46 protein-coding genes (1 of these 46 cut by a window edge) are annotated in these 46,671 nt (G+C 30.6%); 4 read left to right on the forward strand and 42 right to left on the reverse strand.

Annotation, left to right across the window (positions count from 1 at the left end; translation table 11 throughout):
• The 12 genes from ACZYT4_RS06795 to ACZYT4_RS06850 all read right to left on the reverse strand — a co-directional run.
• Positions 1–2,133, reverse strand: the 5' portion of a protein-coding gene (locus ACZYT4_RS06795) for an ATP-binding protein (RefSeq protein ID WP_463783870.1). Its footprint begins 1,281 nt before the window's first position; the window shows 2,133 of its 3,414 coding nt (coding positions 1–2,133); the start codon lies at positions 2,131–2,133; its stop codon lies off the left edge, out of view.
• A 26-nt stretch (positions 2,134–2,159) separates the two neighbouring features.
• The gene (locus ACZYT4_RS06800) at positions 2,160–2,417 is read right to left on the reverse strand and encodes a hypothetical protein (RefSeq protein ID WP_463783873.1); all 258 of its coding nucleotides are present in this window, start codon (positions 2,415–2,417) and stop codon (positions 2,160–2,162) included.
• A 3-nt stretch (positions 2,418–2,420) separates the two neighbouring features.
• On the reverse strand, positions 2,421–5,129 hold the full coding sequence (locus ACZYT4_RS06805) for a hypothetical protein (protein ID WP_463783875.1): 2,709 nt from the start codon (positions 5,127–5,129) through the stop codon (positions 2,421–2,423).
• Between the two features lie 13 nt (positions 5,130–5,142).
• A complete protein-coding gene (locus tag ACZYT4_RS06810) occupies positions 5,143–5,757 on the reverse strand; it encodes a hypothetical protein (protein WP_463783877.1) in 615 nt (204 codons plus the stop codon).
• Positions 5,758–5,768: 11 nt separating this feature from the next.
• On the reverse strand, positions 5,769–6,239 hold the full coding sequence (locus tag ACZYT4_RS06815; RefSeq protein ID WP_463783879.1) for a hypothetical protein: 471 nt from the start codon (positions 6,237–6,239) through the stop codon (positions 5,769–5,771).
• 13 nt (positions 6,240–6,252) lie between these two features.
• On the reverse strand, positions 6,253–9,345 hold the full coding sequence (locus tag ACZYT4_RS06820) for a hypothetical protein (RefSeq protein WP_463783881.1): 3,093 nt from the start codon (positions 9,343–9,345) through the stop codon (positions 6,253–6,255).
• A 15-nt stretch (positions 9,346–9,360) separates the two neighbouring features.
• Positions 9,361–11,517 (reverse strand): Hsp70 family protein, encoded by a 2,157-nt coding sequence (locus tag ACZYT4_RS06825; protein ID WP_463783882.1) that lies wholly within the window; start codon positions 11,515–11,517, stop codon positions 9,361–9,363.
• On the reverse strand, positions 11,510–12,154 hold the full coding sequence (locus tag ACZYT4_RS06830) for a hypothetical protein (RefSeq protein ID WP_463783884.1): 645 nt from the start codon (positions 12,152–12,154) through the stop codon (positions 11,510–11,512). Before ACZYT4_RS06830 ends, ACZYT4_RS06825 begins: the two co-directional genes overlap by 8 nt.
• A 6-nt stretch (positions 12,155–12,160) precedes the next feature.
• Entirely contained in the window at positions 12,161–13,726 is a 1,566-nt protein-coding gene (locus ACZYT4_RS06835; protein WP_463783887.1) for a hypothetical protein, read from the reverse strand.
• Between the two features lie 384 nt (positions 13,727–14,110).
• Entirely contained in the window at positions 14,111–14,332 is a 222-nt protein-coding gene (locus tag ACZYT4_RS06840) for a hypothetical protein (protein WP_463783889.1), read from the reverse strand.
• 234 nt (positions 14,333–14,566) lie between these two features.
• Positions 14,567–15,157 carry an RDD family protein gene (locus ACZYT4_RS06845; protein WP_463783893.1) on the reverse strand — a complete coding sequence of 197 codons (591 nt, stop codon included), beginning with the start codon at positions 15,155–15,157 and terminating at the stop codon, positions 14,567–14,569.
• Between the two features lie 48 nt (positions 15,158–15,205).
• Complete coding sequence (locus ACZYT4_RS06850; protein ID WP_463783895.1) at positions 15,206–15,928, reverse strand: glucosamine-6-phosphate deaminase; 723 nt, start codon at positions 15,926–15,928, stop codon at positions 15,206–15,208.
• Between the two features lie 283 nt (positions 15,929–16,211).
• On the opposite strand from ACZYT4_RS06850, the gene ACZYT4_RS06855 reads away from it, so the two are divergent.
• On the forward strand, positions 16,212–17,576 hold the full coding sequence (locus tag ACZYT4_RS06855) for a PTS sugar transporter subunit IIC (protein WP_463783897.1): 1,365 nt from the start codon (positions 16,212–16,214) through the stop codon (positions 17,574–17,576).
• Positions 17,577–17,667: 91 nt separating this feature from the next.
• Here the strand turns inward: ACZYT4_RS06855 and ACZYT4_RS06860 are convergent, their stop codons facing one another.
• The 8 genes from ACZYT4_RS06860 to ACZYT4_RS06895 all read right to left on the reverse strand — a co-directional run bounded on the left by ACZYT4_RS06860 (position 17,668) and on the right by ACZYT4_RS06895 (position 25,033).
• Positions 17,668–18,459, reverse strand: a complete 792-nt coding sequence (locus ACZYT4_RS06860) for a MurR/RpiR family transcriptional regulator (protein WP_463783899.1) — start codon at positions 18,457–18,459, stop codon at positions 17,668–17,670.
• A 73-nt stretch (positions 18,460–18,532) separates the two neighbouring features.
• Positions 18,533–20,131 carry a hypothetical protein gene (locus tag ACZYT4_RS06865; RefSeq protein WP_463783901.1) on the reverse strand — a complete coding sequence of 533 codons (1,599 nt, stop codon included), beginning with the start codon at positions 20,129–20,131 and terminating at the stop codon, positions 18,533–18,535.
• Positions 20,112–20,840 (reverse strand): ABC transporter ATP-binding protein, encoded by a 729-nt coding sequence (locus ACZYT4_RS06870; RefSeq protein ID WP_463783902.1) that lies wholly within the window; start codon positions 20,838–20,840, stop codon positions 20,112–20,114. The genes ACZYT4_RS06865 and ACZYT4_RS06870 overlap by 20 nt, the downstream gene beginning before the upstream one ends.
• A gap of 74 nt (positions 20,841–20,914) precedes the next feature.
• Positions 20,915–21,541 carry an SdpI family protein gene (locus ACZYT4_RS06875; protein WP_463783906.1) on the reverse strand — a complete coding sequence of 209 codons (627 nt, stop codon included), beginning with the start codon at positions 21,539–21,541 and terminating at the stop codon, positions 20,915–20,917.
• Positions 21,522–21,809, reverse strand: coding sequence for an autorepressor SdpR family transcription factor (locus ACZYT4_RS06880; RefSeq protein WP_463783909.1), 288 nt, complete (start codon positions 21,807–21,809; stop codon positions 21,522–21,524). Before ACZYT4_RS06880 ends, ACZYT4_RS06875 begins: the two co-directional genes overlap by 20 nt.
• Before the next feature lie 153 nt (positions 21,810–21,962).
• Positions 21,963–22,232, reverse strand: coding sequence for a phosphocarrier protein HPr (locus tag ACZYT4_RS06885; RefSeq protein ID WP_087357145.1), 270 nt, complete (start codon positions 22,230–22,232; stop codon positions 21,963–21,965).
• Between the two features lie 239 nt (positions 22,233–22,471).
• Positions 22,472–23,524, reverse strand: a complete 1,053-nt coding sequence (locus tag ACZYT4_RS06890) for a class I SAM-dependent methyltransferase (RefSeq protein ID WP_463783914.1) — start codon at positions 23,522–23,524, stop codon at positions 22,472–22,474.
• A gap of 9 nt (positions 23,525–23,533) precedes the next feature.
• Complete coding sequence (locus ACZYT4_RS06895) at positions 23,534–25,033, reverse strand: hypothetical protein (protein WP_463783916.1); 1,500 nt, start codon at positions 25,031–25,033, stop codon at positions 23,534–23,536.
• Between the two features lie 102 nt (positions 25,034–25,135).
• Here ACZYT4_RS06895 and ACZYT4_RS06900 point away from each other — a divergent pair, with 102 nt between their 5' ends.
• A complete protein-coding gene (locus ACZYT4_RS06900) occupies positions 25,136–25,675 on the forward strand; it encodes a nitroreductase family protein (RefSeq protein WP_463783920.1) in 540 nt (179 codons plus the stop codon).
• A 58-nt stretch (positions 25,676–25,733) separates the two neighbouring features.
• On the opposite strand, the gene ACZYT4_RS06905 is transcribed toward ACZYT4_RS06900, so the two are convergent.
• From ACZYT4_RS06905 to ACZYT4_RS06965, 13 genes are all read right to left on the reverse strand, one after another.
• On the reverse strand, positions 25,734–25,952 hold the full coding sequence (locus ACZYT4_RS06905; protein WP_463783923.1) for a DUF6465 family protein: 219 nt from the start codon (positions 25,950–25,952) through the stop codon (positions 25,734–25,736).
• A gap of 333 nt (positions 25,953–26,285) precedes the next feature.
• The gene (typA, locus tag ACZYT4_RS06910; protein WP_463783925.1) at positions 26,286–28,109 is read right to left on the reverse strand and encodes a translational GTPase TypA; all 1,824 of its coding nucleotides are present in this window, start codon (positions 28,107–28,109) and stop codon (positions 26,286–26,288) included.
• A 116-nt stretch (positions 28,110–28,225) separates the two neighbouring features.
• Positions 28,226–28,975 (reverse strand): alpha/beta hydrolase, encoded by a 750-nt coding sequence (locus tag ACZYT4_RS06915; RefSeq protein WP_463783927.1) that lies wholly within the window; start codon positions 28,973–28,975, stop codon positions 28,226–28,228.
• A 1-nt stretch (position 28,976) separates the two neighbouring features.
• Complete coding sequence (locus tag ACZYT4_RS06920) at positions 28,977–29,636, reverse strand: SGNH/GDSL hydrolase family protein (RefSeq protein WP_463783929.1); 660 nt, start codon at positions 29,634–29,636, stop codon at positions 28,977–28,979.
• 34 nt (positions 29,637–29,670) lie between these two features.
• Positions 29,671–29,985: a branched-chain amino acid transporter permease gene (locus tag ACZYT4_RS06925; RefSeq protein WP_463783930.1), complete on the reverse strand. Its 315-nt coding sequence runs from the start codon at positions 29,983–29,985 to the stop codon at positions 29,671–29,673.
• Positions 29,978–30,664, reverse strand: coding sequence for an AzlC family ABC transporter permease (locus tag ACZYT4_RS06930; protein WP_463783933.1), 687 nt, complete (start codon positions 30,662–30,664; stop codon positions 29,978–29,980). Before ACZYT4_RS06930 ends, ACZYT4_RS06925 begins: the two co-directional genes overlap by 8 nt.
• A gap of 209 nt (positions 30,665–30,873) precedes the next feature.
• Entirely contained in the window at positions 30,874–32,514 is a 1,641-nt protein-coding gene (gene treC, locus ACZYT4_RS06935) for an alpha,alpha-phosphotrehalase (RefSeq protein ID WP_463783937.1), read from the reverse strand.
• Positions 32,511–32,885 (reverse strand): PTS sugar transporter subunit IIA, encoded by a 375-nt coding sequence (locus ACZYT4_RS06940; protein WP_463783940.1) that lies wholly within the window; start codon positions 32,883–32,885, stop codon positions 32,511–32,513. The genes treC and ACZYT4_RS06940 overlap by 4 nt, the downstream gene beginning before the upstream one ends.
• Positions 32,886–32,891: 6 nt before the next feature.
• Positions 32,892–34,361 carry a PTS system trehalose-specific EIIBC component gene (gene treP / locus ACZYT4_RS06945; protein WP_463783943.1) on the reverse strand — a complete coding sequence of 490 codons (1,470 nt, stop codon included), beginning with the start codon at positions 34,359–34,361 and terminating at the stop codon, positions 32,892–32,894.
• Between the two features lie 106 nt (positions 34,362–34,467).
• Positions 34,468–35,181, reverse strand: a complete 714-nt coding sequence (treR, locus tag ACZYT4_RS06950) for a trehalose operon repressor (RefSeq protein WP_463783946.1) — start codon at positions 35,179–35,181, stop codon at positions 34,468–34,470.
• Complete coding sequence (locus tag ACZYT4_RS06955; protein ID WP_463783948.1) at positions 35,171–35,827, reverse strand: HAD family hydrolase; 657 nt, start codon at positions 35,825–35,827, stop codon at positions 35,171–35,173. Before ACZYT4_RS06955 ends, treR begins: the two co-directional genes overlap by 11 nt.
• Positions 35,828–36,010: 183 nt before the next feature.
• On the reverse strand, positions 36,011–36,334 hold the full coding sequence (locus ACZYT4_RS06960; protein WP_463783952.1) for a pyrimidine dimer DNA glycosylase/endonuclease V: 324 nt from the start codon (positions 36,332–36,334) through the stop codon (positions 36,011–36,013).
• Positions 36,335–36,501: 167 nt separating this feature from the next.
• Positions 36,502–37,092: a thymidine kinase gene (locus tag ACZYT4_RS06965; protein ID WP_463783955.1), complete on the reverse strand. Its 591-nt coding sequence runs from the start codon at positions 37,090–37,092 to the stop codon at positions 36,502–36,504.
• Positions 37,093–37,216: 124 nt separating this feature from the next.
• Between ACZYT4_RS06965 and ACZYT4_RS06970 the strand changes: the two genes are divergently transcribed.
• The gene (locus ACZYT4_RS06970; RefSeq protein WP_463783958.1) at positions 37,217–37,603 is read left to right on the forward strand and encodes a hypothetical protein; all 387 of its coding nucleotides are present in this window, start codon (positions 37,217–37,219) and stop codon (positions 37,601–37,603) included.
• A gap of 294 nt (positions 37,604–37,897) precedes the next feature.
• Here ACZYT4_RS06970 and ACZYT4_RS06975 read toward each other — a convergent pair whose 3' ends face one another.
• A complete protein-coding gene (locus ACZYT4_RS06975) occupies positions 37,898–38,785 on the reverse strand; it encodes a LysR family transcriptional regulator (protein ID WP_463783961.1) in 888 nt (295 codons plus the stop codon).
• 125 nt (positions 38,786–38,910) lie between these two features.
• Between ACZYT4_RS06975 and ACZYT4_RS06980 the strand changes: the two genes are divergently transcribed.
• Positions 38,911–39,648 (forward strand): SDR family oxidoreductase, encoded by a 738-nt coding sequence (locus ACZYT4_RS06980; protein ID WP_463783964.1) that lies wholly within the window; start codon positions 38,911–38,913, stop codon positions 39,646–39,648.
• Between the two features lie 17 nt (positions 39,649–39,665).
• Here the strand turns inward: ACZYT4_RS06980 and ACZYT4_RS06985 are convergent, their stop codons facing one another.
• The 8 genes from ACZYT4_RS06985 to ACZYT4_RS07020 form a co-directional block, all read right to left on the reverse strand.
• The gene (locus ACZYT4_RS06985) at positions 39,666–39,956 is read right to left on the reverse strand and encodes a hypothetical protein (protein ID WP_463783967.1); all 291 of its coding nucleotides are present in this window, start codon (positions 39,954–39,956) and stop codon (positions 39,666–39,668) included.
• Complete coding sequence (locus tag ACZYT4_RS06990; RefSeq protein ID WP_463783969.1) at positions 39,956–40,510, reverse strand: GNAT family N-acetyltransferase; 555 nt, start codon at positions 40,508–40,510, stop codon at positions 39,956–39,958. The genes ACZYT4_RS06985 and ACZYT4_RS06990 overlap by 1 nt, the downstream gene beginning before the upstream one ends.
• A gap of 60 nt (positions 40,511–40,570) precedes the next feature.
• Positions 40,571–41,941: a replicative DNA helicase gene (gene dnaB, locus ACZYT4_RS06995; protein ID WP_463783971.1), complete on the reverse strand. Its 1,371-nt coding sequence runs from the start codon at positions 41,939–41,941 to the stop codon at positions 40,571–40,573.
• 13 nt (positions 41,942–41,954) lie between these two features.
• A complete protein-coding gene (gene rplI / locus ACZYT4_RS07000) occupies positions 41,955–42,401 on the reverse strand; it encodes a 50S ribosomal protein L9 (protein WP_463783973.1) in 447 nt (148 codons plus the stop codon).
• Position 42,402: 1 nt separating this feature from the next.
• Complete coding sequence (locus ACZYT4_RS07005; RefSeq protein WP_463783976.1) at positions 42,403–44,361, reverse strand: GGDEF domain-containing protein; 1,959 nt, start codon at positions 44,359–44,361, stop codon at positions 42,403–42,405.
• Positions 44,362–44,373: 12 nt separating this feature from the next.
• On the reverse strand, positions 44,374–45,285 hold the full coding sequence (locus ACZYT4_RS07010; RefSeq protein ID WP_463783978.1) for a DUF2232 domain-containing protein: 912 nt from the start codon (positions 45,283–45,285) through the stop codon (positions 44,374–44,376).
• 103 nt (positions 45,286–45,388) lie between these two features.
• Positions 45,389–46,156, reverse strand: a complete 768-nt coding sequence (locus ACZYT4_RS07015; RefSeq protein ID WP_463783980.1) for an HAD family hydrolase — start codon at positions 46,154–46,156, stop codon at positions 45,389–45,391.
• A gap of 5 nt (positions 46,157–46,161) precedes the next feature.
• Positions 46,162–46,671 (reverse strand): NUDIX domain-containing protein (locus ACZYT4_RS07020; RefSeq protein WP_463783982.1); only part of this gene is annotated, 510 nt, incomplete at its 5' end.

Consider the following 46,671-nt stretch of genomic DNA (forward strand, 5'->3'; position numbering starts at 1 on the left):
ATCGTCTAATGCAGTTTCTAAATCTCTAAATGTTGGGAACTTACTTCCTTTTTCAATAATACGTTTAGAATTCTCTAAGTCCCATCCATGTTCTATATAGACTCTTTCAAATGCTTGTTTTAAAAGACCAGGCATTGTTCCATATAAAGGCCAGCAGGCACTGATTGTAGAAATCAACTTATCGAGATGTTCGCGTATATGAATTCTAGGATGAAATTCAAAGGGATTGATTTGAAGTAATGTATCTTCACTTTGAGCAGCAGTTAAGATATTGATATTTTTTAAAGCACCAAATTCTATTTTGTATTCCCCTTTGACAGGTTCTATGACAAGAAAAGGTATATGTCTTCGAATCATTTCATATAATAAATTATAAGCGGTATTACTCTTTCCAGCTCCAGGTGCACCACATATAAAACAATGAGAGGCAAATGTATCTAAATTTAATACAGTTTTTTGATTATCTTCCTTACCCATATGATAAATATTTCCAAACTCTATTTTTTTAGATGAATCTATTTCTTCTATCCATTGTTGTGATACATTTCTACCAAATTCTGCCATATGATCTACTACAATCCCAGGGACTGAATTTCCAGGTAATGATAACATAATAGGTATTTCTTTACCTGAAACCATTAAAGCAGGGGTTAGAATTTGAGTCGCAACGGGTTTCCCAAATTCATCTAATAGAAATGTTTTTTGATGATTTTCATCTTCTTTATACATTGTTAATTCAATTTCAGGATGATATAAATGACCTAAATTTTCTAATATTCTATTACGATCTTCTAAATGCGTATTATTCCATTCATTAATATAAGCATGTGTTGAACTTTTGTTATCGCCTGCAAGTAAAGAAGTCAATGTCGAAGTTGCAATAGATGCGGTAGATGCCTCTTTTGTCACAACATAACAAGCACTATTCCACATACCAAAAATCTGACTTGTTTCAATTCTTTTGATTAATGCATCAAGCTTTTCTAGCATTTCAATGACAGACTTATGATTTTTTGAAATAGTCATTGTCTTAGTTTGGGTAAATGTTTTTCCTTCTCCCTTACTTTTATTTATATTTTCCACATATCCTTCCACATCACCTGTAACCTCATGTTGATCTTGACTATCTCCTTTATAAAATCCTTCATTATATGCTGATCCACTTCCAAAGCCCAGATTAACAAATGAAAAGTTAGATCCAGAGTTTTTCGTTCTTCCTTTAGATATACTCAACGTATGTGCACTCCCATAAGCACTAGAAATAGAATGAGCAGTGGAATGTCCTATCCCTTGAGACATGACAAAGTTTAACGTATCTGCTTCACTTTGTGCAAAACTAACTTGTTCTTTTGCATATGGAGATAAAGAAGTATACATATTTTCATATCCAGACTTTGCTAGATCCATAGTTTGTGGTGAAACTTTTTGGGCCAAAATAAGTAATGTATATGATTTTCCATTCATCGTTTCAATAAACTTTTCAAAACCTTGTGATGTCAAAACTCTTCCTTTTTCTTGTTCTTGCTGTCGTCTTCCAGGAATAATACTTAAAGATTTAACGATTGCTTTTGAATCATCTTTTAAATCATTTGAAAAAGAATCTAAAAGTTTTTCTTTTTCAAATGAATTTAAAGTCGTTAAAGTACATCCTGGAAATTGTCCATTGATATTGCTTTGAAGTAATTGACCTGCAATCTCTTGATTCTGATCTGTATTTGTACACAAATAAAATTGTATACTTTGTCCATCACTTTGAATGATGAGACCTACAATACCACCAAAACCATACATAGCTAGATAAACACTCACAAGTTTTTCAAAGTTATCCTCATTAACGTTATACATAATTTTATCTAAACGGCAAATAGAAATATTTTGAGATCTATTTTTCTTACTATTCTCTAATTGAATAACTTGACTTTCATATAAATCTTTTTTATTTGCTGGAGATAATATTTCCATATGTTCATTGTTAATAAATATATCTAATAATTGTAATGAATCTTTTAATCCTTCCAATCTCTTTTGTGTCATTAAAAGCTGCTTGGTTTGCTCTTCTTGCGATTTTTGACTACGTTGTGTTTTAGGTTTAATATTTTCTCTTTGTTGAAATTTCCCATCTACAATACTCATCTCATACTCCTTCTTTCTTTATAAAACTACAAACATCTATCATCATCTTCATTATCTCTATCTACATCATCTTCTAAATCTTGACGTTCATCAATAATTTCTCTTTCTTTAGGATCTATTATTTCATCATCTGTATCGTCCTTTTTTTCCATAACTTGTTGATAAGCTTGATCTATATCCTTATCAAACTTTTCTTTCGTTTTTTCATCCATATGTTCGTAATCATATTTTTCTTCCATATCTTGTCTAAATTTTTTATAAATATCACTATCTTTATTTGCCATACTCTATCTCTCCTTTTTGAATTTAGATTTTAAAGTTTTTAATAATTTTTGAGACTTTCTTTGATATTTGAGTTCATAATTTTTTTGAACTGATTCATTTAATTTCATAATTGTTCCTTTTAATGAACCATCAAGTAAATCAATCATTCCTTCCCAAGTCTTTTCATGATAATTTTTTGATAATTCTTCATATAATTCTAAATGAAAAGCTTTTTCCATATCTTCATATGAATAATAACTACTTTTTTTATCATCAACCTGACCTCCTAGAAATTCTAAAACTATCTTAAGAAGATATTTATTTTTATATGATTTTCTAATAAGATATATCAAAACAGTTTGCACATAGCGATAGAACTCTATGGGATTATGAAATTTAAAGATATTTAATAATTTATAAATCATTTCAGGCGTTTCCATAAATATGCAACAGGGTTCTATAATCTCATATACAAATTCTAAATCCTCCTTTGTTTCAACAAGAAATGGAGCTAAACATTGTTCACCTAGTTCTTCATCCAACTGTTTTGCTTGTTTCACTTGGTGAGTGATTTTTATATAAAACTGTGCTTTTGAAACATGTGGCAAGAAATAATCAACTTGTAGATTAACGAGATATTCAATAAACTTTAATTCATTTATATCTTTAACAACAGGATGAATAATTGCATCAACTTTATCTAATAAAAGATGCTTGATTTGACTAGGAAATTGATAATCAATAATAAAATCAATGAAATCTTTAATACTGTTATATGGATGTGTTTGTAATAAAGCAATTTCAATATATTTTCTAAAAAATATATCTCCAAATTCATCATCATGACCTTGTAAATTTTTGTATAACAACATAAATGAATAAAATAAATCTTGATCTAATATCTTTTTATTTTCTAAGTAATTGACTAATAATATTTCTACTATGCTTGTATCAATACCAGATAATAGCATTGTTTGACATTGATTCTTTAAATCTCCTGAAATACATTTTCCATAAAATGTCACCCATTTTTTTGTGATATTATGTTTTGAACCATATTTTTTAGCATATTGGATGGTAAAAAAATTCATAAGATCATTGTCATAATTTTCAATTAATTTATCCATTGCATATAATTCTTGATGATCTTCAAGTTCTAATAATGTTGCATACAAATGACTTAATAATGTATTCCATATAGGATGTTTTTTTAATAAAGATACATCCAAATGGAAACCTTCTAAATAATGATTAAATAATTGAATAAAGAATACTAAATAATCTAAATCTTCTATGCAGTATTGATTCATATATTCACTATCTATTCTTTGTTCATTAAAGAATTCATAATAGATGTATGTAGATAATTCTTTGTTTGTATTTATCATCTGCCAATACATCATAGCTTTTTCTTCAGTAAAATATTTTGTATTCATAATATAAGTTATCATTTGAAAAACGAAATTATGTAAATGTTCTTTATATTGTTTATCTTGAAGATCATCAATGAATTGAATTAATAATTTTATAATTTGAAGATTGTTTTGTTCATCATGAAGCCAAATACGCTTATGGCTGGTATATTCACCATAGATAAAATCAACCAACATCTTTTCTGTTTTACTACCTGAGATTAGAAACTTTGAAAAACATTGCATAGATTTTAATAACTTTGTATACTCCCATTTTGAAATATCTTGCTTATCATCTAATATATACATATAAGCATCAAACAAATCATATAAAGTCTGGTATGAATAATTTTGGCAATCTTTTAAAATTGTTTGAAAATCTTCAAAATCTTGATTATATTGACATGCTAATCGAAGATAGCTTAGATTTTTGGCAATTTCAAATTCTGCTTGTTTTTTTACCCCATCCACAATGACATAAGGCGCATTTGGCATTGGTTGGAAGTCATGAGCATGACTTCCTTCAGGATGTATACCAGCAATCATAAAGTAATAATTTTGAATCAGATTTGTATCTCCCTTTAAGTTATTTTCATAAAAGTTATTCTGGTCATCTGTATAATAGCGATATGATCTTGGAGTTGTTTGAGCTATATTGGTATTTGTAGAAAATGAAATCATTTTGGCAAGTTCTAAAGGCAAGGCATATTCAATGCATACAATCCATTTCAATACATTTTCTGGTGTATCTTTAATAATTAAGAATTGTCTTTCTTGTATTGGAAGCTTATATTGTTCAACAAGAAAACTAATACAAGATTCTATTGCATCTTGTCTACCATCTTGATAAAAATGAGCAGCAGCTTCTTTTGTGAAAAATACAGTTGGTGTAAAATCCACGACAGGCGCAAATTCTAATGTTTCATTTTCTCCTATAAAGTCTTTTTCTTCTTTGTAACAATAACTAAACAAGTCATCATTTAAATAGTGAATAGGATATTCTTGAATATCACCTACATAATAATGTTTAACATACGTTGTACGACGTGCTTTACTAATTTGATGCTCATATCCTATAACATAGGAATAATTCAAAGGAAAATATTCAAAAGAATCAATCAAACCTACTTTTATACCTGTCTTAGATTCATTTCTTGTCTTCATATATTTCTGAATTTTTTCTAATTCATTTATATCGCAATCATTATAAATTTCTGGACTAAATGTTCTAATCGCATAACCTTCCTGATTTCTTATTTTTCCATTATCAAATAGATCTCGGCATGGTACACATCTTGTATACACAATTTGATTAAACATATTTTTTACCTCCTTATAATTTTGGAACAATTCCTTCTTTTGATAATATCCACATAAGTGGATCAAGAACTCTATGCGGTTCTATTGAACCAAGAGATTTCTGACCAATGGGTGAATTCCCAAAACTACTAACACCAAAAAATTGAACGTTTTTAAAGTTTGTATCTACAGCATTTAGAAAACTTTGTTCCCCAATTCTTTTTAAATAATCTCTTATTTCCTGATCTACAAGGGCCCCATCCTCACTTTTATAGCCTTGATTTTTTACATGTGGACTTGGTCTAGTAATTGTTTGCTGTCCAAATTGATCCAGTAATAAATCAATTTTTGTAAAACAGATGGCAACGGGTGTATCTATAGAACGTCCTACTTTAATATGTCTTGCTTTTCTAATATAAGCAGCCATATCTTGAACAAGTTCTTGTGAAGCCTCATTTTTTTGATAATCATTATAAAACTGAGATGCAGAAGACCATTCAAGCGAATCTTTATTAGAAATGCTTCTTCTTACATGTAATAAAGCAGTTGGGTCAACTAGAAAAACAATATATTGAGATGCAGCTATATATAAAAGAATTTTCTCATCTACACATTCATAATCTTCTCCTGCTCCATCAAAAATAGTCATACAATATGAATCTATCTTAGAGTTAGAAACTTTTTTTGTATTCTCCATTGATAGGGAAGTATATCTCCTCTAGGTGTCGCATCACAAGGAATATGTTCATAATATATACGGTCTCTTTCCGTTTTAAATCTTTCAATAGTTTCTTTGTTCATATGAGAAACGGACATGATTCCACTTCTTCTCAACTCTTCCAATAACACCGTGATAAAATTTGTTTTCCCTGCTCCACTAATACCTACCAGAGAAAAAGGGAGATAGCCTTTATATTGAAAAATATCTGGTGGTAAATATGAATCACATTTTCTACATTTTATAACAACATTTCTATCTTTTGTGCATTTTTCATTTTTACACTTTGGCATCATTTTCATCATTGATTCAAGTGCTGAAATTTTAATTTCTTTTCCACAACTTAAACACTCATATTTCACATTCGAAGGTGTAATTTTTGATGCACAGTATGGGCATAATATATGAGACATTTTTTCATTCCTCCTATTTTATTGGTACTATTAAGTTCTTAACCGAAACTGGTTGAGCTTCAAATTCTTCTTGATCTTCTTTATTCATATATAAACGTAATTTTGCTTGATTGGGTAATAGTTTTAAACGATCCATAGATAATAGAATCTGTTGAGAAGATTGCTGAGATGAAGGAAGATGACAAATTGTGAGAATATCATTTCCTCTATATCCCGTTGGAACTGCTCCAGATTTACTTCCTACAAGATATAATTCGGGCAATTCATCCTGACAATCAAAACAATTAATTTTTAAAATTGCTTTTTCTTTTTTATTTTTAAATATTCCTCCCCATGAAATATCATACTGAATGATTTTTTTAGGACTATTATTTATACGATATTTAGATGGTTCAGTATAAAAGATTTGTTTACCATTTCTCATTTGGGCAATCACTGTTATATAAAGCTCTTTTTCTGATATATGTTCTACAATAATTGCCCCGTCTTTTTGATATGTATTGAAAGATATTTTATTCATTTTATGAATATCTTCTCGAGTTAAAAATGGTGGTTTCTCATTGGAAGATTTTTTGGTACATACTGAATAATAAAAATTAGTGACATCATTGTTTAATGGTTCTTTAATATGAATATATAATCTTGAGTTATTAATCTTTGTTTTTAATTTATCAATTTCATACTTTTCGTATGATGATATACTCACAACATTTCCAGCAATAGCTTTTAAACCTGAAATAGTAACAGCTGTGAGGTTATATACTTTATTTTTAGGGACTCTGATTCTAACTTCTGTTTGCCCCTTTACAGTTGTTAAAACAACACCATATTGATGAAGCGTACTACTATCTAAGACTGTATCTTCTTTAACAAAATCTTTTTTTAATGCAAGAATTTGTACATAATTATCTTGCGATGATAATGTCAATGTGATTTCACCATTTAAATATGTTGCATTTTGTATAACTGTTTTTAATGCAATAGCATTTGGCATCATTTGTTTAACAATACCTCGACTATAATGTATAGCGTTATTGATATAATAGATAACCTGTAAACGATATTCATAAATCTTTCCATTTATCACATCATGATCTTCATAATATTGAATCACATTATTGGCAACTTCTTTGGTATATTTATCTGGCTTAAAAGATACATTTCGCTCACTTCTCAATACTCTGACTCCTTTTGCATTTTTAGGAAGTCTCCAGCTAAAAGAACACTGATGAGAATCTTCAAAGCAATGAAACGTATTAATATCTATATCACGACAAACAATAATACTTGTTGTCATTGGGGAAGATATTGTTGAACCTCTTTTAACAAATAATGCATAAAAATACTGAATTCCTGATTCAACACTTGTATCTATGTATTCTAATGTTGATTGACTAGAAAATATTTTTTTACCATCATTGATATTCTTAGGTTCTTCATTTTCTTTTCGAATAATGACGTATTTCACACCTAAATCTGTGACTGGTTGAAAATCAAGGACAACACCCTTTTGAGACTGTATATAATGAGCTTGAAAAGAGCGTGAAGGATGTGGGGGCACTGTTATCAAATATTCTTTTGCTGGAGTGTAATCTTTCACTTCACGTAAAATTTCCACACATGTGTTAGCACCCTCATATTTTTGAAAACTTTTATGAGAAAATTTATATCTTATATTTTCTAATGTCTTTAAAATCAACTCTTCTTCTTTTTTTAGATGGAGTTGAGGATATTTTATCTTTAATTCATAAATATATTTTGATGCTTCTACATATTTCTTTTCTTGTATAAGATGATTTAATTTATCTAATGGAAATTTGAATTTTGTTATTTGGGATTGAATTTTCTTTTCTAGAACTTTTACTCTTTCTTCTTTTGGATTAGCAATTTTCGCCTTTATCATCATCTTTTTTGCTTCACTAAAATTCATATCTTCTAATGCCTGTAAAGATAATTGATAATATAAATCAAAATATGACGCTTCCTGACATGAGAAATGACAGAATTGACATTGCTTGCTGGAAGAAGGAATCAGTTTTCCACAATTTGGACATTTTATAAATAGAGGTTCTCCACATACTTTACAGTTTGATCTTTTCGCTTCTTGTAGTGTAGAGAATGTTTCTAATGAATGACAATTATGACAATACATCTCAATAGAAAAATCATGTTTTTCATAAGGGTCTTTTAAAAGTCCTGATTTATAATTATAGATAGCTCTTGCTATTTCATAATCAGGAAATTCTTTTCTGATTTTTTTTATAACATTCTCAGCAAATATTTCATCTTTCTTCATTTCTACTGAGATATTAGCTAATAATTTAAAAAGTTCAGATAAACTCTCTAATTTTAAAGAATTGTTATATTTTTGTGTATTGATAGAATTATTAAAAATGTTATTTTTAGCTGTAGAAAAGATATTTTGAATCAAGTGCCCTTCTAGAGAGTTATCTGTCGCATATTCCAATGAACCTTTCGAAGCAATTGCTAATAAATCTTCTCTATGACGATTTTGATAGTTTATATTTGGATGATTATCATAACAAGCTAAAAATTCATATAAATTTGTGAATGGAGATAACCAGCCTATTCTTTGAAGAATACTTCTCTGATTTGCTTGAATAATGTTCTGACTGAGTTCGTCTTCATGAACTTTATCTAGAAATAAATCATTATATTTGATTGTCTGTTGAGGGGTAACAATTTCAATTTTATTTTTCTTGAGTTGTTGAATAACTGTTTGTGATGTTAAACGAAAATCATGAACAATTGATCTTAATCTTGCATTTGTGATAAAGAGGGATTCATTCCCTCTATTCATTTTTAATATTTCTATATAGCTTTCTAATTCTTTAAGCTTGATTGCCTTCATTTGTAAAGCTTCATTTTTTCTAAGTTTCGCATCCAACATAACTCTTTTCATATCCATTTCTAATTCCATTTCTTGCTTAATATTATCTTTGATTACAGGGTCCGTTTCTTTGTTATAGTTAAGAGTTATGTTTTCTTTCCATGTAGCAATCGCTTCTTTGACTTTTATATCTGTATCCATCTTATTATCAAAATGAAGCGATGTTAAAATTTCATAATAATTTTTTCTAGACATATTTCATCCTTCTTTCTATTTTTCTCCTATCGCTTCCCAGGTTTTTGTCTCTTCATTGTTATTAAATTTAGAATGAGATGTTTCACTAATCGTTTGTGCAATATTGCCAAATGATTTCACTAATTGAGATTGATGCACTTTTATTGCATTTTTATCACTAGAAGAAATAGATCTTAAAAAATCATAATCAGCATCTCCAAAACCTATTGCAATAATTTCTATACCATCTTGAATACATCTTTTAGCAGCCTTTTTTGCAGCCTCTAAATATGACCAGACACCATCAGCTAATATAATAGCAATTCTTCTCCCTTTTAAAGCATGCATGTTTTTATAAACAGTATCAAAAGGATGTGTACAATTGCCAAATCCACCTAACCCGCAATATAATTTCTTTATGCCTTGTTTTGCTTCTAAAGGATGATTTGTGAGATTTCCAGTAATGATTGTTCTATTAGAAACTGACATAGATCCAATATAAACATGATCTCCTTTGAGTTTATCAATAAATTCAATCATTGCTTTCTTTGCCTCTTCAATAGGTTCTCCAAACATTGATCCTGAAGTATCTAATATTTCAAAAACATATGTTGTTTGATTATCAGGATGTTGAGTTATTGGTTTAGCAAACATGCTCATATCTTTAGGAACTGGTTCTTCTCTAATAGGAAGATCACACTCATCTTGTTCTTGTCTTGCTTGAATATGAACAATACCACTCACATCATAACTATATTGAACTCTGATAAGTGTTGAACCTTCCTCTTTATGTCTAATACCAGAAATGACATATTTATTTAAAATTTCACAATCAAAAATATTTCCTATCCCTTGTAATAAATAAATATCTATCTCATTATTTTTTTGAGCTGATGTATAATATTTAAACTTTCTTGCACATTTCACAGGAATGGATTGATTAGGAGGAATAATATTTTGATTAATATAATGAGTTCCTTCTTCATTGACTGCAATCATTCCTAAAGGGTGTGCTTGAACATCATTTAATCTCATAGCTGAAACACTTGTTACTGGTTTTTCCTTTTGCACTATTGCATTTTTATTTGCGATTGGTTTTGAAGAAGCAGATAAAACATTATATTTTGGAGCCGGTAATATAGATTGAATAGCTGCTCCTAAAACGACTGCTTCATCTGGATGGACTTGTGTTATTGGTTTGTGTCCACTGATTTTCTCTAAATATTTAGATACTTGAGGCATTCTTGTAGAGCCGCCAACAAGTAATATATCTGTGATATCATTCCATGTATAATGCAATTCATCTAACACATCTTGGCACAAAACACCTGTTTTATCTAAAAGATGAGACGTTATGTTTTCAAATTCCTGATTTGTCAATTCTGTTCGATATACTCCATAGTTCGGAATATTAAGCTTGATTTTTACTTTAGATGCATTGGTAAGAGTCATTTTAATATGTTCAATACGCCCCATTAATTCATTGATAAATCCAGAGTATTCTTTGATATCAATTCCTGTATCATAATAGATTTGATTCACTAAATAGTTAAAAATACATTTATCAAAATCTTTCCCACCTAAGATATGATTTCCTTTTGTTATGAGACAATTGATTTGATTTTCTTTACTCATCTCTATAAGAGTCACATCAAATGTCCCACCACCTAAGTCATAAACAAGTATTTTTGCATTTTTTCTAAAATGTTGTATTCCATAGTTTAAAGCTGCAGCTGTAGGCTCATTAATTAACATTTTTACTTTTAAACCAGCATTTTTAGCTGCTTGCAATGTTGCTTGTCTTTCCTTATGACGAAAGTAAGCAGGAACTGTAATAATAACTTCATAAATGGGTTGTTGCAAAACAGTTTCTACATTATCTTTTAGATATTTCAATAAAAGAGTTGTTAGTTCAACAGCTGTATATTCTTTATTACCAATATAAGCACAACATGATGATGAACCCATATATCGTTTAAAAGCAGTTACACAGCCTACATCGCCAGCTTCATATGCTTCTTTTGCTTCATCTCCAATAATAATATTTTCACCATCAAATTGAATGATTGAGGGTGTTATCTTATTTCCATTTTTGTTCTTAATAATACTTGGTTGATGAGCATTTTGATCATATATAGCAGTTAAACAATTTGTAGTTCCTAAATCTATTGCTATTACTGGCAATTTATTCATTTGCATCTTCTCCTTTAAAATTTTCTATAATAATCTCTTTTTGTTGTTTATAACGATATGTATCAATAAATTCATAATATAAAACTTTTCGTCCTTTTGAGATGCTAGGATTATAGCTATAAGCAACAGTATTATGTAAGTTAGGATCAGATGTATCGATTACTTTTCTAATTTTAGATAAATGTGGAGATCGTTTATCTCCTACTTGACTTGTTTGTAATATGCAACCATATTCTTCTAGAATTTCAACTAATGATTCAAATAAATGATGAATATTTATTTTTATAGTTTCATCTTCAACATTTTTAAATAGTTCTTGATATTCTATATAAATAACTGATAGTGATTTGAGAATGGGATCCATTCTTTCTCCAAGAAGTTCCTTTTGAAGTGTTTCTATATCTTTAGCCATGTTTGTACGAACTTGTTGTTGAAAAAGAGAATTTTCTTTTAATGTCTGTGTCAGTTTTTTATCAAGATGTTTTTGTTGTTCTTTAAGTTCTTTTATCATTTCTCTAATGTCATCTTGTATCTTTAATTCTGTATTGTTTTGATTGAATTGTTCTTTTGTATCTTCTCTATGTTCTTCTCCATTTAATTCATCAAAGATTGTGTTGAGTTGTTTTTTTAATACCATGTCTATCTAGACCTCCTTGTTATTAATGGCCTTATAATATTGATAATCTGTTTCTTTAATCATCCATTCTACACATTCTTGAATACCAAATGGATGAAATACTTCTCTATTAGGTTCATGTCCTATAGCACTTACACAAAAATAATGTACATTTGTAAAATAATTTTCTATTAATGAAACAATATTTCCCATACCATATTCATTTAAAAATTCTATAATCATTTCATCTCTTAACTGATCATAAGTCTCTGCATGAGATTTATTTCTATATAGAGCTTTGATTTTGGCTGGACCTATCTTCTGTTTTATGATTTTTATATCTGCTTTGGTAAGAACAATAGATAATGGTTTATGAGATTTTTTATTTAGCTGTAAAGCATTTATGGATATTAAATAGTTAATAAAGTTTGTTGTCGCTTCTTCTCCTTCCATTTGACAATAATTTTTAATATCAATTCCATCATTTATACATTCTTGTCGAAATAAATAACTAGACAAAGGATCTATTAGCAAAATAATTCCATTACAATATTTCAATTGCTCTTGTACTATTTCATGACTGTTATTTGTAAACCCAAATATTTCTCCACCAATATCATACATACCAAATTTTCTTTGCGGCTCTATACCATTTCCCGATACAATACAAGAATATAATTTTGAATTGAAATCTGTTGTTGCATCAGGCAATAAACCTTGAAAATATTGTTCTAATTCTTGGAATTGGGATTTTTCATGTTGATTCATTGTATGTGTAATATTTTTATTTTGTTTTATCTTCTCAAAATACTCATGGAAATAACTTGCAAGAAAAACAGTTTTTCCTGTATTAGGAGCTCCTACAAGCTGAATAAGAACCGATTTTGTTCCTGTCACATGTAATCTTTCTTCACAATATGGGCAATATGCATCCAAATGATTTCTTCCTGTAAAAAATGTTGAAGGTAGCAATTCGCCACATTCACATTTATGATGTAATATTCCATAAATTCCAGGAACAAGTTTTTTATGTAACCTATGGCAATGCGGACAAATATATGCAGGAATTAAAAATTGTTTTTTACATTGTGGACAATCATTATTTATATCTTTGAAGATATAATAAAATTGATCAATGATTCTTATAATCATATAGAGTATAAATATAAGACTTTGAATAATGAAACATGAACCTCCTAAAATACAGATCATTAATAAAGTCAAAGCAAGATCTAGAAATATCATTTCTGGAACAATCGCAAAACCAGCAATATATCTTACTGATCCAAAGAAAGAATCGCAATCTGATTTTTCATCAATTTTTCTTAATCTTTCCTTTCTATCTTCATTCATGAGTAAATGTCCTTCCTCTATAATATCTTTTAATTGTTGATAGCAAGGTCCAAAGAAGTAATTTCTCTTTACTGGTTCACCATCTTTATTCACCCACTCATAATTGATAAAATGAATATTTTCAATAACAGCTTGAATATAAATAGCTAAAGCATTTATTAAACTATTTATAAAATCAAACATCAGTATAATAAAAAATACTAAAAAGATAATTGAAATAATAAATACAATAATACTCATAATTGTTCAAAGACTGATTATTATAAACATTCCAGTCTATTTCATCACACCTCCTTTAATTCATAAGACAACTGTTTTCAATATATCCCATTTTGTATAAATAATTAACATGTGATTTTGTATCATAAAATATTAACTTTCATTTATTTTTTAGATAGGGATTATATTTGAAATACTCACAAAAGTTATAGGGTGTAATACGTTTCTTTGATAATTGGCATCTCGAATCTTTTTGTCCATGTTTATAATTGCAACAACATTTACATATTTTTTCTTCATGGCATGTCATATTCATTTATTCCTACTATGTAAAACTGTTTATATTTCTTCAATCTTTCTATACATTTTTTAATATTTATTCTCATTCTTTCTAACCACCATCCTTTATATCAACATATTTATAATCTGTATAATTCCAAAAATAATTCCTAATAAAAATATAGCTTCATAAAAAGCAAGTGAAAAATCTTGCTTGTCTTCTTTTTCTAAATATTGAGTACAATGAGCTCTAGGATTGACTCTATAATAATTATTATTTGTACAATAATATTTTTTGTCATATCCTTGAATAGAATAATTACAATTTTTACACATTTGTTCTTTCATACTAATCCACTCCTTATCTATAAAGTAAAATGACTCTAAAAATATCTCACTTTATTCAATTATCAAGGTTCTTAGATTTTTTTCACTCCTTTCAATTTATAAGATAATCGTTTAAAAAAAATCCCATAAAAAAAACATGATTTGATATATACAAATATCAATCATGCTTTTTAAGTATTGTTATTTAGTAAATAAAAAATATATTATACTTTAATGATATAATATGACTTGTTATTATTTTTCAATAACAATAGTATGTGCTAGTTTATCATGAAATGATTGTGATAATGGTTGAAAAAATGCATAGATAATAGACGCCAGCGTTAATGCATAAGCAAGATATTTCCATGGATCAACCAATATTGACAATCCAAATAAAGGTAGTAAACGTCGCATATATACAGCTATAATAATGATTCCACCTTCTAAAAATGTTGATCCAATCAATTCTCTTTTGACAATAGCTAATGGTGTGACATTTCCACCAGAAATATCAGCAATTCTTATTTTACAAATTTTTTTACCTAAAGTCTGTCCTCTCCATAAACATATTGGAATCACAATATAATACAATATACCTACTCCTATTCCAAATATTCCTAAAAACAATCCTATCTGAAAATCATAATTTTCCAATTGAAACATCTCTGGCTTTAAACTATTGCCCCTGCGAAAATAAAAAGTCACTGGTATAACAGCAATCATTTGAGCAATATACCAATCAATAATCATCGCAAAAAGGCGTTTCATTCTCACATGAATTACATCATATTGAGAAATTTTATGCTTTTTCGTCCTTTGATTTCTATTCTTTTTCTTTGACATAACTTACTAAACTCCTTAAAAAAGTAAAGATAGTGAAATTTCACTATCTTAAAGTCTCTTATAATCTTCCATATTCAATAAAGATGCAGCATCTTTATCACAAATAACAGTAAAGTTTGGATGCAATTTTAAAACTGTTGCAGGTAATTCATCAGTAATTGGTGAATCTAGTACCTGTTTTAAAATTTCTGCTTTGTGCTTTCCATTAACAATCATAACCAAATGTTTAACACGCATTAAACTTTTTGGCCCCATAGTTAATGTATATGGTAGATCTGGTTTTTCTGGATAACCTGGATTAACAGCATTTTTTGTTTTTCTATCCATCTTGTAAGTATAACTATCCATAGGTGTACACCTAGGACAATTACTACAAAAATGTCCATCAAAACCTAAACCAATAAGCATAACATCAATGCCACCTGCATCACGTATTTCCTGATCATACGTTTCCCAGTTATCCATTGTCGTAATATGGATTTTTTCATCAGGGATATGTGCATCCTTAAAGAATAATTCCTGCATTTCTGTCCAGTTTGGACCAGGTTTATCTTCATTGATGTATGGTGCTTCATCAAAAAGATAATATTCAACATCTTTGAATTTCTCTTGATCTTTCACTTCAGGAATCATCATCTGATACAAAGTTTTTGGAGAACGACCACTTGTTAATGAAATATTAACGCGTTTATCTTGCATCATTGCTCCTAAAAGAATGTGCATTGCACTTTCACTCATTTTTTGTTCATTTTCTTCAATAATTAATTTCATACTCTTTCTCCTTGATTTCATTTTCTTGTTTATCATCAATAGAAAGAGAATATAACTCACACACATTTCATTATAAAGGTATAGTTTGCTCTGTCAAGATGATTTAATAATTTTTTTGTATCATAATACTCACCTGTGTAAACGCTTAAATAGTTATTTTATAATATTACTTTCTATAAAACAACACTTTTCCACAATTTGGTATTTTTTTCTATTATTTGGAATTGTATTGTTTGCGTTTTTAATCTCTCTCTATAATAGCTTTAAGAAGGGAGGAAATTCTATGAATATCATGGAAAAATTTAATGATTTAGCGGAACGCACACTAATGCCTATCGCTACAAAGCTTGGAAATCAAAGACATCTTGGTGCTATTCGTGATGGTATGGTCGTCGCTATCCCGCTATCTATTTTAGGCGGTGTTTGCTTAATTATTTCTACACCACCATTTACTCCAGATACATTACCTCAGTGGGGATTTTTCACTGATATGTTAATGGGGTGGTACAATTGGGCTCAAACTTATAAAGTAGCTCTCCAAGTTCCATATAATATGACAATGGCATTAATGGGACTTTTCATCGCATTTTCAATTTCATATCATCTTGCTAAAAGATATGATATGCCAACATTAAACGCTGCTGTTGTATCAACTGCTGTTTTTTTAATTGTGAGTGCACCATCTATATCTGCTGTTGCAGCATCAGCCATCACTGAAGGTACCACTGCTGAAGAGATACTTGCTTCTGCAAGCATGTATATTCCTACCACATATCTAGATGCCAAAGGAATATTTACTGCTATTCTCGTATCTATAGGCTGCGTTGAGATTATGCATTTCATGTTGAAGAAAGACATTCGTTTCAAGATGCCAGAAGGTGTTCCACCTGCAATTGCTTCTTCATTTGATGCTATTATGCCATTATTTGTTTGTGTCATTATTTTCTATGCAATCTCTTTAGGAATTCAAAGTTTTAGTGGAGAATTATTACCAAGTACAATTATGACAATTTTAGCTCCGGCTATTTCTGGACTAGATTCACTGGTTGGTATTTGCTTGATCACTATTCTTTCACAAGTATTCTGGTTCTTTGGATTACATGGTGCAAGTATTACGCAACCAATCAGATTACCATTCCAGAATATGTATCTTATTGAAAATATTACTGCCTTTTCCAATAATGAACCAATCGTTCATTTCTTTACACAACCATTCTGGTCATATGTTATTACTTTGGGTGGTGGAGGTTCAACATTAGGTCTATGTATCCTTTTACTAAGATCTAAATCTGTTGAATTAAAAACGCTTGGAAAATTATCTATTGGTCCTGCTATTTTCAATATTAATGAACCTATTATCTTTGGATTACCAATGGTATTAAATCCATTAATGATGATCCCATTTATTTTTGTTCCAGTGGTCAATTCCATCATTGCATACAGCTGTATGGCATTCCATATTGTTGGAAAAGGAGTTATTGAAACACCATGGACAACACCTGCACCTTTGGGAGCAGCTCTTGGATGTATGGATATCAAAGCTGGTATTATGGTTATAGTCTTAATCATTATTGATATAGCTTTATATTATCCATTCTTTAAATTAACAGAAAAACAAAAATTAGAAGAAGAAACAGCAACTGATTAAGAAGATAGAGAATAAACTCACACACATCTATGATTTATCATCAATAATCAGTAAAAAAAAGATACTTCATCAAGGCAAAAGCATCTTAAAATTAATGAGGTATCTTTTTCATGTGCGCATATTCAACACATATAACATCTGATATAACCATCAAAGGATATGGATGACTAGCATAATCATGACGACTATGATAATAAATGTATTCATCTACATAATGAATCTTTAAATCTCGATTTGATGTAATCATATAAATCTTAGGTTTTGTTTTTACATTTTTAAAAGGTTTTGTACGTTCAAAAACACGCTCAAAATAAGTACCCGTATCAGAAAAGATAATGATCAAATGATCCTGATTAGCATGTTCCATATATTCCGCCTGTTCTATAAATTTAATACATGTAAATATATGTTTACCACTCGTCTGTAAATCATATTGTAAATTCAAAGCCACATTCTCTGATTGACGATAACCAAAAGCCGCAACTTTATGATATTGTGAAATATCCTTGACAAGTTTTTGAATAGATTCTTCATCTACACTCAGCAAAACAAGTTTTAAGTTTTCTATAACACTCTTTATATAAGATTTCATTGGTTGATTGGAATCATAATCTTTAAATTCATATTTTTCTTTCATTGTTTCATGACTGACACCAAATTTCGCAATTTGGTTTTTAAGTGCGTTAAAATCACTCATCCCTATATCTCTACAAAATCTAGAAATACTTGAATTAGAGACATAGCAATTTTTGGCCAGTTGGGATACTGAACAATCTTCTAAATCTTCTATGTTTTCAATAATATATTTAGCAATTTTATAATTATTACTTCCAAAAGGTTCACTATTAATCATTGACGATAAAATAATCATTAAATTAAACATATGACATCACTCACTTTTTCTTATTATACACTAATTATAAATATGTAAAAAGCTCTTTTATTCAAAAGAGCTTTTAAATACGTTCAAATTGTTGTATACCCCAGGTATGAATCATGTTATAGAGAACAACATCTATGATAATAACAGCAACAATCACACTATACATATACACTGTAATAGACATGATATCTACTAATAACATAGCATAAACCATCACTAACAAAATAGCTATTCCCATTGAAATAAACATGGTAAGTGTTACAGGTAAACTTTGTTTAACACAAACTGTCTCATTAACCCAGTCAAACTTAGGTCTCCATAAGTTTAAAATTAAACCTAAGAAATCAATTAATAATGTAAACAATATTGGAACAACTAATACAATAAGACTATCAAACAAGCCTATTCCTGTCACAAAAATCAAAACTAATGATAATAAAAGTCCTGCTGGTACGCATAACAAGAAATGCATTGCTAATTTGGCATTTAAAATATCTTTAGATGCAATAGGTAATGATTTGATAATCCAAAAACGATCACCTTCTAATGATATAGAGGAAGCACTAATCATATTTAATGATGATGTTCCAATCACAATTATGCAAAGAATTGGTGTTACAAATTCTCTAATTTGAGGCAATTGCGTTATAATCATATGAACTTCATCCTTGTAAAAAAGAATAAAGACAGCTGCAATGACACATAAAACAATTCCCATCGCTCCATTGAGCATAACCATGGCATTAGATGTAAAATGTTTCACTTCTCTTATAATTAAGGCTTTAAATAAAGAATTCTGTTTCATTGGTTTCGCTTTATAAATTGCCTTTTTGACTTTAGGTTTTGTTGTGGCCATTTTAATGAAATTAACAGAAAGAATATAAATAGCAATCACAAATGGAATCACTGCACATAACAAATAAATGATAAAGCTTATCACATTGCCTTCACTTAATGCCAGACTCAAATGATACAGTGGAAACATTGAACTTTCAATAGCTTCTGCTATTGTCTTTCCGTTTTCTAAGAGCCATGTCATATATGTTTGAATAGAATTCACTGCATACATATATAAACCAAATGCTCCTACAAATAAAACAACAGAGATTATTGTTTTAAAACGATGAATCTTTACTAGCACATGTGCTAATATCCAGCTAAATAAACAAGATATAGCTAATACAAATAATGGTAATGTCAAACAAACACCAATAAACATAAGAATTTCAATTAAATTCATACCGACATTTGTGATATAAATATAAAATGCAGGTAAAGCAATAAGTGTTTCGTATACATAATTTAAAATCAAAATTGTAAAAACTCGACTTAATAAGACATCTCTATTTTTGATTGGCATAGAGAGTAATAACTCATTATCTTTGGCTTCATAGATTTCATGGTGCGTTAAAAAGATACTTCCAATAAAACAAAACACAACGATAAATAAAGCCATTAAAGCAAAATAGAGCCATTCAATACCCATCATTTGAAGAGGTTCTATCACAGTATAGAACATCATACCAAACATACCAATAAACACAACACCTATATAAGCAAACAATAAACCATATAAAATAAATTTCCCAACACTACTTCCTTTTTTCTTAGAACTTGTTGTTTGTCTTAATAAAATACCTTGTAATCTTATTTTAATGAGTGTCTTCAGCATCGTCATCATCCTCCAGTTCCAAGAAAACATCTTCTAAGGATTCATCACCAATAATATCCTGTGTTTTCCCACTGACAATGAGCTTACCTTGTTTAATAATAGCAATGCGATCACAAAGTTTCTCAGCAACTTCTAAGACATGTGTTGAAAAGAAAATAGCTCCACCTTGATCACAATGTTCTCTCATTAACTGTTTTAATAAATGGGAAGCTTTAGGATCTAATCCTACAAAAGGTTCATCCATAATAATCAATTGTGGCTGATGAATAAATGCCGCAATAATCGCTAACTTCTGTTTCATCCCATGTGAATAAGCACTAATAGGTTGTGCCAAGTCACTTGTTAGATCAAAAAGATCTCCATATTTTGAAATACGTTTTTCTCTTTCTTCCTTTGAAACCTGATAAACATCAGCAACAAAGTTTAAGTATTGAATACCTGTTAAGTATTCATATAAATCTGGATTATCAGGAATATAAGCCATAATTTGCTTACATTCTAATGCATGACTCTTCATTGATTTTCCATCAATAATGATTTCACCCTCATCAAAAGGTAAGATGCCTACGACCGCTTTTAATGTCGTTGTTTTCCCTGCACCATTATGACCAATAAAACCATAAATATGACCTCTTTCTATATGCAGTGATAAATCATCAACTGCTTTATACTGATCATACTTCTTTGTGAGATGTTCAATCTTTAACATATCATATATCCTCTCTTTCTATAAAATAATTACTTAAATTATTTTATATTATTATTTTATAATTAAATTATATATCAGTCAATATCTTTATAAAAAAGATAATAAGAATATATATATAATCCAATTGTTATACCTATTGCACCTACGATAATCAGGATATATATATTCTTAGCCTGTAATAATGTTCCTATCGCAATCATGAGTCCCAATAACACAAAACAATAGCCAGCTATTCTATGTGTCTTGTCCCAAACAAAAGAACTTGCCAGTGTCCAAGGCGTCTTGATTCCTAAAAAGTAATTTTGAGGTATTTTAGGAAAATAGTTTCCTATACCAATAAACAAGAAAGCTATCATCAATAAAACAAAATTTTCACCATCTCCAGGAAAAATAATCATGTATTCAAAAAAGAAAGCCAAAATAATAAAGAAAGTGGTTAATCCATATTGAAAAATATGATATATTTTTTCTTTTCTCATTAAATTTTCTTGTTTAGGGTCAATACTTTTCATCAAACTCATGCCATAATAAACAACGATTGGTAAAAAAGCGAAAATGAGCATCCAATAACGACTTCCATAACAATCAACCTGCCATTTCGTTGTCCAATGAATGGGTATGATTTGTGGCATAAAGAAAATAGTCATCACAAAAAGACATATAGATAGCCATAGAAATATATCATAAATCTTCAACCTCATTTTTTATTCCCCCGATATCTATAAAATTCAAAAACCATTTCATGACATCCTGAAAAACAGACATATCAATACTATAAACAATATTTTGTCCCTGTCTTTCATCAACAATCAATCCTGCTGCCTTTAAAATTGATAAATGATGAGATATAGATGGTTTCGTCATCTGAAAACAATCAGCTATCTCTCCAGCATTTAAAGGCTTCTCCTGTAATAATTCAAGAATCTTTCTTCTCGTAGGATCACTTAATGCTTTAAATGCATCACCCATAAATCTCCCTCCTTTTATTTAGATATTTATCTAAATATCTAATTTTATTGTATCATATGCTTATCTATTGTCAATCAAAACAAAAAGGTTATTAGAAATTCAACTTTTAAAGTTTATTTCCAATAACCTTTCAATGTATTTGATGCTTAACTATTATTCAGCAACTTTTTGTTCTTTAATAACTTTAGCAATTGATGCGATTACATCTTTTTCATCGTCACCTTCAGCTACGATTTCTACAGTAGCTTTAGTAGGAACACCTAAAGACATAACTCCCATAATTGACTTCAAATTAACTTCTTTACCATTGTAACATAATTTAATATTGCTAGTAAATTTGCTAGCTTGGTTGACTAAGATAGTTGCAGGTCTAGCATGTAATCCAACTGGATCTGAAACTACGAAAGATAATTTTTCTGCCATCTTATTGACTCCTCCTTAATAAATTTATAGTATTATTATAACACATTTCAATTACTTTTCCATACATTTTGAAAAGATTTTAATACGCTTTCATAATATTTTTTTGTCAAGTGTTTTGATGATTTTTTACAATTCATTTATAAACATTTTTTAGTAAAAAAAGCATTGATAAAAAGCCAATATTTAGATAAAGATGAAAAAAGAAGAACATTTTGATATATTCTTCTTCTCATTTATTTTTAATATGGTTTTTGAGCAACAACAAGAAATTCATGTGTTGTCATTTCAAAATATTGGTGATCTTTAATATCTTTTAAAGCCTGTAAATAGAAGACCTGAAATTTATTCACATTAGCTAAATCTGGAGAAACTTTTTTTAAGTATTGATGTATAGCTTGAATACTATGAAAACGAATTGTTCCATAATCTTCAAATTTATGAATAATACGCATACCAATACTTTCTAAAGTCTGAGCACAATTTTCAGCATCCCAAGACCCTTTCATACGAAATGGCATATAAAGCTGAATAAATTCCTTTAAGTTGGCTGTTCCATGTTGATCAACAATAAAATAGCCACCTTTTTTCAAAACTCTATTCATTTCATTTTTATCATAGTTACATTTTTCACACATCAAAACATCTATTTTTTCATCTTTAAATGGCATTTTACCTGTAGGTGTAAGAGTTGTCACTTTAACTGGAGAATCAGATGGAAATTTATTTTGAACGAATTGTGAATCGGTATACGGTTCCACCACATACATAGCTTCTGGTACAGGCTGAAATTCACTCGCAAACTCTCCAGCATCTGCACTTAAAATAGCTAAATGATCTTCTGCAGATAAATATTGTCTTAAAACTTCTGTTTCATCAAAGCTTTTTGGTGATAATGTATAATCATTAGCTGCTTCAGAATTTTGTGAGAAATTCTGTAATTCATTTTGTAATAAATGTGCATCTTCAATTTGTCTACGACATCTTTTCTTACTATAGAATAAGATTGCATATTGAACTATAGCATCAGCCACAATCCCCATTGCTAAAAACAAAACAAAGTAAATAAACCAACTCAAACTAAACAAAGGTGCTGGTGATGAAATCAAATAACAAAAGAAACATATAAATACCATATAACCAACACGATTATAGCTAAATGGTTTATCTAAAGATAAAAACCAGTTTATATTATTCATCTTTTCCATTTTATTTCTTGTGATTTCAAAAAAGACAACCTGCATCAAAAATAAAATCGCAATAAATACTAATAATAAAATAATTAAATACTCCATATAGACTCCTTATTCTATGCTTTCTCCTTCAATCGTATAATAATGATATCCATTAGATAAATAACCTTCTTTATGGAATGTTAAGTCTCCTTCAATAGAAAAGACTTCTTTCATATCATTATTGATATCATAAACATAGCTTCTTCCATTTTTATTTAACATTAAATACTGTTCATCACCATATTCAATGATTGGTGTTTCTGGTAAAGATGTGTATTCTACAGGAAAGATTTCTTCTCCTGTACTATCTACAATACCATATAATCCACTTTCATTATAAACTGCATAATATGAACTGCCTATGTACTCCATACGATAATATATATTTTTTGTTAAAATTTCTCCTTGATTATTAATTAAAGAATATCCTTTATCACTTGCCATCACAATTGCTGTTTCACAGCTATCAAAAGTATTGGCCTCTATATAAGTCTGATCAATAACTTTTTGATTATCAAAATTATAATATACATATCCCTGATCTCGCACATATACAGGGAAAATTTCAAAATATAATTCCTGCACTTGAGGATATAACTGGCATTCCTCAAATGTCCCTATTAACTTTCCACTTTTATAAATATTATGTGGACCATAAATGCTCTGTTCTCTTTCCAGATATGTTTGAGCATCATAATAATAACTATTAATCAATATTGGATCATTTCCAACCGAATAAATGTATGTGACATCATCAGCTGTTAATAAAATATTTTCTTTATCATCAAAGTAAGCATCCTTAATAACAATCTCATGCTGATAGAACTTTTTATTAAGAATATCAACATAAACCATACTCTTTGTTTTCGCATCATTTAACACACATCCATTATTGTTTTGTGCTAAAAACTCATATTGACCTTTGCTAATAGTCAAATGAAAATCTTCTTTGTCTTCATCATCTGCAAAATAATAATATTCATTTTTATCTTTAAAACCAATCAAAGCTGATTGTCCATGACTGTATTCATCTGCATATGAAACTTCATCTTGTCCATTATAAAGTTCCTCACCATTTTTATACAGAACTATATAATTTTGATCCTGTTTGATAACTGGCAAACCACTTTTCATAATTTGAGTTTGGTCCCCAGCCTGATATAAAACATTTCCTTCATCATTGAGTACATATAAGTTTTCAGATACAAAAACATTCTTCACTTCTTCTTCCTTAACTTCTTCGTCATCTTTTTTCTCTTCTTCTGTCTTTTGAGTCGCATAAAACATTTGACCAACGCTTTCTAATGTTTCATACTCACCCATTTTGATAATTTCTTCTCCTTCTAAAGAAATCAATCCAACTTGTTTATCCTTGTTTGTAACAATATAACCAATACCATCTATTTTCTGATATGATTCATACAAATAATCAGTCAGTTTTTCACCTTCCGAATTGTACAGAGCACTTAATTTCTGATCATTTTCCAGCATAAAAACTGTTGTCTGTTGGTTTTGGGAACATCCCACCAACAAAAAGAGTGCTATTAATCCAAAGAATAATTTCTTCACATTCATTCCTCCTTAATTGTTCCTAGTATATCACAAATTCATCTTTTTATCATTGTTTTTTCAAACAATCAGATTATAATATAAATAAAGAGGTGAAAAAAAATGAACGAAACTTTACAAACGATTGCTCAAAGAAAAAGTTGTCGTAGTTATCAATCAGAGATGATTAAAGATGAAGAACTTCAAGCTATTTTACAGGCTGCAATTCAAGCCCCTAGTGCTATGAATAGACAGCTATGTGAAGTCTTTGCGATAACCAACCCTGAATATATCGATAAACTGACAGATGCTATTAAGACTGTTTACGAGGAAAGAGGAGAAAAGAAACCTGATACTTATCATTTTTCTTACCATGCTCCTGTTCTTCTCATTGTAAGTGGTCCTGAATACGACTCTAGACGCGTAGAAGATGGAAGTTGTATGCTAGAAAATATATTCTTAGCTGCCACAAGCTTAAATATTGGTTCATGCTGGATTAACCAGTTACGTGACACACAAGATGTAGATGAGGTCAGAGAAGTCCTCAGCCAGCTTGGTATCCCTCATAACCATCAGGTTGTCGGATGTGCTGCTATTGGATATATGAATCAGGACGCACCTGCCAAAGATAAAAAACAAGAAAGAATTCATATTGTCAAATAAAAAGAGATTTCAATTTAGAAATCTCTTTTTATTTTGGGTATATGTAGTAATATTAAGATTAACCGATGTATAGTGGTTGATCATTTCCAACGACTTCACCAGTTTTTGTTGTTGCAACATAATATATTGAAGTATCTTCTGGTTTATAGTAAACCTCTAATGTATCAATAGTTGTCATCTTCACACCTTTTGATTTTACATCCTCTTTTACTAACTTCTCAATAGATGTTGTTTCAACGTTTTTATTATGAAATTGTACTTGTAATTTAATTTTCACTGCGTCCCCTCCTTAATATTTATTATAAATGAAAGCGTTTTACAATGCAATAGATTGCTTCATTTACCTTCATCAATATACCACTTTTTTTAGAAATACTCAAATTTTTATTGGATTTTTTGTGAATTTCTTGTATTTATTTGTAAATTCACTGAAAAATAATATCATAATTTTGATATATAAAACACTTTTTATCAATTTAACTTATTACCGAAAAACCTATTTAACATATTTTCATATTCTTTTCGTACTAGCATCATAGGATTATCAAATCAGACTTTCGTATAATTTCATTAAAAATGAAGTATAGAAAAAATCACTCATTGAGTGATTTTATCCATTCATCTTTTTTGTATATGCTTTTCTTCTTTCGTTTTCAGTTAATAAACGTTTTCTTAAACGAATGTTCTTTGGTGTCACTTCAACAAGTTCATCATCATTAATATAATCCAAGCATGCTTCAAGGTTGAAAACTCTTGGTTTCTTTAAAACAACTGTTGAGTCTTTTGTTGAAGAACGTGTATTTGTCAATTGTTTTCCTTTTGTGACATTGACAACCAAATCATTGTCACGACTATGTTCACCAACAATCATACCTTCATAAACTTCTACACCTGGTCCAACAAACATAACACCACGATCTTCTACACCACCTAAGGCATAAGCTGTTGTTTGCCCAGTATCAATAGAAATAAGAACACCTAACTGTCTTTCTCCAACAGTGGCACCTTCCATTGGTCGATAATCCAAGAAAGAGTGGTTAATAATTCCATATCCTTTTGTCATAGTTAAGAAGTTTGTCATAAAACCAATCAAGCCACGTGAAGGAATAATATATTGAACTTTTGTCATTCCACTATCAGATTCCATATTTTCTAATGTTCCACGTCTAAATCCTAATGACTCAATAATACTTCCAATACATTCATCTGGAGCTTCAATAAAGACTTCTTCATATGGTTCACATTTCACACCATCTATTTCTTTAATAATAACTTTTGGTTTTGAAACCTGTAATTCAAATCCTTCACGACGCATATTTTCAATTAAGATAGATAAATGTAATTCTCCACGTCCTGAAACAATCCATTCTTCTGCATTAGGCACTCTTTCAATCTTTAAAGATACATCTTTATTTGTTTCTCTAAATAATCTTTCTTCAATTTTACTTGCTGTAACAAATTTACCTTCTTTTCCTGCAAATGGCGACGTATTTGTTCCAAAAACCATTTGAATCGTTGGTTCATCAATACGTAATAATGGTAATGGATCTTCATGTCCGATTGAGCATACTGTTTCCCCAACACCAATATCAGCAAGTCCTGCAATCGCAACAATATCCCCAGCACTCGCTTCTTCAATCTCAATTCTGTGTAATCCTAAGAAACCAAAAAGCTTTTGAATTCTAAATTGTGTTTTTGTCCCATCTGCACGTAAACAAACAACTGTTTCATTGACTTTGACTTTTCCTCTTTGAATACGTCCAATTCCAATACGTCCTACATATTCATTATAATCAAGTAAAGCAGGCTGGAATTGTAATCCACCTTCTTCATCAACCAATGGTGCTGGAATTTCATTGATAATCATATCAAATAAACAATCCATATTAGGAACTTGAGTAGAAATATCAGGATCCAAACTAGATGTTCCCATTAATGCTGAAACAAAGACAGTTGGAAAATCTAACTGATTATCATCAGCTCCTAATTCCATGAATAATTCTAAAACTTCATCCATAACTTCATGAATACGAACAACAGGACGATCCACCTTATTAATAACAACAATAGGTTTTACCTTTGCTTCTAATGCTTTCTTTAAAACAAAACGTGTCTGTGGCATTGTTCCTTCATAAGCATCAACAACCAATAAAACACCATCTACCATATTCATGATACGTTCAACTTCTCCACCAAAGTCAGCATGCCCTGGTGTATCCATAATATTAATACGATAATTTTTATAATGAATAGCTGTATTTTTAGCTAAAATAGTAATACCACGTTCTCTTTCAATGGCATTTGAGTCCATTGCTCTTTCTGCAATTTGTTCATTATCTTTTAATGTTCCAGATAATTTTAATAACTGATCCACTAAAGTTGTTTTACCATGATCGACGTGAGCAATAATAGCTATATTTCTAATGTTTTCCATTTATTTCACTCCCTTATTTGCCTTTTTGATTATAACACAATTCATTGAAAAGACAATACAAAAAGCTTTGCTCTTTTGTGTATATAAGCATATTTATTATAAAAAGAAAACAGAGACTATTTTGTCTCTGATGTTTGTTGTGTTAAAAAATTATATGTTAATTGAATAACCTGATTGATATGTTCCAATTTATCATAATTATGAGTAGCTCCTTCAATAGGATAAAAAATTGGATTAACAAATCCTTTTAAATACTTTTCCGATATTTGAAAAGGAACTGTTGTATCTTCTGTTCCATGAATAATCATCAAATCGTTCTGATAAGTGTCCAAATCCTGATACAAATTTCTAGAAGTTATGTCATCAACAAATGCCTGAGAGATTTCAAAACCTCCATGATCATAGAATGGAGCCTCTTCTACATGTCCCTTTAAATATTCAATAGCTTCTGGCAAATTAAAGGCAGGTGCCCATAGACACATTTTAGAAATATCTTGAGGGAATCTCTTTGCTACTTCACTGGCAATAGCTCCACCCATGGAATGACCTAATAAATAAATATCTGTCACACAGTCCATTTTCTTAACTTCTTCTAAAATAAGAAGTGCTGAAGATAACTCATTTTCAAAAGTCATATCTCTAAAATCCAAGTCAGATTGCCCACTTCCTAAAAAATCCATACGAATGGTTCCAATGCCTTGTTTTTCTAATAAACGAGATAATTTTACATAAGAAAACTTTGTCCCTGTATTTTGTCCAGTAAACCCATGAAAAATTAAACAGACAGGAAATTTTTCTTGTTCTGGCACATGAAAAAAGCCACGCATAACCCCTTGAGACGTCTGTATTTCATAATATTTTTGCATACTATTCCCCTTTCAAATGTTTAGAGATGGCCTCTGTCAATAAAGCATAACCATCCTCATTAATATGTAAACCATCGATAAAAACATCTTCTCTAAGTTTTTGATGTTCATCGTAGAGCGCTGAAAAGACATCAATATAATCCACATAATCATAAGGTATAACTCTTTGATATTCAGAAATCAACATGTTTAAAATATCATTACTTCTCAGTCCCTGATGCATAGATGCATAGCCATGAATCTTTTCCACACATGGAATAGGACTGATTAAATGAATCTGACATTTAGGCAAATTATAATGAATGATTTCGACCATTTCTTTCACATTTAAAGCAATGTCTCTTGGACTCGCCATAACAGTATTACCCAAATCATTTGTTCCAATAAATATGTAAACCTGACTTGGATGATATTTGATAACACCTTCATCTAAAAAATGCAACAACATATCTGAAGTGATACCACCAATACCACAATTATAAACATGCCCTAAACTTTTAAAAATATGTTCGACATCATAATACTCAATAATAGAATCTCCATAGAAAACAATATTATTGTCTTCTACATATCTTTGTTGTTGAATAATTTGAATCATTCTTTTTAAAACTGATTCTCTTAATTGATAAATATTTGTATCAAATTTCATATTTTCTCTCATAGATTTCACCTACCTGTTTCCATTATACCATAAGTTATATGAAGATAATTTGAACACATAACATATAAATCAAAGTTCCCCCAATAATAGATAAAAGTGTATTCCTTTTCAATAAATGTAATAAAACAACACTTCCAACACCTATGATTTCACAAATACCATGATTTCCACTCAATAAATCAACACTTCTTAAACAATACACCACAAGCATTGCCATAATGGCATAAGGTAAAACATCACCTAAGTATTCTATGATAGGATAAGCTTTATTTTTAAACACTAAAAAAGGTAAAACTCTTGTGATAAATGTAATAATGGCTATCACACAAATCAATAATATTTCATACATGATTTTGTCCTCCTTTGTGATAAACATAAATCAAACTGAATACAATTCCAATCATAGATGGAATAATAAAAGCTTCACTTCCAAAAATCAATAAAGATACAATACTAATACCAAACCCAATATATGTATAAAGATGTTTTGTTGAATTCAAATACTGATCTACGACAATCACAACAAAGAGTGCTGTCATCGCAAAATCAAGCCCTGTTGTATTGATTGTTAACATTGAACCAATAAGAGCACCTATCACACTTCCTAAAATCCAATAACATTGATCAAATAAAGAGATAAAAAACAAATAATACTTTTCTATACACCCTTCTGGTGCTTTAGCACTGACCAATAGTGAATATGTTTCATCTGTTAATGAAAAAATCATATAGGGTTTGAGTGCTCCCATATTCTCAAACTTCTTAATCATTGATAACCCATAAACCAGATGTCTGGCATTGATTAGAAGCGTCATGATGATTGTATTGATAATAGAAGCCCCGGAAACCAGCAAATTAATGGCAACAAACTGCATACTTCCAGCATAGATAAAAAGACTCATAAAAAGTGCATATAAAAATGAATAGCCATTACTTTCCAATAATATGCCAAATGCCATTCCTAATACAATATATCCCATCATCACTGGTATGGAAGCAACAAAAGCCTCTTTAACCGTTTTCTTCATAACTTCAACCCCCAAATCTGTATGGATAATATTTTATCATTATTCATTTCTTTTGTTAAACATAAATATATCATTTTGTATCGAAAAATATAAAATCTATTTCTATTTTTGGCATTTTCATAAATAATCTATCTATTTATTGTGTAAACATAGATATAGAAAAAGGGCACAATCAATGTGTCCCATTTCATATTTAAGTATATTATGATTTATTTTTTGATTAAAACAAGTGATTCATATGGTTTTAAAGTGATTTCATCTGATAAAGTTTGGCGATGAACATTTGATAATAAAATATCATATTGTGAAGCATCTATATGAATAGATGTTGTCTCATCACCATAGAAATGATTATAAACAACAATTTCCTGATCTTGATATTGACGTTTGTATGCATAAATTGTTGGATGATCTAATAATAATGGTTCATAAGTTCCTAAACTAATCACTTGATATTGTTTTCTTAATTGAATCAGTTTTTGATAATAATAGAATACTGAATCTTCATCCTCTAGATTTTTTTCAACATTAATATCTTTATAATTGTAGATAGGTTCTATCCATGGTTCAACATCACTAAATCCAGCATATGCCTGATCATTCCATTGCATTGGTGTACGCGCATTATCTCTTGATTTGCTTAATAAAATCTGATAAATTTCTTCATCTGAGACACCATTATCTTTAAGAATCTGATATGCATTTAAGCTTTCAACATCACGATACTGATGAATATCTGTGAAATAAGCATTTGTCATTCCAATTTCTTCACCTTGATAAATATAAGGTGTTCCTCTTAACATATGGATTGTTGTTGCCAGCATTTTTGCTGATTCCTTTGGATAATTCTTATCGTCTCCAAAACGTGAAAGAACACGTGGTTGATCATGACAGCACCAGAATACAGCATTCCATCCATGTCCTTCTTGCATACCTAATTGCCAATCATTTAATAGCTGTTTTAATTCTTGGAAATCAAATGGCATCAATGTCCATTTTTCTTTATTTTTATAATCAACTTTTAAATGATGGAAACTAAATACCATAGAAAGTTCCTGATTATCAGGATTTGTATATCCTACACAGTTTTCAAGAGAAGTTGCTGACATCTCTCCAACAGTGATAATATCATCATATTTTCCAAAAGAATTTTGAGAAAGTTCATGAAGATAAGTATGAACCAATGGTCGGTCTGTATAAAATCTTTTTCCTACACCTTCAAAGTCATCTTCAAAAGATTCTTTATCAATCAGATTAATAACATCAAATCTAAATCCTTTAACACCTTTTTCAATCCAGAAATTCACAATATTTGCCATTTCTTTTCTGACTTCTGGGTTCTTCCAATTCAAATCAGCCTGTGTTTCATCAAAAAGATGAAGATAGTATTCATCAAATTCTTCTACATATTTCCATGCATTTCCACCAAATTTAGATTCCCAATTCGTTGGTGGATTTCCATCTTTTCCTTTTTTAAAGAAATAATAATCTTTATATTTAGGATCTCCTGATAAAGCTTTTTGAAACCATTCATGATAAGTTGATGTATGATTAAAAACCATATCAAACATCAAATAAATATTTCTTTTTTTTGCTTCAGCAATTAATAATTCCAAATCTTCCATTGTTCCATAACGAGGATCAACAGCATAATAATCTGCAATATCATATCCATTATCGTTTTGTGGTGATACAAAGATAGGATTCATCCAAATATAATCCACTCCTAGTTTCTGTAAATAATCTAAATGTTGGATAATACCACGAATATCTCCTAATCCATCATGATTGCTGTCTTGAAAAGATTTAGGATAAACCTGATAAACAACTTTATCTTGAAATGTCATCATTCTTCATTTTCCCCTTTCCACTTGAAAATATTTTCCTGATTATATTTGACATCCTGTCCTTGACATTCAATATGTTGACCACTTGTAAAGACAACTGGTGAAACGACTGACTTTCCTTGTGATAAAACATAATCTATATTGACTTTTGCTAAAACTTGTCCTTGAGTGACATGATCTCCCTGTTGAACAAATGATTCAAATCCTTCACCATTTAATTGAACTGTATCCATACCAATATGAATCAGTACTTCTAAACCATCTTCACGTCTTAATCCATAAGCATGTTTTGTAGGGAATGTCATGACAACTTCACCACTAAATGGTGCTAGAACTTCCCCATCTTTTAATTCAACTGCAAAACCATCACCCATTAAACCTTATGAGAAAACCTGATCTTCTACTTCACTTAATGGCATTAATCGTCCTTGCATTGGAGAGATGAAATCTTTTTCTTCATGCTTTTGAACGGGAACAGCTAATTTCTTTTTACCAACAATCATTGTTAAAGTAAATGGAATCACAATAGCTACAACCATAGCTAATAAGAAATAAATCCAATATTCTGGTTTAATAGAAATAATTCCAGGTAAACCACCAACACCTATACTAAATGCCTGTACGCCAAATCCAACAGAAATCACTGCTGCTATAGCTGAACCAATCATTCCACAAACAAGTGGGAAACCATATTTCATGTTAACCCCAAACAATGCCGGTTCAGTGACCCCTAAATAACAAGAAATACATGCTGGCACATTGATTTGTTGTGCTCTTTCATCATGTCTTTGTAAAATAGACATAGCTAAAACACTTGAACCTTGAGCAATATTAGATAAAGCAATCATTGGCCATAAGATTGTTCCACCAAACATATTCGCTAATGTTGTATCAATAGGTGCATAAATCAATCCAAAAACAGCTGCAAATAAAACACCAAAGCTTGAAGTTAAACCTCCATAAACAATATCGGCAATAGCATTTCCAATTGCCCATCCAATAGGACCTACAATCGTATGAGCAATAATGACTGCTGGGACCAATGAACAAAATGGAACAATAATCATACTAATGACACTTGGTGTCACTTTTCTAAAGAATTTTTCCAAATACACTAGAACAAATCCTGCCATCATCGCTGCAATGACCTGTCCCTGATAACCAATCATTTGCACTTGCGCAAATCCAAAATCCCATACTGGAATTTGATCAGCTGGTGTACTGGCAACACTAAATCCATTCAATAATTGTGGAGAAACAAGCGTTAATCCTAATACAATCCCTAAAATTTCTGTCGTACCCATTTTCTTTGTGATAGACCAAACAATACCAACTGGCAATAAATGGAAAACAGCTTCACCAATCAGCCATAAAAAACTATAAGTTCCTGCCCAGAATTGTGAAATATCTGCCAGACTTTGTGTTCCATTATTAAAGAAATTAATTTCTCCAATAATATTTCTAAATCCTAAAATTAAACCTCCACAAATCAATGCTGGGATTAATGGAGCGAAGATTTCTCCTAAAGCTCCCATCATTTTTTGTAGCCATGTCTGATTTGTTTTTGAAGCATCTTTGACTGCATCTTTGCTGACACCTTCAATACCACTCACTTTTACAAAATCATTATAGAATTCAGAAACTTCATTTCCAATAATGACCTGAAATTGTCCTGATTGAGTAAATGTTCCTTTTGCAGAAGGGAGTGATTCAATTTTGTCAACATCTGCTTTTTTAGAATCAACCAAAGCAAAACGCATTCTTGTTACACAATGTGAAACGGCATTGATATTCTCTTTGCCACCTACATATTCCAATAAATCCTTTGCATCTTTTTCAAACTTTCCCATTTTTTCTCTCCTATCTTGTACGTATATGTTTGTCAACAGTAAATATTCATTTCAAACAAAAAAAATAGACGCATTTCACTGCATCTATACTTTCTTTTTTTATATATTACATATGACTTCTTCTGGCAAATTCAACAAACCTAAATTTATCAGGGCGATGCTTTGATTCGGTATATTGAAACAATGTGGCATCTTCTAAATATGTATAACTTTTCACACAGACAAGCAAATCAAAGTCCTGCATATCGAGTATTTCTTTTTCTTTCTCACTTGCCGAAACAACTGTGATTTCTTTTCTGGCAAAAGACACCTTTAACCCAAGATGATTTTCGATATATTCATATATAGAATCTTGAACAATCTCCTGAGTCAAATCAGGAATAACACTAGCATTGATATAATCAATATCTAAGATAATTTTTTCTCCATCAATATTTCTAATTCTTTCAATATGATAGACATCTCCTTCTTGCATATAGAGTTCCTTTTTAAGATACGCAGAGGCTGGAATTTTTTCAAAACAGTGGACAATTGTTTTGACTGTACCCGGCAATGTATGTGATAACTCCTTAAAGCTTGTTAGGCCTGAAACAGGAAAAGCAATTTTATCATGTTCTAAAACAAAGGACCCTTTTCCTTTATTTGTTTGGATATATCCATTTTGTTGTAATAGGGATAATGATTTACGAATCGTATCACGAGAAGAATGATAGATATTCATGAGTTCATTTTCACTAGGTAATAATGTATTCGCCTGAATCTCATTTCTTTCAATCTTCTGTTTTAAATCTTCATATATTTTCTGATACTTACTTGGCATTTGTCCATTCCTCTATTATCTTTTTTAATTCTTTTAAGTCTTCAACAATATAATCACACTGATACTTTTGAAATTCTTCTAAATCTCCATAACCATATAAGACACCAATGCAAGGTATCTGATTCTGATGGGCACCGATAATATCATGTTGTCGATCTCCAACCATGATACAATCCTGATGATTTAATTGTTCCTGTTGTAAACAACAAGCAATAATATCTCCCTTATTTTTAAGACGACCATCTAAAGTAGCTCCATAAATTCCTGTCAAATATTTTGTTAAGGAAAAATGATCAAGAATCTTTTTAGCAAAGACTTCTGGCTTGCTGGTACATACGAATAATTGAAAACCTTGATTGACCAAATCCTGCAAAAAAGCATCAATTCCATCATATAATTTATTTTCATATAAACCCTTTTGAGAAAAATATTCACGATATTTTTCTACAGCCTGCCAGCTTTGCTTTTCATCCATCCCATAATATTCTCGAAAAGACACATCCAAAGGTGGTCCAATAAATCTTTTCAGCGTTTTTAAATCTTCAACTTCAATACCAAATGATTTTAAACTATACGCCACAGAACGTGTTATACCTAAAAATGGATCTGTTAATGTTCCATCTAAATCAAATAAAATATTTTTCATTTCATCAACCCCTTTCTGTTATTATACATGATTTTTTTCTGATTACAAAAAAAAGAACCCACTCAGTGGTTCTTTCTTAGAATACATATTTTTAAAGGGAGTTTTTATGAATTCTATTATCTTTACACTTATAATATACCTTGTCAATATGAACGAGATATGAACAGACATATTTTTTTCCATTTAATTTTCCTTATAAAGATGTTCTGGTATGTCTATATCACAATAAGTCATTAAAGAAATTTCATAACCATGATGAATCCCTCTATAACAAGCATCTTTCCATAATGGATCTATACTATAACCCCTCTTTTCTATTTCTCTAATAATAAACATATGGAAGGCATATAAATAGAGATATGGATAACAAAACACATAATGATTCCCTTTTTTCCAGCCATCTCCTCTTAAATAGCAAATATGAAAATGCTGTTTAAAAAGATCTTTTGTGGAAAGCTGATCAATATCTTCCTGATGACATAATTCTATATCCTTTTCTTTTCTCATATATAAAGTCTATGCTTTTTTCATGAAAATATGCAAAATGAAAGAGATGCTTTGGGGAAGCATCTCTTTCTTAGGGATATATGATAGATTTGAGGGGAATCAATACTATCGTATTTGTCTTTCGACATTTATAATATATAAGAGAAATGTGTCTTTATTATGAACTTTTAAAATTTATGTGGTTTATTTAAAATTTCATGACAATGTCGACAGCGTGGTTCATATCGTTCATCTGCTCCTACCATAATAACAGGATCTTCAAAAGATGCAGGTTGTCCTCCCACAAGTCTTTGTGTACGTGTTGCAGGAGCTCCACATTTAGCACATACAGCTGTCAGTTTTGTAACAAATTCTGCACGTGTGAGTAGTTCAGGCAAAACACCAAAAGGTTCACCACGAAAGTCTTTATCTAATCCAGCAACCATAACTCTTAATCCTTTATCAGCTAGATACTCACAAACATCTACAATATCATGATCAAAAAATTGAACTTCATCTATCGCAATCACTTCTGTATCTGGTTTCACATATTTTAATATGTCTTTAGACTCTTTCACAACAATACAAGGTACCTTTGTCCCAGCATGAGATACAATTTCTTTTTCAGAATAACGATTGTCTATTTTGGGTTTAAAAACAATAATGTTTTTCTTGGCATAAGATAAAACATTAATACGTCTGATCAGCTCTTCTGTCTTTCCGGCAAACATACAGCCACATATCACTTCGAGCCATCCTTCTCTATATTGATTATACATATTCGTCAACCTCCATGTTTTTCCATTATACTATAAAACATAAAAAATGAATATACTTATCTGGAAAATATCTGAGTACATATTTCATTCATAATTCATCGTTATAATAACTGCGGTGATATAAATGAATTGGTTAAGAAATTTTATGTATGGCAGATATGGCGTCGATCAGTTTGGTAATTTTTTATTTGTAACTTATATTGTTTTACTGATTATTTCTTTATTTATTCCTATCGTTTCAATCTTATGCTATGCTATTATCATTTACACTTTGTTTAGAATGTTTTCTAAACAGGGATATAAACGTCGTATGGAAAATGAATGGTTCCTGGCAAAAACAGCAGGTATCAGAAAGTTCTTTAATAGACAGAAAAACAAATGGAAATATCGTAAAACACATAAATATTTAAAATGTCCTCATTGTCATCAATATTTAAGAGTTCCTAAAGGAAAAGGTAACATTACAATTACCTGTCCAACATGCCATCAACAATTTGATAAACGCACATAAAAATGATATTCATCTCTTGATGTCTATCATTTTTTGTTTATCTTTTCATTTAAATGGCATATAAATAATCTGTCTGTAAATTTTCAAAAGCATATTTTTGACATCCTAAAGCTGCTTCTATCGCATATCCTTGGTGCTAGAATTCTTCTTTCAACAAATAACCCACTTCCAATATTCTGTATTCTTATAAGGTTGCATTGTCAGACCAGCCTAGCCAATCATTTCATTTGTCTCTTTTAAAATTATTGCCCATAATCCAAAACACAAGCATAATTTAATCTCCTTGATACATTTTTATTTAATCTCAAAATCTTCACTACGATAATGCGTCCAATCTACTTTATTGATATGATCTTGAACTTTTTTTATTTTATCAAAATGATTTTGGTGACATATCAAATAGAAAGTTAATGTCGCTGATGGATCCACAATAGGAACATAAACTCTGTCTTCATAAAGATGAAATCTCGGTATTGTCAGGCTCGTTCTAAAAGTGAGCAAAGAAGATTGCCTTTGAAGAATCTGATACAATTCCAAATCATCCTGTACAATAAAATGTGAATCAGGCATGCTTTCCTTGCAGACTTCATGCCAATATCCTGTATTATTATATTCTAAAAAGTTCTCTCCATTTAATTCATCAAAAGTCATTTCTTTTTTAGAGGATAATGGTTGATTGGATGTTGTTGAAATATTTAAAACTTCCTGGCATATTTGAAAACAAACAACATCTTCTTTATGTATAGGATAATCTAAAATAATAGCTGAGTAATAATGATCATGAAAACCTTGAATCAATTCTTCAGCATCTGCTTTAATCTCATATCCAAAAGACATATCAGGATATTGACGTTTCATCGTATATCGCAAAGCCCATAATGGTGCTGGAGCACAGGAACCAATAAACATATTCATATTGCGATTATATTGATTTTTGACTTTCTCTTGTAGTTGATCAACATGCTTGAGTATATCTTTCCCTTCTTCAACAACTGTTTGTCCATATTCATTGAGAATGAGGCGATTATTGATACGATCAAATAATTCCATACCAAGCTCTTTTTCTAAGGTTTTTAAAGAACGTGTTAAGCCTGATTGTGATATATATAACTCTTGCGATGCTTTAAGCATTGTGCCACATTCAGCGATTTTTATAACATACTGCAATTGTCTTAATTCCATATAGCCCCCTTATGTTTTATAATCATATTATACTATGATTTAAAGTCATACATCTATGATTTTTAACAATTATTTTTTTATAGAAGGCTTTGATAAAATAACATTGTCAAAAGGAGGAAGAACAAATGGAAAATGTAGAAAACAAAGTGATTATTATTACAGGAGCCACTTCTGGTATTGGTGCAGCAACAGCTAAAGTTTTGGCCAAACATGGTGCCAAAGTCGTATTAAGTGGCAGAAGAGAAGATCGTTTAGAAAAACTGGCAGATGAATTAGGTGAAAATGCTATTTACTTAAAATCAGACGTGACAAATGTAGAAGATATGAAAGCCATTGTGAAATTAGCAAAAGAAAAATTTGGAAAAGTCGATGTCTTATTTGCGAATGCAGGAATTATGCCCACAGGAAATATGTCTGAATTAGATATCAAAGGATGGATGGATATGGTTGATATCAATATTAAAGGTGTCCTCAATTCAATGTATGCAGTCATTCCTGAATTCTACAAACAAAATTCAGGTCATATTATTATTACATCATCACGTGCCGGAACAACATTGGTTCCAGGGAATGCTGTTTATTGTGGAACAAAGCATTTTGTGAAAGTCATGTTGCAGTCTTTTAACAGTGAAACAAATCAAGAAGGTAAAAATATTCGTACAACAACGATTTACCCAGGAGCCATCAAAACAGAATTGTTGAATCATGTTGTAGAAAATGATCATAAAAAGATGGTCGAAGGTTTTTATGAACAATTTGGATTACAACCTGAAACAATTGCAAATGCTGTGCTATATGCGATTTCACAGCCAGATGGTGTTGATGTTTCTGATTTGGTTGTTCGTCCTACATTTGAAGGATAGATATATAAAAACACACCTTAGAGTGTGTTTTCTTTTTTTCTTATTATCCAATTCTCCTGTCTTGACTTTCTTTGTGCATAATAGCCACAGGGCATATCTTTTAAAACAGCAATAGATGGATCTAATTCGTATACAAATTGAAGAGAAACCAATCTTGCCTCACTACTGGTATGTTGTTGCCCACATAGAAATTGCCACATACCATCATCTTCATCATGGGAAACATATAAAATAGGATCATTTTGATCAAGAATATGACAACAGATAAGCGTTGCTGTATTGGGTGCATCTTCAAAAGGAAATAACATTATGAGTTTCCTTCTTTCATCTTTTCCCAAGCTTCCTTTGTCATATAATTTGTATGACCAATTCTCACTTCCTTCAACAAAGGTACTGGTACTTTGTCACAGCTATGATGATAAATAAATCCCAGTTTTTCTTGAACTCTTTGAGATTTGACATTTCCATCATAGTATCCACACCAGATTGTCTTCATATCTAAATCTTCAAAGGCGTGTCGAATCAGTTCAGCAGCAGCTTCTGGCATATAACCTCTTCCCCAATATGGCTGACCCAACCAGTAACCAAGTTCACATTCATCATCGCGTTCAGTCATATCTGTATGCCCATGAAGTTTCAGTTCTACAGCTCCAATAGCTTGATGACTGTCCTTTTCACAGATTGCATAACATTCAGCTCCATTAAAGACATGTCGAATAACATCCAGGCTTTCCTCCACACTTTGATGCGGTGGCCATCCTGCAATCGGTCCAACATCAGAATCTTTTGCATATGTAAAAAGACTTTCAGCATCAGTTTCTTCCCATGGTCTAAGGATTAATCTTTTGGTTGTTAATATCATAAATGCTTCTCCTTTATCCAATTATCTTTAAATAAAAAGGAGTTTCAAACTCCTTAATCATCATGTTCTGACATCTTTAACTCCTTCTAAAGGATTAATTTGCTGATCTGATCTAGCCGGATTCGCAAATTTACTATATTGTTTCAAGAAAACCAGACGTATATCCGCCAAGGCACCATTACGATGTTTTGCGATAATAATATCTGTAGCCCCTTGTGTTTCTGCTTCTTTTTTAGGATCCTGATAATCTTCACGATGAATAAATGAAACAATATCAGCATCCTGTTCAATGGCTCCTGATTCTCTTAAATCTGATAAAACAGGTCGCTTATTATCACGCTTTTCAACAGAACGTGATAACTGACTTAAAGCTAAAACGGGAACTTCCAATTCTCTGGCAATCATTTTTAACTGTCTAGAAATATCAGATACTTCCTGCTGTCTAGATTCACGGCTATTCGCCGGTCCTGAAATCAACTGCAAATAGTCAATCACAATCATTTTTAAGCCTTGTTCTCGTTTCAAACGACGACATTTCGCCGCAATTTCTCCAACACGAATCCCTGGTGTATCATCAATATAAAGATTACATTTAGAAACTTTGTCGGCTGCCGCATAATATCTTTCGCTACTTTCTTTTAAAATAGAACCCGAACGTAAAGACTCAGCTTTTAAACTACCAGCCGAACAGATAATACGTTGAATCAGCTGTTCAGCAGGCATTTCCAGTGAAAAGATAGCAACGGCTTCATCAGACTTATAGGAAACATTATAAGCCACATTCAATGCAAAAGCTGTTTTCCCTACTGATGGACGTGCAGCTAAAATAATCAAATCACCTTTTTGAAAACCAGATGTTAATTTATCTAAGTCATAGTAACCCGTTTTAACACCAGATATCTTGCCATCTGCTTTTTGTAACATAACTAAACGATCAGTCACTTTTTGAATAACAGATTTGACATCCTGAAATTCTCCAGCATTACGATCTCTTGTGACATTTAAAAAATCTTTTTCTACATTTCCAATAAAATCATTAATATTCCCGATATCACCATAAGCTTTATCAATAATTTCTGTTGATTCTTTAATTAATCTTCTTAATAATGACTTTTCATTTAAAGACTTTAAGTAAAATTCACTATGAGCAGTTGTTGGTACAGATTCACTTAATTCTAATAAATACTCAACCCCACCCACTTTATCCAATAATTTTTTATCTACCAGATATGATGTAACAGTCGTCACATCGACAGGGCTATTTTGATTATAAATTGTTTGCATAGCCTCAAAAAGGATACGATGGCTATCCAAATAAAAATCATCTTTTGTTGCCAAAGGTAAAATATTTTGGCATGCAGCACCTGATATAAGCATTGACCCTAACAACGATCTTTCTGCATCTAAATCATGAGGATATTCTCTAGCCATCCTTTCTCACTCCTTATTTTTCTGACAAATGAACTTTTATTGTCGCAATAACACCCTTATATAATTCAATCTTCATGTTTGTATAACCTAATGCTTGAATAGGTCTTGCATTAATAAATTTTCTCTTATCAACTTTAATATCATATGTTTTCGCAAGCTCTTCAACAATATTCTTTGTTGAAACACTTCCAAATGTTTTTCCATCCTTACCAGATGAAAGTTTAAATTCCAAAGTTAAACTTTCAATTTTTTCTTTTAAAGCTTCTGCTTCTTTCTTATTTTCTAAATCTTGTAATCTTTCCTGTTCCTTTGTTTCAGCAACCATCTTTTTACCGTGTTCTGTTGCCAAAATAGCTAAATTATTTTTAATTAAATAATTTTGACCATATCCATCAGCAACCTTTACAATATCATTTTTCTTTCCTAATTTTTTTACATCCTGTAATAAAATGACTTTCATCCTATTCACCTCTATCATCTAAATATTCTTGAATTTTTTCTTCCAATAGAAGACGTACATCTTCTATCGACTTATTTTCAAATTGAGCAGCAGCCATACTAAAATGTCCACCACCATCTAATGATTCCATAATCAATTGAACATTGATATCTTTTGTACTTCTCGCACTCACAGCAACCACTGTCTTAGAAACTCTTCCAATGGAAAAACTTGCCTTAACCCCACTAATTTCAAGCAAAGCGTTACTGGACTTAGCTAATAAACTGCGTGTATATTCCTCATTCTCATGTCCACAGGCAATCAAGATAGAAGGCTTATACTGATAAGCAGTCTGAGTAATAGAAAGGCGTTGTAAAGTTTCCTCATATGAATCTTTAATAAACTCATACGCCATTGTGACATTCGCTTGCATTTCCTTTAAATGTGCAGCTGACTGGAAAGTACGTACACCAACACGCTGCTTGAAATTATTAGTATCAACCAGCATACCAGCATACATTATTGTAGCATCCAGCTCATTGATTTTCAAATCAACATTTTGATATTCACAAAGCTCAATAACCAGTTCGACTGTACTTGAAGCTCCTGGCTCCATATATGTTAAAACTGGTGCTTCGATAAACTCTTCACCTCGACGGTGATGATCAATCACAACTTTATTTTTAACACGCTCTAAAAGTCCTTTAGATAAAGCCAAACTTGATTTATGATTATCTACAACTATTAATAAAGTATTCTTATCAATATGTTCCATAGCCTCACTGGCAGATAGCAGTAAACCTTTATATCTGGAATCTGCTTTAACTAAGACAGCAACTTCTTTTGTTTTCTTCTCAATAGAATCAAAATCAATAATCACATTGACCTTTTTTCCATAAGCTTTGGCAATCTTGGCAATACCTAAAGAAGCTCCAAACGAGTCCAAATCTGAATTCTTATGCCCCATCACTAAAATACGACTTGCATTTCTCATAAGGCCAGCCAATGATTGAGCAATAACCCTTGCTCGGACTTTACTGCTCTTTTCGAAAGTATCACTATTTCCGCCAAAGAATCGAACCTTATCATCTCCAGATTTCACTGCTACCTGATCTCCACCACGGGAATATGTTAAATTCAATGCTGCAGAGGCCATTTCATCAAGTTCTCTTAAAACACGAGAGCCTTTTCCAATCCCAATACTTAGTGTCATGACTTCATCTAATTCCTTAGACATTTCTTTAAATGTATCCAAAATCGCAAACTTATTTTCAACCTGTTTACGATAAATTCTTTCATTAAAGAAAGCCAAATATCCACCAGATTTAAAACGTCTAATAATAATTCCATTAGAATAAGCCCAATCCACAATAACCTGTCTTGAGCGTGATTGAATCAATGCCATCTTTGGTTCATCAGCATTTTCCAATGTTTCTTCATAATTATCAATGGTAATATAAGCCATACATACCTGCTGATCTAAATAATCCTGTTGTAATGACAATAACTGTGTCACATCTTTTAAATAAATCAGTTTTGTTTCCTGACTGTTATAAGCTTCAAACTTCTTCCCTTTAATATCAATAACCTTAATATCTTCATCATCAAAAAGCGTTGCCAAATGAGGTTGCCATTCCAATAATTTAACCCCTACAATATTAATATTCATTTCTTTAAACAAATCACTTGTCCATACAATGTTTCTATTTTCATCGTACTGAATTAAAGCAATACCACCAAAAATAAAAGCATTTTTTGCATCTCTATTCAAGACTTCTTCAACACTTAATTGATTGTTTTCTAAGACATATGATAAATAGATAAAAACAAAAACAATAATAATATTTTTAATCAGGGCATAAACACTAAAAGTTAACAATATAGGAGCATTCAATAAAAGATATAAACCAAATAATAGTCCACATTCTCCAATCAATAAAATCGCTACAAGATTTCTTATTTGAAGTATTCTTCTAATCATTATTTTCCCTCCTTATTGTTCATTATGTTTATTATACAATATATTTCCTCTTAAATCACTAAATATATCTATGATTCCTATGACAACATATAGACTATTGACTACAGGAATCATCAATCCTAAAAAAGCTAAAAGTATAAAGAATGATTTATTTTTCATAATAGCCAACCATGACAAAAAAGCTAAACCTTCTAACGCTAAAGCAATAAGTGCCATATAAAATAAATATGTGATCAAAATCATATCTAAATGCATAACATCCTTAACCAGATATCCTATGAGGACTATAATGATAAGGACAAAACCTATAGGACGACTGATATGCATCTGTGAAATATGGAAAGAGTTAGGAAATGGTATTTGAAGACGTGGTAATGTCAGTTGACATAACAAAATAATGACATACATTTCCATGGCTGATACCAGCATTAAGACTAATGGTGCCAATGATAAAAAGGCTGATAAAGATATATTTTGACTTAAAGATGGCATTATTTGATTAATGGATACATAGAGTCCTTTCATTTCGCCAATCAAATCCATATTCAACAAACCAGAAAAGACTTCATATAATAATATATTATTCAAAAAAGTGACAGCTAAAGTTCCTAATAAAAGTGTTGTCCTAGGAGCCTGACGTTTTAAAGCTTCAGCTAGAAACACACCTGCCAAACATGATGAAAACGATGAAATCGCAAAAAAAGGCAATCCTGTTATAATGATGACAATCATGGCAACAAAGCTTACAAGCAAATTATCCTGCCAACGATAAGTATAACCAAACCAGACGAGTGGAATCACCATCGCATAACAAATAAAAATATCAAACAAGCTACCTGTATAGGTATTAAAAACAGATAAAGCGCCAAAGATTGCTGCAATCATGGCACCCTGTACCAATTTTTTTGTTTTGAGGTTTCCCATATGATAATCCTTTCTTATTTCAAGTATAGCTATTATAGCATAAATCATGCTTATTGTACAAAACAGGATGATTTAAAAAAAGAACAACTTTTTAAAAGTTATTCTATAAAATACCTTCATGTTGTAAAGCTTTTAAGATGCCATCACGATCAATAGAATCCGTTACATAAGTCGCCTTTTGTTTTAAAACATCTACTGCATTTCCCATTGCAATACAATGTCCTGCTTCTCTAAACATAGCCTGATCATTATATCCATCTCCAAAAGCATAGGAATGATCTTGAGGAATTTGAAAATGTTCTAATAAATAAGCAATGGCATGACCTTTATCAAAATCTACTGTTGAACAATCTGCTGAACCAGTTCCACCATGATCATTGATAACCAGTTCATCCTGAAAGGCCTCTATCATTTCATCACGTTGTTGGAGTGTATGATAAAATAAATCGAAAGTATAAAAAGGTCTTTCTACATTATCTTCAATTTGTACACACTGTGGTCCATACTCATTTTGTATAGAATGAATCTGCTGTTGATCCAATAAATAAGGAACAGCCACCTGATCAGATACGAACATTGCGCCAGCATGTAATGATTGGATTTTCTTTTGATAATAAGCCAGTTCCTGCTTTGAAAAAACTTTACCATATAACTTTTGAGCATGATATAAAATATATCGACCATTACATGTAACAAATCCACTCACAAGATTTCCAAAAAGATGCTGAGCATAAAAAGGTGCTCTTCCCGTACAAATAAAAGTCAAATAACCTTTTTCCTGAAGTTTCATTAAAACATCTTTATTACTTTGTGGAATCACACCATGCAAAGCTAAAGTTCCATCAATATCAAAGAAAAATATTTTTTTCATCACCATCACCTACTTTTTTCTAAATATCTCTTCACAAATGATTGTGCCAATGATCCTTGTTTAATGACATCTAACACATTTTCAACAGGAATCCATTTTGCTTTATCAACTTCACTCGTCAAAGAAAAATCTTCAGAATCCACAACAACTGCATAATTATGCATCAATGTATTTGTTTTTTGAAAATATTCATTATCATTATAAACATAATGCATCACTTTTAAATGAACTTCTTCCTCAATTTCTCTGATTAAAGTTTGTTTAGCATTTTCACCCTGATTAATATACCCTGCTACTAAAATATAATCCTGGTTCCCATATTGTTGTATCAATAAGATTTTATCCTGTGTTGGATTAAAAATAATAGCAGAAATAGCGCTATTAAACATAGGAAATTTAAATGTCTGACAATGTTCACAATAAGGCGTTTCTCCATCAATACCACAAACTTTTTGAATTAATGGATGTCCACATTCATCACAATATTTCATGTTCACAACCCCTTTATTAACTTT

This window comes from Massilimicrobiota sp. mt181 (genome assembly GCF_055420065.1).

Coding starts and splice junctions, on each gene's coding strand:
- ACZYT4_RS06800 (WP_463783873.1), bottom strand. CDS start 2,417: ATGGCAAATAAAGATAGTGATATTTATAAAAAATTTAGACAAGATATG.
- ACZYT4_RS06805 (WP_463783875.1), bottom strand. CDS start 5,129: ATGTTTAATCAAATTGTGTATACAAGATGTGTACCATGCCGAGATCTA.
- ACZYT4_RS06810 (WP_463783877.1), bottom strand. CDS start 5,757: ATGACTATTTTTGATGGAGCAGGAGAAGATTATGAATGTGTAGATGAG.
- ACZYT4_RS06815 (WP_463783879.1), bottom strand. CDS start 6,239: ATGTCTCATATATTATGCCCATACTGTGCATCAAAAATTACACCTTCG.
- ACZYT4_RS06820 (WP_463783881.1), bottom strand. CDS start 9,345: ATGTCTAGAAAAAATTATTATGAAATTTTAACATCGCTTCATTTTGAT.
- ACZYT4_RS06825 (WP_463783882.1), bottom strand. CDS start 11,517: ATGAATAAATTGCCAGTAATAGCAATAGATTTAGGAACTACAAATTGT.
- ACZYT4_RS06830 (WP_463783884.1), bottom strand. CDS start 12,154: ATGGTATTAAAAAAACAACTCAACACAATCTTTGATGAATTAAATGGA.
- ACZYT4_RS06835 (WP_463783887.1), bottom strand. CDS start 13,726: ATGAGTATTATTGTATTTATTATTTCAATTATCTTTTTAGTATTTTTT.
- ACZYT4_RS06840 (WP_463783889.1), bottom strand. CDS start 14,332: ATGAAAGAACAAATGTGTAAAAATTGTAATTATTCTATTCAAGGATAT.
- ACZYT4_RS06845 (WP_463783893.1), bottom strand. CDS start 15,157: ATGTCAAAGAAAAAGAATAGAAATCAAAGGACGAAAAAGCATAAAATT.
- ACZYT4_RS06850 (WP_463783895.1), bottom strand. CDS start 15,928: ATGAAATTAATTATTGAAGAAAATGAACAAAAAATGAGTGAAAGTGCA.
- ACZYT4_RS06855 (WP_463783897.1), top strand. CDS start 16,212: ATGAATATCATGGAAAAATTTAATGATTTAGCGGAACGCACACTAATG.
- ACZYT4_RS06860 (WP_463783899.1), bottom strand. CDS start 18,459: ATGTTTAATTTAATGATTATTTTATCGTCAATGATTAATAGTGAACCT.
- ACZYT4_RS06865 (WP_463783901.1), bottom strand. CDS start 20,131: ATGCTGAAGACACTCATTAAAATAAGATTACAAGGTATTTTATTAAGA.
- ACZYT4_RS06870 (WP_463783902.1), bottom strand. CDS start 20,840: ATGTTAAAGATTGAACATCTCACAAAGAAGTATGATCAGTATAAAGCA.
- ACZYT4_RS06875 (WP_463783906.1), bottom strand. CDS start 21,541: ATGAGGTTGAAGATTTATGATATATTTCTATGGCTATCTATATGTCTT.
- ACZYT4_RS06880 (WP_463783909.1), bottom strand. CDS start 21,809: ATGGGTGATGCATTTAAAGCATTAAGTGATCCTACGAGAAGAAAGATT.
- ACZYT4_RS06885 (WP_087357145.1), bottom strand. CDS start 22,232: ATGGCAGAAAAATTATCTTTCGTAGTTTCAGATCCAGTTGGATTACAT.
- ACZYT4_RS06890 (WP_463783914.1), bottom strand. CDS start 23,524: ATGGAGTATTTAATTATTTTATTATTAGTATTTATTGCGATTTTATTT.
- ACZYT4_RS06900 (WP_463783920.1), top strand. CDS start 25,136: ATGAACGAAACTTTACAAACGATTGCTCAAAGAAAAAGTTGTCGTAGT.
- typA (WP_463783925.1), bottom strand. CDS start 28,109: ATGGAAAACATTAGAAATATAGCTATTATTGCTCACGTCGATCATGGT.
- ACZYT4_RS06915 (WP_463783927.1), bottom strand. CDS start 28,975: ATGCAAAAATATTATGAAATACAGACGTCTCAAGGGGTTATGCGTGGC.
- ACZYT4_RS06920 (WP_463783929.1), bottom strand. CDS start 29,636: ATGAGAGAAAATATGAAATTTGATACAAATATTTATCAATTAAGAGAA.
- ACZYT4_RS06925 (WP_463783930.1), bottom strand. CDS start 29,985: ATGTATGAAATATTATTGATTTGTGTGATAGCCATTATTACATTTATC.
- ACZYT4_RS06930 (WP_463783933.1), bottom strand. CDS start 30,664: ATGAAGAAAACGGTTAAAGAGGCTTTTGTTGCTTCCATACCAGTGATG.
- treC (WP_463783937.1), bottom strand. CDS start 32,514: ATGATGACATTTCAAGATAAAGTTGTTTATCAGGTTTATCCTAAATCT.
- ACZYT4_RS06940 (WP_463783940.1), bottom strand. CDS start 32,885: ATGGGTGATGGTTTTGCAGTTGAATTAAAAGATGGGGAAGTTCTAGCA.
- treP (WP_463783943.1), bottom strand. CDS start 34,361: ATGGGAAAGTTTGAAAAAGATGCAAAGGATTTATTGGAATATGTAGGT.
- treR (WP_463783946.1), bottom strand. CDS start 35,181: ATGCCAAGTAAGTATCAGAAAATATATGAAGATTTAAAACAGAAGATT.
- ACZYT4_RS06955 (WP_463783948.1), bottom strand. CDS start 35,827: ATGAAAAATATTTTATTTGATTTAGATGGAACATTAACAGATCCATTT.
- ACZYT4_RS06960 (WP_463783952.1), bottom strand. CDS start 36,334: ATGAGAAAAGAAAAGGATATAGAATTATGTCATCAGGAAGATATTGAT.
- ACZYT4_RS06965 (WP_463783955.1), bottom strand. CDS start 37,092: ATGTATAATCAATATAGAGAAGGATGGCTCGAAGTGATATGTGGCTGT.
- ACZYT4_RS06970 (WP_463783958.1), top strand. CDS start 37,217: ATGAATTGGTTAAGAAATTTTATGTATGGCAGATATGGCGTCGATCAG.
- ACZYT4_RS06975 (WP_463783961.1), bottom strand. CDS start 38,785: ATGGAATTAAGACAATTGCAGTATGTTATAAAAATCGCTGAATGTGGC.
- ACZYT4_RS06980 (WP_463783964.1), top strand. CDS start 38,911: ATGGAAAATGTAGAAAACAAAGTGATTATTATTACAGGAGCCACTTCT.
- ACZYT4_RS06985 (WP_463783967.1), bottom strand. CDS start 39,956: ATGTTATTTCCTTTTGAAGATGCACCCAATACAGCAACGCTTATCTGT.
- ACZYT4_RS06990 (WP_463783969.1), bottom strand. CDS start 40,510: ATGATATTAACAACCAAAAGATTAATCCTTAGACCATGGGAAGAAACT.
- dnaB (WP_463783971.1), bottom strand. CDS start 41,941: ATGGCTAGAGAATATCCTCATGATTTAGATGCAGAAAGATCGTTGTTA.
- rplI (WP_463783973.1), bottom strand. CDS start 42,401: ATGAAAGTCATTTTATTACAGGATGTAAAAAAATTAGGAAAGAAAAAT.
- ACZYT4_RS07005 (WP_463783976.1), bottom strand. CDS start 44,361: ATGATTAGAAGAATACTTCAAATAAGAAATCTTGTAGCGATTTTATTG.
- ACZYT4_RS07010 (WP_463783978.1), bottom strand. CDS start 45,285: ATGGGAAACCTCAAAACAAAAAAATTGGTACAGGGTGCCATGATTGCA.
- ACZYT4_RS07015 (WP_463783980.1), bottom strand. CDS start 46,156: ATGAAAAAAATATTTTTCTTTGATATTGATGGAACTTTAGCTTTGCAT.